Annotated in this window: 57 protein-coding genes, 2 pseudogenes and 1 riboswitch (1 of these 60 running past the window's edge); of the genes and pseudogenes, 43 read left to right on the forward strand and 16 right to left on the reverse strand. The window is 42.9% G+C overall.

What is annotated here, in order from left to right:
- A partial coding sequence (locus L2D08_RS18280; protein ID WP_242235948.1) for an aldehyde dehydrogenase family protein occupies nt 1-801 on the forward strand: 801 nt, incomplete at its 5' end.
- Nucleotides 802-846: 45 nt separating this feature from the next.
- Here L2D08_RS18280 and L2D08_RS24200 read toward each other — a convergent pair.
- Entirely contained in the window at nt 847-2,574 is a 1,728-nt protein-coding gene (locus tag L2D08_RS24200) for a glycine betaine ABC transporter substrate-binding protein (RefSeq protein WP_304653939.1), read from the reverse strand.
- Nucleotides 2,575-2,578: 4 nt separating this feature from the next.
- The gene (locus L2D08_RS18295; RefSeq protein WP_242235950.1) at nt 2,579-3,784 is read right to left on the reverse strand and encodes a quaternary amine ABC transporter ATP-binding protein; all 1,206 of its coding nucleotides are present in this window, start codon (nt 3,782-3,784) and stop codon (nt 2,579-2,581) included.
- Nucleotides 3,785-4,132: 348 nt separating this feature from the next.
- On the opposite strand from L2D08_RS18295, the gene L2D08_RS18300 reads away from it, so the two are divergent.
- A complete protein-coding gene (locus tag L2D08_RS18300) occupies nt 4,133-4,420 on the forward strand; it encodes a hypothetical protein (RefSeq protein ID WP_242235952.1) in 288 nt (95 codons plus the stop codon).
- An 8-nt stretch (nt 4,421-4,428) separates the two neighbouring features.
- On the opposite strand, the gene L2D08_RS18305 is transcribed toward L2D08_RS18300, so the two are convergent.
- Complete coding sequence (locus L2D08_RS18305; protein WP_242235954.1) at nt 4,429-5,457, reverse strand: BlaI/MecI/CopY family transcriptional regulator; 1,029 nt, start codon at nt 5,455-5,457, stop codon at nt 4,429-4,431.
- A 184-nt stretch (nt 5,458-5,641) separates the two neighbouring features.
- Nucleotides 5,642-6,697: a potassium channel family protein gene (locus L2D08_RS18310; protein WP_242235956.1), complete on the reverse strand. Its 1,056-nt coding sequence runs from the start codon at nt 6,695-6,697 to the stop codon at nt 5,642-5,644.
- A 423-nt stretch (nt 6,698-7,120) separates the two neighbouring features.
- Here L2D08_RS18310 and L2D08_RS18315 point away from each other — a divergent pair, with 423 nt between their 5' ends.
- From L2D08_RS18315 to L2D08_RS18380, 14 genes are all read left to right on the forward strand, one after another.
- Entirely contained in the window at nt 7,121-7,888 is a 768-nt protein-coding gene (locus L2D08_RS18315; RefSeq protein ID WP_242235957.1) for an ABC transporter ATP-binding protein, read from the forward strand.
- 11 nt (nt 7,889-7,899) lie between these two features.
- Nucleotides 7,900-8,880 carry an aliphatic sulfonate ABC transporter substrate-binding protein gene (locus L2D08_RS18320; RefSeq protein WP_242235959.1) on the forward strand — a complete coding sequence of 327 codons (981 nt, stop codon included), beginning with the start codon at nt 7,900-7,902 and terminating at the stop codon, nt 8,878-8,880.
- Nucleotides 8,877-9,707 (forward strand): ABC transporter permease, encoded by an 831-nt coding sequence (locus tag L2D08_RS18325; protein WP_242235961.1) that lies wholly within the window; start codon nt 8,877-8,879, stop codon nt 9,705-9,707. The genes L2D08_RS18320 and L2D08_RS18325 overlap by 4 nt, the downstream gene beginning before the upstream one ends.
- Nucleotides 9,708-9,723: 16 nt before the next feature.
- Nucleotides 9,724-10,884, forward strand: a complete 1,161-nt coding sequence (gene ssuD, locus L2D08_RS18330; protein ID WP_242235963.1) for an FMNH2-dependent alkanesulfonate monooxygenase — start codon at nt 9,724-9,726, stop codon at nt 10,882-10,884.
- 123 nt (nt 10,885-11,007) lie between these two features.
- Nucleotides 11,008-11,436 (forward strand): riboflavin kinase, encoded by a 429-nt coding sequence (locus L2D08_RS18335; protein ID WP_242235965.1) that lies wholly within the window; start codon nt 11,008-11,010, stop codon nt 11,434-11,436.
- Nucleotides 11,381-11,719: a hypothetical protein gene (locus L2D08_RS18340; protein WP_242235967.1), complete on the forward strand. Its 339-nt coding sequence runs from the start codon at nt 11,381-11,383 to the stop codon at nt 11,717-11,719. The genes L2D08_RS18335 and L2D08_RS18340 overlap by 56 nt, the downstream gene beginning before the upstream one ends.
- A 1-nt stretch (nt 11,720) precedes the next feature.
- Nucleotides 11,721-12,266: an NADPH-dependent FMN reductase gene (ssuE, locus tag L2D08_RS18345; RefSeq protein WP_242235968.1), complete on the forward strand. Its 546-nt coding sequence runs from the start codon at nt 11,721-11,723 to the stop codon at nt 12,264-12,266.
- Between the two features lie 798 nt (nt 12,267-13,064).
- Complete coding sequence (locus tag L2D08_RS18350; RefSeq protein WP_242235970.1) at nt 13,065-13,592, forward strand: immunoglobulin-like domain-containing protein; 528 nt, start codon at nt 13,065-13,067, stop codon at nt 13,590-13,592.
- Nucleotides 13,593-14,385: 793 nt separating this feature from the next.
- Nucleotides 14,386-14,811 (forward strand): RrF2 family transcriptional regulator, encoded by a 426-nt coding sequence (locus L2D08_RS18355; RefSeq protein ID WP_242235972.1) that lies wholly within the window; start codon nt 14,386-14,388, stop codon nt 14,809-14,811.
- A gap of 242 nt (nt 14,812-15,053) precedes the next feature.
- A complete protein-coding gene (locus tag L2D08_RS18360) occupies nt 15,054-15,245 on the forward strand; it encodes a YezD family protein (RefSeq protein WP_242235974.1) in 192 nt (63 codons plus the stop codon).
- 104 nt (nt 15,246-15,349) lie between these two features.
- A complete protein-coding gene (locus L2D08_RS18365) occupies nt 15,350-16,408 on the forward strand; it encodes a sulfate ABC transporter substrate-binding protein (RefSeq protein ID WP_242235977.1) in 1,059 nt (352 codons plus the stop codon).
- A gap of 61 nt (nt 16,409-16,469) precedes the next feature.
- Nucleotides 16,470-17,303, forward strand: coding sequence for a sulfate ABC transporter permease subunit CysT (gene cysT / locus L2D08_RS18370; protein ID WP_242235978.1), 834 nt, complete (start codon nt 16,470-16,472; stop codon nt 17,301-17,303).
- Nucleotides 17,304-17,314: 11 nt separating this feature from the next.
- Complete coding sequence (gene cysW / locus L2D08_RS18375) at nt 17,315-18,178, forward strand: sulfate ABC transporter permease subunit CysW (protein ID WP_242235980.1); 864 nt, start codon at nt 17,315-17,317, stop codon at nt 18,176-18,178.
- A gap of 14 nt (nt 18,179-18,192) precedes the next feature.
- A complete protein-coding gene (locus L2D08_RS18380) occupies nt 18,193-19,242 on the forward strand; it encodes a sulfate/molybdate ABC transporter ATP-binding protein (RefSeq protein WP_242235982.1) in 1,050 nt (349 codons plus the stop codon).
- Between the two features lie 82 nt (nt 19,243-19,324).
- Here the strand turns inward: L2D08_RS18380 and L2D08_RS18385 are convergent, their stop codons facing one another.
- Complete coding sequence (locus tag L2D08_RS18385) at nt 19,325-19,945, reverse strand: YitT family protein (RefSeq protein ID WP_242235984.1); 621 nt, start codon at nt 19,943-19,945, stop codon at nt 19,325-19,327.
- A gap of 158 nt (nt 19,946-20,103) precedes the next feature.
- Between L2D08_RS18385 and L2D08_RS18390 the strand changes: the two genes are divergently transcribed.
- From L2D08_RS18390 to L2D08_RS18405, 4 genes are all read left to right on the forward strand, one after another.
- Nucleotides 20,104-20,553 (forward strand): Lrp/AsnC family transcriptional regulator, encoded by a 450-nt coding sequence (locus L2D08_RS18390; protein ID WP_242235986.1) that lies wholly within the window; start codon nt 20,104-20,106, stop codon nt 20,551-20,553.
- A gap of 151 nt (nt 20,554-20,704) precedes the next feature.
- Nucleotides 20,705-20,903: riboswitch (cobalamin riboswitch) on the forward strand.
- Between the two features lie 176 nt (nt 20,904-21,079).
- Nucleotides 21,080-22,615: an ABC transporter substrate-binding protein gene (locus L2D08_RS18395; RefSeq protein WP_242235988.1), complete on the forward strand. Its 1,536-nt coding sequence runs from the start codon at nt 21,080-21,082 to the stop codon at nt 22,613-22,615.
- Nucleotides 22,612-23,550, forward strand: a complete 939-nt coding sequence (gene nikB / locus L2D08_RS18400) for a nickel ABC transporter permease (RefSeq protein WP_242235989.1) — start codon at nt 22,612-22,614, stop codon at nt 23,548-23,550. The genes L2D08_RS18395 and nikB overlap by 4 nt, the downstream gene beginning before the upstream one ends.
- Before the next feature lie 12 nt (nt 23,551-23,562).
- Nucleotides 23,563-24,402, forward strand: coding sequence for an ABC transporter permease (locus L2D08_RS18405; protein WP_255822035.1), 840 nt, complete (start codon nt 23,563-23,565; stop codon nt 24,400-24,402).
- Nucleotides 24,403-24,487: 85 nt separating this feature from the next.
- Here L2D08_RS18405 and L2D08_RS18410 read toward each other — a convergent pair whose 3' ends face one another.
- Together L2D08_RS18410 and L2D08_RS18415 are read right to left on the reverse strand one after the other, a co-directional pair.
- Nucleotides 24,488-25,324: an alpha/beta fold hydrolase gene (locus tag L2D08_RS18410; protein WP_242235992.1), complete on the reverse strand. Its 837-nt coding sequence runs from the start codon at nt 25,322-25,324 to the stop codon at nt 24,488-24,490.
- An 81-nt stretch (nt 25,325-25,405) separates the two neighbouring features.
- Complete coding sequence (locus tag L2D08_RS18415) at nt 25,406-25,828, reverse strand: organic hydroperoxide resistance protein (protein WP_304653940.1); 423 nt, start codon at nt 25,826-25,828, stop codon at nt 25,406-25,408.
- A gap of 361 nt (nt 25,829-26,189) precedes the next feature.
- Here L2D08_RS18415 and L2D08_RS18420 point away from each other — a divergent pair, with 361 nt between their 5' ends.
- The 4 genes from L2D08_RS18420 (at nt 26,190) to L2D08_RS18435 (ending at nt 30,426) form a co-directional block, all read left to right on the forward strand.
- Nucleotides 26,190-27,551: a cytochrome ubiquinol oxidase subunit I gene (locus tag L2D08_RS18420; RefSeq protein ID WP_242235993.1), complete on the forward strand. Its 1,362-nt coding sequence runs from the start codon at nt 26,190-26,192 to the stop codon at nt 27,549-27,551.
- Nucleotides 27,552-27,563: 12 nt separating this feature from the next.
- Nucleotides 27,564-28,598, forward strand: coding sequence for a cytochrome d ubiquinol oxidase subunit II (locus tag L2D08_RS18425; protein ID WP_242235995.1), 1,035 nt, complete (start codon nt 27,564-27,566; stop codon nt 28,596-28,598).
- Nucleotides 28,599-29,066: 468 nt separating this feature from the next.
- The gene (locus L2D08_RS18430; protein ID WP_242235998.1) at nt 29,067-29,906 is read left to right on the forward strand and encodes a class I SAM-dependent methyltransferase; all 840 of its coding nucleotides are present in this window, start codon (nt 29,067-29,069) and stop codon (nt 29,904-29,906) included.
- A gap of 13 nt (nt 29,907-29,919) precedes the next feature.
- Nucleotides 29,920-30,426 (forward strand): DUF3916 domain-containing protein, encoded by a 507-nt coding sequence (locus L2D08_RS18435; RefSeq protein ID WP_242236001.1) that lies wholly within the window; start codon nt 29,920-29,922, stop codon nt 30,424-30,426.
- Nucleotides 30,427-30,652: 226 nt separating this feature from the next.
- On the opposite strand, the gene L2D08_RS18440 is transcribed toward L2D08_RS18435, so the two are convergent.
- A complete protein-coding gene (locus L2D08_RS18440; RefSeq protein ID WP_242236003.1) occupies nt 30,653-30,859 on the reverse strand; it encodes a hypothetical protein in 207 nt (68 codons plus the stop codon).
- Nucleotides 30,860-31,600: 741 nt separating this feature from the next.
- On the opposite strand from L2D08_RS18440, the pseudogene L2D08_RS24555 reads away from it, so the two are divergent.
- Both L2D08_RS24555 and L2D08_RS18445 read left to right on the forward strand, forming a co-directional pair.
- Nucleotides 31,601-31,810: pseudogene (locus L2D08_RS24555) on the forward strand (PhzF family phenazine biosynthesis protein); the annotation flags it as partial.
- 126 nt (nt 31,811-31,936) lie between these two features.
- The gene (locus tag L2D08_RS18445) at nt 31,937-32,191 is read left to right on the forward strand and encodes a DUF7660 family protein (protein ID WP_242236005.1); all 255 of its coding nucleotides are present in this window, start codon (nt 31,937-31,939) and stop codon (nt 32,189-32,191) included.
- Nucleotides 32,192-32,351: 160 nt separating this feature from the next.
- Here L2D08_RS18445 and L2D08_RS18450 read toward each other — a convergent pair whose 3' ends face one another.
- Nucleotides 32,352-33,782: an amino acid permease gene (locus tag L2D08_RS18450; RefSeq protein WP_242236007.1), complete on the reverse strand. Its 1,431-nt coding sequence runs from the start codon at nt 33,780-33,782 to the stop codon at nt 32,352-32,354.
- Nucleotides 33,783-34,008: 226 nt separating this feature from the next.
- Entirely contained in the window at nt 34,009-34,914 is a 906-nt protein-coding gene (gene rocF, locus L2D08_RS18455) for an arginase (RefSeq protein WP_242236010.1), read from the reverse strand.
- Nucleotides 34,915-35,204: 290 nt separating this feature from the next.
- Here rocF and pruA point away from each other — a divergent pair, with 290 nt between their 5' ends.
- The 5 genes from pruA (at nt 35,205) to L2D08_RS18480 (ending at nt 40,654) form a co-directional block, all read left to right on the forward strand.
- Nucleotides 35,205-36,752 (forward strand): L-glutamate gamma-semialdehyde dehydrogenase, encoded by a 1,548-nt coding sequence (pruA, locus tag L2D08_RS18460; RefSeq protein WP_242236012.1) that lies wholly within the window; start codon nt 35,205-35,207, stop codon nt 36,750-36,752.
- Between the two features lie 93 nt (nt 36,753-36,845).
- Nucleotides 36,846-38,036: an ornithine--oxo-acid transaminase gene (locus tag L2D08_RS18465; RefSeq protein ID WP_242236083.1), complete on the forward strand. Its 1,191-nt coding sequence runs from the start codon at nt 36,846-36,848 to the stop codon at nt 38,034-38,036.
- Between the two features lie 170 nt (nt 38,037-38,206).
- Entirely contained in the window at nt 38,207-38,719 is a 513-nt protein-coding gene (locus L2D08_RS18470) for an acyl-CoA thioesterase (protein WP_242236014.1), read from the forward strand.
- A 33-nt stretch (nt 38,720-38,752) separates the two neighbouring features.
- Complete coding sequence (locus tag L2D08_RS18475) at nt 38,753-39,052, forward strand: hypothetical protein (protein ID WP_242236015.1); 300 nt, start codon at nt 38,753-38,755, stop codon at nt 39,050-39,052.
- 312 nt (nt 39,053-39,364) lie between these two features.
- Nucleotides 39,365-40,654, forward strand: a complete 1,290-nt coding sequence (locus tag L2D08_RS18480; protein WP_242236017.1) for a Glu/Leu/Phe/Val family dehydrogenase — start codon at nt 39,365-39,367, stop codon at nt 40,652-40,654.
- Nucleotides 40,655-40,747: 93 nt separating this feature from the next.
- Here L2D08_RS18480 and L2D08_RS18485 read toward each other — a convergent pair whose 3' ends face one another.
- A complete protein-coding gene (locus tag L2D08_RS18485; protein WP_242236020.1) occupies nt 40,748-41,101 on the reverse strand; it encodes a DUF5412 domain-containing protein in 354 nt (117 codons plus the stop codon).
- 324 nt (nt 41,102-41,425) lie between these two features.
- On the opposite strand from L2D08_RS18485, the pseudogene L2D08_RS18490 reads away from it, so the two are divergent.
- The 4 genes and pseudogenes from L2D08_RS18490 to L2D08_RS18505 form a co-directional block, all read left to right on the forward strand.
- A pseudogene (locus tag L2D08_RS18490) lies at nt 41,426-41,524 on the forward strand (carboxylesterase); the annotation flags it as partial.
- A gap of 209 nt (nt 41,525-41,733) precedes the next feature.
- Complete coding sequence (locus L2D08_RS18495) at nt 41,734-42,447, forward strand: ATP-binding cassette domain-containing protein (RefSeq protein ID WP_242236022.1); 714 nt, start codon at nt 41,734-41,736, stop codon at nt 42,445-42,447.
- The gene (locus tag L2D08_RS18500; protein ID WP_242236024.1) at nt 42,444-43,229 is read left to right on the forward strand and encodes an ABC transporter ATP-binding protein; all 786 of its coding nucleotides are present in this window, start codon (nt 42,444-42,446) and stop codon (nt 43,227-43,229) included. The genes L2D08_RS18495 and L2D08_RS18500 overlap by 4 nt, the downstream gene beginning before the upstream one ends.
- Before the next feature lie 196 nt (nt 43,230-43,425).
- Nucleotides 43,426-43,566 (forward strand): hypothetical protein, encoded by a 141-nt coding sequence (locus L2D08_RS18505; protein WP_242236026.1) that lies wholly within the window; start codon nt 43,426-43,428, stop codon nt 43,564-43,566.
- Nucleotides 43,567-43,880: 314 nt separating this feature from the next.
- Here L2D08_RS18505 and L2D08_RS18510 read toward each other — a convergent pair whose 3' ends face one another.
- Nucleotides 43,881-44,723, reverse strand: a complete 843-nt coding sequence (locus L2D08_RS18510) for a manganese catalase (protein WP_242236028.1) — start codon at nt 44,721-44,723, stop codon at nt 43,881-43,883.
- A gap of 203 nt (nt 44,724-44,926) precedes the next feature.
- Between L2D08_RS18510 and L2D08_RS18515 the strand changes: the two genes are divergently transcribed.
- Nucleotides 44,927-45,241, forward strand: coding sequence for a hypothetical protein (locus tag L2D08_RS18515; protein WP_242236029.1), 315 nt, complete (start codon nt 44,927-44,929; stop codon nt 45,239-45,241).
- Nucleotides 45,242-45,433: 192 nt separating this feature from the next.
- On the opposite strand, the gene L2D08_RS18520 is transcribed toward L2D08_RS18515, so the two are convergent.
- Both L2D08_RS18520 and L2D08_RS18525 read right to left on the reverse strand, forming a co-directional pair.
- Complete coding sequence (locus L2D08_RS18520; protein ID WP_242236030.1) at nt 45,434-45,841, reverse strand: YndM family protein; 408 nt, start codon at nt 45,839-45,841, stop codon at nt 45,434-45,436.
- A gap of 477 nt (nt 45,842-46,318) precedes the next feature.
- Complete coding sequence (locus L2D08_RS18525) at nt 46,319-46,759, reverse strand: hypothetical protein (RefSeq protein ID WP_242236031.1); 441 nt, start codon at nt 46,757-46,759, stop codon at nt 46,319-46,321.
- A gap of 220 nt (nt 46,760-46,979) precedes the next feature.
- On the opposite strand from L2D08_RS18525, the gene L2D08_RS18530 reads away from it, so the two are divergent.
- Nucleotides 46,980-47,252, forward strand: a complete 273-nt coding sequence (locus L2D08_RS18530; protein WP_242236033.1) for a hypothetical protein — start codon at nt 46,980-46,982, stop codon at nt 47,250-47,252.
- A gap of 758 nt (nt 47,253-48,010) precedes the next feature.
- On the opposite strand, the gene L2D08_RS18535 is transcribed toward L2D08_RS18530, so the two are convergent.
- Nucleotides 48,011-48,904, reverse strand: coding sequence for a C39 family peptidase (locus L2D08_RS18535; protein ID WP_242236034.1), 894 nt, complete (start codon nt 48,902-48,904; stop codon nt 48,011-48,013).
- Between the two features lie 591 nt (nt 48,905-49,495).
- Here L2D08_RS18535 and L2D08_RS18540 point away from each other — a divergent pair.
- Complete coding sequence (locus L2D08_RS18540) at nt 49,496-50,890, forward strand: amino acid permease (protein WP_242236036.1); 1,395 nt, start codon at nt 49,496-49,498, stop codon at nt 50,888-50,890.
- A gap of 61 nt (nt 50,891-50,951) precedes the next feature.
- Here L2D08_RS18540 and L2D08_RS18545 read toward each other — a convergent pair whose 3' ends face one another.
- Entirely contained in the window at nt 50,952-52,766 is a 1,815-nt protein-coding gene (locus L2D08_RS18545) for a LysM peptidoglycan-binding domain-containing protein (RefSeq protein WP_242236038.1), read from the reverse strand.
- 349 nt (nt 52,767-53,115) lie between these two features.
- On the opposite strand from L2D08_RS18545, the gene L2D08_RS18550 reads away from it, so the two are divergent.
- The 5 genes from L2D08_RS18550 to L2D08_RS18565 all read left to right on the forward strand — a co-directional run.
- Nucleotides 53,116-53,868: a TerC family protein gene (locus tag L2D08_RS18550; protein ID WP_242236040.1), complete on the forward strand. Its 753-nt coding sequence runs from the start codon at nt 53,116-53,118 to the stop codon at nt 53,866-53,868.
- A gap of 130 nt (nt 53,869-53,998) precedes the next feature.
- Nucleotides 53,999-54,196, forward strand: coding sequence for a DUF6980 family protein (locus L2D08_RS24560; protein ID WP_375337614.1), 198 nt, complete (start codon nt 53,999-54,001; stop codon nt 54,194-54,196).
- A 216-nt stretch (nt 54,197-54,412) separates the two neighbouring features.
- The gene (locus tag L2D08_RS18555; RefSeq protein ID WP_242236042.1) at nt 54,413-55,399 is read left to right on the forward strand and encodes an S-layer homology domain-containing protein; all 987 of its coding nucleotides are present in this window, start codon (nt 54,413-54,415) and stop codon (nt 55,397-55,399) included.
- 270 nt (nt 55,400-55,669) lie between these two features.
- Nucleotides 55,670-56,446, forward strand: a complete 777-nt coding sequence (locus L2D08_RS18560; protein ID WP_242236043.1) for a WecB/TagA/CpsF family glycosyltransferase — start codon at nt 55,670-55,672, stop codon at nt 56,444-56,446.
- A gap of 190 nt (nt 56,447-56,636) precedes the next feature.
- Nucleotides 56,637-57,671 carry the 5' portion of a glycosyltransferase family 2 protein gene (locus tag L2D08_RS18565; protein WP_242236045.1) on the forward strand. It continues 513 nt past the right edge of the window, so the window shows 1,035 of its 1,548 coding nt (coding positions 1-1,035); the start codon lies at nt 56,637-56,639; its stop codon lies off the right edge, out of view.

The raw sequence follows: 57,671 nt of genomic DNA on the forward strand, positions 1-57,671 counted from the left end.
GGCCATGAAGAGATCAATGGTATTACGTTTACCGGCTCGAACGGAGTAGGCAAGCAGATTGGCCAGGCAGCGCTGGCACGCGGTGCGAAGTACCAGCTTGAAATGGGCGGGAAAAATCCAGTGATTGTGGCTGCCGATGCCGATCTTGATCTGGCAGTGGAAGCAGTTGTGACAGGCGCTTTCCGTTCAACGGGACAAAAATGCACGGCAACAAGCCGGGTGATTGTGGCAGCTGAAGTGTTTGATGAATTTAAAGAAAGGCTCGTTCAAAAAACAAAAGAAATCACGATTGGCAGCGGCCTTGACAGCCGTACATGGATGGGGCCGTGTGCAAGTGAAAATCAATTAAATACGGTTCTTTCTTATATTAATAAAGGGGTAGAAGAAGGGGCGGAACTCCTAGTCGGAGGCAAACGTGCAGAAGAAGGCAGCCTGGCAGACGGATACTATGTGGAACCAACCATTTTTGACAACTGCACGCCGGATATGGCCATTGCAAGAGAAGAAATTTTTGGCCCAGTCATTGCCCTTTTAAAAGCAGAATCTGTGGAAGAAGCGCTGAAGCTGGCGAATGATACCGAGTACGGCTTAAGTGCTTCTATCTTTACAGCGAATATCGGTCATTTATTGTCCTTTGTCAATGATATGGAAGCAGGGCTGATCCGGGTAAATGCGGAAAGCGCCGGGGTTGAACTTCAGGCTCCATTCGGCGGCATGAAGCAGTCCAGCTCTCATTCCCGTGAACAGGGAGAAGCAGCGAAAGAATTCTTTACTTCGATTAAAACCGTTTTTGTAAAATAAAATGAATAAGAAAAAGAGCTGCTCATTGATGAGCAGCTCTTTTTCTTATTTTAAATCTTCAATAGAATCAATATCCATATACGCTGGTACGACCAGGCCGTTTTTCGTTCCCTGCAAGTTTGGTCCAAGGTCAACGATGTCTTTTTTGTATGTGTTGTAGTATTCAAGGTGGGTACTTGGCAGCCAAGCTGCAACCATCGCATCTGCACTGCCATTTGCAATACTTGCAAACATAGGGCCGACTTCAACCTGGCTCAGTTTTACCTTGTAGCCGTTTTGCTCAAGCACTTGGCCGATTACATTTGTGCTGGCAATTTCCGTATCCCAGGCTACATAAACAAGGCTGATGCTTTGGCCGCTTCCTTTCTGTGCACCCTCAGTCCACTTCGCTACTACATCCGGATGATCGGCAATCCATTTTTGAGCGGCTTCTTCTGCACTTGCGCCTTCTTCAATTTGCACCATTACTTCTTCCATATCGCTTGTTTCCCAGGCGAACTGGTCTAAGATTTGGTAGGCACCAGGTGCATCCTGTTGGAGACCTTTTCGTACGATCGTATTTATATCTTCAGCACCGCCAAAGGTTTGATTTGGATCTTCGAGATATTTTAAATCAAAAGAAGAGAACATCCAGTGCGGCGACCAGCCTGTAATAATGATCGGTTCTTTTTGATCATACGCTTTTTTCAATTCGGCTACCATTGCGGCCGAAGAACCTTCCGTAAGCTTCCAGTCGTCTAAGCCATAATCTTTAATGGCATTTCTAGCTTGTGTCATAATACCGGCTCCAGGCTCAATACCAATGATTTGATAACCAGTTTCGCTGCCGACATCGCCAGCTGGACCGGTTGCTGTTTCATTTTTTGCCAGAGAAAGAACGAGAGCTGCACCGATCACAAGCACGGCCAGTACAGAAAAAACAATTTTCGGACGGATCAAATGCTTGTATGCCGGGTTTCGTAAATTCTGTGTAAGACGGTCAAGAATAATAGCAATAATGACGATCGATAGTCCTGCTTCAAACCCTTGTCCTACATTAATCTGGCTGACCGCACGGTAAACATCCGCGCCGAGCCCTGGAGCACCAACGAGTGAAGCTGTTACGACCATAGAAAGGGCAAGCATAATACTTTGGTTTACCCCGGCCATAATCGTGGGAGTTGCTAAAGGAAGCTGGACCTTAAACAGCTTTTGGCTGTTGCTGGAACCAAAAGCATTGGATGCTTCAATTAAATCTTTCGGCACTTCCTGAATACCAAGATTAGTCATTCGAATCGTCGGGGCAATCGCAAAAATAAAGGATGCGATAATTCCCGGTACAACCCCGATTCCAAAAAACAGAATAGACGGGATCAAATAAACAAAGGCAGGCATTGTCTGCATAAAATCAAGAATAGGCATGACAATATTGCGGACTGTTTTTCGCTGGGCACACCAAATGCCAATCGGTATCCCAATCACAATGGTGAGCAGTCCAGACAAAATGACAATGGCAAGGGTTTGAATACTGGAATCCCAATAACCCAGATTGTCGATCAGCAGCAAGCTGATTAAAGTAAAAATACCCAGTGGCCAGCGGCTCGTATACGTGACAAGAAGCGTTAAAATTAAGATTAAAACAATAGGCGGACCCGCACTTAAAAGATCTACTAAGATGTTTAGCAGGCCATCAATTGTATTTGTGATTAAGGAAAACAAGCCAGCAAATGTGACAGTAATCCAATCCACTAAGGAATCAATCCATGCTCCGAGCGGAATTTTTTGCATATTCATTTGCTTACTCACTCTCCATTTCGTTCAAGGAATCTTTGTTACCGGCCAGCGCTCCAATGAGGGCTCCGCGGATGACAATTCCTTTAATTCTTTGCTGAGCGTCCACAACAGAGATCGGTAAATTGGATGTAGCCATCTCATCCATAATATCGCCAAGCAGTGTGTCTTCTGACGCTGTTGGAATATCGGTAGTCATGACCTCTGGAATCGACAGGTTTTGATCAATAGCCTGACGAGCCTGTTCGGCTGTAATCGCACCGAGCAGCTTCTGCTTGCGGTCTACGACGAAAATACTTGAATAGCCTTGCTTGCGCATAATTTCAAGTGCTACACGAGGCCCGCGGTCAGCGCCAATTTTCTCAGGACGCTTCATCACGTGAGAAGCCGTGAGCACTTTGGATAAATCCACATCTTCTACGAATTTTTCAACAAATTCATTGGCTGGATTCATCATAATTTGTTCCGGAGTGCCGAGCTGGATGACACTGCCGTCTTTCATAAGCGCAATGCGATCACCGATTCGGAGCGCTTCATCCAGATCATGAGTAATAAAGATAATCGTCTTTTTATACTGCTCTTGAATTTCCAGCAGTTCATCCTGCATGTCTTTACGAATAAGCGGGTCAAGGGCACTAAATGCCTCATCCATAAGCAAAATGCTTGTGTCGCTTGCAAGAGCCCGGGCTAGACCGACCCGCTGCTGCATACCACCGCTCAGCTGTGAAGGCAGTTGGTGCTCATATCCTTTTAAGCCCACTACTTCAAGAGCACTCATTGCTTTTTTACGACGTTCATCGGCAGGGACTTTTTGAATTTCAAGGCCATACTCGGTGTTTTCTAAAATAGTTTTGTGAGGGAAGAGAGCGAAGTTTTGAAAAACCATGCTGATTTTCTTTTGTCTAACTTCTCTTAATCTTGCAGCATTCATTTTAACAATGTCTTCGTTTTCAATTAGAATTTCACCAATGGTTGGGTCAATCAGCCGGTTAAACATGCGAATCAAGGTTGATTTACCGCTTCCGGATAACCCCATGATGACAAAAATCTCTCCTTGATAAATATCAAAGTTGACATTATTTACTCCAACTGTCTGTCCTGTTTCATTTAAAATTTCTTTTTTTGTCTTGCCTTGCTTTAATAACTCAATGGCTGCTTTAGGGGATTTGCCAAAAATCTTCGAGACATTTTTTACTTGTACGTATGGATCCATCAAATCACCTCAATATAGAATTGCCAATATCATATTTAGTTTTGCCGATTCCTTCCGTTTTATGCCTGTCATAGCAGGCAGCTTTATAAATGCAGATTTAAATCCGCTGCACCACGAACATAGAGAAAGACAGGAGTCCTGTGCGATCATGTAAAAAGGCCGATCGTTTGGTTGAAAGCGCCGTGCGTACGTGCAACACAGCAGCAATTCAGAGTAAATGAAAGGTTTGTGATTGTGTGAGCATTTCCGGCAGGAAAAAGAGGTGAAATCACAAAAAGAGGAAACGAACAGGTACGGCATAAAAAAATATTAAAATTGGTCTTGTTTTCGAAAAAAGCAGTTTTTTAAATGAACAAACGCTTTGTTTCAAAAGTTATTATATACCTTAACAAAACGTCTGGTAAAATTCAAACGAATAAGCTTAAAATCTATAAAAACATAATTAATCCAGTTAATGTATTTTTTTATTTTGATCAATATATGTATATATTAAAGAAATATTTGGTTTTATGTAATTTAAAGTTATTTTCTTTTTTATATGTAAATGATGCTGTTGGGAGTAAAAATAAGAGCAGGCAGGGGATCAAAGAGAAAGAAGCTGACCACAAGTCTTGCTGCAGTCAGCTCAACGTATAAAGGACATTTTATTTGCCGCTGACTGGCTGTTTCTCTGTACAAACGATTTCCTCAAAATAATCCCACATTGTGGCAGTTCTTCTTTTTCCGGTTTTTGTTAACCTGTATCCGTAACCTCTTCTGTGTACCGATTCTTTTGCAAGGTGAATCCGTTCAACGATGGAGGCTTCATACATAGACTGCACTGCTTTTCTAATTTTGGATACATTTACATTCAACTGATTTTCTAGGTCAATTAAAGACAAAGGGCAGGAATGTTTGTTTAATTCCTGGACGATTTCGAACTCTAGTAATCGAGAGATGTGATATTCCCATGTTTTCTCGTCGCGCAAAAAATAAATCAAACTTTCATTTTCTGCATATTCGCTATGGCGCCGGCGGCAGACTTGTCCTTTTTTAAATAACTCCAGCATCACTTCTTTTAAAGTACGAATCGATATCCCGGTAACAGCTGATATATCTTTTAACGTTCCGCCTTTTGTGGGCAGTTTATCCATCATTTCAATAATATAGGAAGAATCGCGTTCTGAATCTTCTTCAATAACGTAAAGATATCGCTTTCTTTTCCCGGAGTATTCTTTGCTTCTAGAGAGATAACCTTTTTTATATAAGCGGTACAGAACCGTAGCCGTACTTGTTGGCGCAAGATTGAGCAGGGAAGATACACGCTCTGCTGACAACTTCTGGCCGGTAGACTGAAACAACTGATAGACCTGTGCCATTAATGGGGAGAGTTCTTCTTGCTGTGATTCCGCATAAGGCTCGACACCATAATAGACATAACGGGAAATTGTCCGTCCGTTAATCTTGGAGGTGATTTTTTCCCGTTTAATTTTCTTTTCTTGCATTAATGAATGCAACAGGCTGTTTGCCGTTGCTTCTCCTGTGTAAAGCAGACTTGAAATTTCTTTGGTTGTATAAGGGCGCTCTGCTTCCCAAAGCAACTGCCAGATCGCTTCCTTTAGTTTTCTCGATGACTGAACCCTGCAGGAGGATTCATATAATTGTTTGTTTTCCCAATTTGATGACCTGCTCATAATCCAGCATCCTCCTTGTTGTTAAAAACAAACTGCCAACCAAGCTGAAACAAACGGATGAATAACAGCTGTATCATTTAATTAACTGCAACTTGCTATTGATAAACAATTAAGCTCTTTCTTTATCTACCCTTTTTTTTATCAATTTAACTGTGTTGCATCAATATGGTAAATTATGATCAAATTAGTCACTGGCATTCGGCTGAATTTTAGCAATCACTTCTTTATCGCACATTACAAAAAGGCGTGCTTCAGCTGGGATTCGTTCATCTAATTTCTGGTTAATATGAAGATTGCTGTGATCTGCTACAAGGGTGGCTCCCTCATCCAATAGCTCCATAAATGCGTCCCGGTATGTAACCCACTGGGAACGTTTGGCAATTTCATAGATACTTTCGCCGACCTGACGGCTCATTAATTCAGCATAAATATGAGTAATGCCGTGGGAAAACAGAGACCGTACCGCTGCATGGGAAATCATTTCATTGGTCGGAATAAATTCATCGACTTTCACCCGTTCAAATAAACGAATGTGCTTTTGGTGAATGACTTCTGCTGTTACATGAATAGATAAATTCATTTGCTCTTCAATCGACGTAATGGCCGTTGCAATAAGCAGCGTTTTCCCATCAGCCAGAAGTGGATCTTTCGCTGTATCATTTGCTTGTAGAGGCTCTTCAGCAAAGATAATTACTCCTTTGGCTTCCGGCAAATTTGCCCGCATAAGCGTTTCCTCATTCGTTGCATCCCCACGCACATAAAAAAGGTGTTCATCTATTAAAGGAGATTTTTCCAGATGATCAATGAGCACAATATCGATTCTGTTATCCGAATTGATAATTTCTTCCACTGCCGCTTTTGATTTTTCGCTCCATCCGATTAAAATAATATGGTTGCTTCCTGTATATTTCATTTTTCCACCTACCCTCATCTTCTCAATCCGATACACCGATTCAAGAATGTTTCCGATAAACACACTGACCATTCCAATACCTGTAATATAAAGAATAATTGTAAAAACTTTTCCCGCATCGGTTACTGGCGCATAATCCCCAAAACCGACTGTTGCAAGAGCGGTCATGACCCAGTATACGGCTGTTAAATAAGAGCCGAATGTTTCCGGTTCAATCAGCAAAGCAATGTAAGAAGAGGCGAGGATATAAAGAAGAAAAAAAGGAAGAAAGATGCGGCTCCTTAATCTAATTAAGTAATAAATTATTCTTTTAAATGGCAGTCTCATGCACATCATCCTCTGCATTCAGATTCTTTTTCGTTATCATTCCCTCATTTATTTCATGCTAAAACGCCATTCAATAACTGAAAGAGTATTTTTGTTCTTTATCAAAATTGGGATTTTATAAGTAAAAATACCTTTTTTTGAAAAAGTGGTTGACGAATAAGAGAGAGGCATATATTATAATCCATATAGAATTAATCGGATATAAATACCGATGAAAAATAATGTAATCGTGCTGATCAGACAGCTGAAAGCACACGCCTTTTTTAACAGGCGTGTGCTTTTTTGTTGACTAGAAAGGGATGATGGCAATGGAAAGCGACTGCGGCATGATGGAGTGGACAATTGGATAAAAGCTGATCGGACAACCGAAGGCTCTCTGTTCTTTTCTGGCAGGGAGCTATTTTTATTAAAGGAGAGGAAAACATGGTCGTTTCTATACAGGTAGCAGAAAAAGCATTTGGATCTAACGGTAAACGGGCAGTTGTACTTGAAGATATACGGCTGGACATTGAGCGCGGAGAATTTTTAACGATTATTGGGCCGAGTGGATGCGGTAAAAGCACGCTTTTAAAAATTGCAGCCGGGCTTGATACTTCATACAGTGGCAGCGTGACGGTCCATGATCGAAAGGTGACAAAACCAGGCATCAGCCAGGGATTTATTTTTCAAGAGCACCGTCTTTTCCCCTGGATGACGGTAGAGCAGAACATCGCGGCAGACTTGAATTTGCGTGATCCGGGCGTAAAAGCGAAAGTACAGGAACTGATTGATATTGTCCGGCTGACCGGCAATGAAAAAGTATATCCAGCCGAATTGTCGGGAGGGATGTCGCAGCGGGTAGCGATTGCAAGAGCACTGCTTCGGGAGCCGGAAGTTCTCCTGCTTGATGAGCCGTTTGGAGCGCTTGATGCGTTTACCCGCAAGCACCTGCAGGATGTATTGGTCGATATTTGGCAGCGAAAAAAAATTACGATGATTTTAGTGACGCACGATATTGATGAGTCGATTTATTTAGGGACACAACTGGCGATCCTGCGGGCGAAACCAGGCCGTATTCAAAAGTGGATGCCAGTCGGGCTGCCGTTTCCGAGAAACCGTACGTCTTTGTCATTTCAACATATACGTCAAAAAGTATTAGAGGAATTTGAAAAAACCGAGCAATCTGTTTATACAGAAGGCGCAGGAATTTAGGAGGAATTGCTATGAAGAAATGGCTGCTTTTAATTATATCATCATTAATTTTAGCTGCATGCTCCGCGAAAACGTCAGGAGAGGAGCAAGAATTAAAAGAGATTAATATTGGTATTCAACAAAGCCTCAGCCCGCTTTGGATTGCAAAAGAAAAAGGCTGGTTTGAAGAAGCGTTTGAAAAAGAAGGAATCAAAGTAAATTGGACCGAGTTTCAAAGCGGGCCCCCTCAATTTGAAGGGCTGGCAGCAGGCAAGCTGGACTTTTCACAAGTCGGAAACTCCCCTGTTATTGGTGGTCAGGCAGCGGATGTGCCATTTAAAGAAATTGCCCTTTCACAGGATGGACTCAAAGCCAATGCGATCTTAGTGAAAAAGGGAAATTCTATTCAATCGATTGAAGACTTGAAAGGAAAAAAAGTAGCGGTGGCGAAAGGGAGCAGCGGCTTTGACTTTCTCCATAAAGCATTAAAAGATGCGGATGTATCACCAGACGATGTGGAGATCATTCAGCTTCAGCCAGATGAAGCAATGCCGGCATTTGAAAATGGGGCAGTGGATGCCTGGTCAATCTGGGAACCATTTGTCTCACTGCAGACCATTCAAAATGACGCAGAGATTTTAGCGAATGGTGAAACGCTCCATTCGTACTCGCCGGGCTTCACTCTTGTCAGAAGCGGATTTGCTGAGGAGCATCCAGAAGAAGTTGAGCGGTTCCTTGACGTTTACAACAAAACGGTTGATTGGCAAAAAACAAACAAAGAGGAAGCCATCTCCATTTACTCCGAAATTAAAGAGCTCGATAAAGATGTAGTGGAAAGCGTACTGAACAATACAGAACCACTAAATGAACCTATCACAGAGGAGATTATCAAAGCACAGCAGGAAACAGCTGATTTTCAATATGACCTTGGCGTTATTGACAAGGAAATTGATGTATCTGAAGTAGTAGATAATCAATTTATTGAAAAAGTGAAGAAGGAGGGGACGAAATGAAAACAGCAGCTTATGTCGGATTAAGTGGAAAGGAAAAAGCAGCAAAAGTTAAAAAAACGAGGACCATTCCACCGTGGCTTAAAGGATTCGTTGTGCCAGTTATTATTCTGGCTTTATGGCAGTATGCAGGAAGTGCCGGATTGATCTCTGAAACAGTACTGCCGACACCGCTTGCCATTCTCGCGTCGTTTTATGAGCTGGCAGTATCAGGGGAACTGGCTGATAATATGAAAATCAGTATTGCACGGGCAGCAGGCGGGTTTCTGCTGGGCGGAGGACTGGGTCTTTTATTTGGAATCCTGGTTGGATTTTCAAAGAAAACGGAGTCCTATCTAGATCCATCTTTGCAAATGCTCCGTACTGTTCCGCATTTGGCTGTGACGCCGCTCTTTATCTTATGGTTCGGGTTTGATGAATTATCTAAAGTGCTCTTAATTGCACTTGGTGCATTTTTTCCTATCTACATTAACACCTTTCTCGGTATTCGGGGTGTAGATGCCAAGCTGTTTGATGTAGCGCGTGTGCTGGAATTCAGCTGGCGTCATCAAATTACGCGCCTTATTTTACCGGCTGCGCTGCCAAATATTTTGCTTGGTGTTCGGCTGTCGCTTGGGATTGCCTGGCTGGGCCTTGTCGTAGCAGAGCTGATGGGATCGAGTGCTGGTGTCGGCTACATGATTATGGATGCCCGCCAGTTTTCCCAGACAGAAAAAGTATTTGTCGGGATTATCATTTTTGCAGTCGTAGGCAAATTAACAGATTCGTTTGTGAGACTGCTTGAACGAAAATTATTAAAGTGGCGCAGCAGCTTTCAAGGAACCAATTAAAAAAGGAGAGAGATAAATGGAGATTTTATGGTTTATTCCAACACATGGTGACGGTCGTTATTTAGGAACAGATATTGGCGGAAGAGAAGCAGATCATACGTATTTTCGACAGGTGGCCCAGGCGGCTGACCGGCTTGGCTATACAGGTGTACTGCTTCCGACTGGAAAATCATGCGAAGATCCATGGCTTACTGCGGCTGCACTTGCAGCAGAGACTACAAGGCTGAAGTTCCTGGTAGCACTGCGTCCGGGTTTAATGCAGCCATCTGTTGCTGCACGTATGACGTCTACACTGGACCGCTTATCCAATGGGCGTCTGCTTATTAATGTTGTTGCTGGTGGTGATCCTGTTGAACTTGCAGGAGATGGCCTATTTCTTAAACACGATGAACGGTACGAGGCGACGGATGAATTTTTAACGATTTGGCGCGGCCTGCTGGAGGGCGAGACGGTAAATTATGACGGGAAATATATAAAATCAGAAGGCGGCGAATTATTATTTCTACCCGTTCAACAGCCGACACCACCTGTTTATTTTGGGGGCTCCTCGCCTGCCGGCCAGCAGGTAGCAGCTGCCCATTCGGATGTGTATTTAACATGGGGCGAACCGCCGGCTCAAGTCAAAGAAAAAATCGACAGTGTACGCCAGCAGGCTCAAAAAGAAGGGCGCACAGTCCGGTTTGGCATTCGCCTTCACGTAATTGTACGTGAAACGAATGCAGAGGCATGGGCGGCAGCAGATCGGTTGATTTCTCACTTGGATGACGAAGTGATAGAAAAAGCCCAGCAAAAACTAAGCCGTCATGATTCAGCCGGACAGAGCAGGATGGCTGCGCTTCATAGAAAAGGAAAAGAGGCAGACCTTGAGATCAGCCCGAACTTATGGGCAGGTATTGGGCTTGTACGCGGCGGTGCCGGCACAGCACTTGTTGGGGATCCAGAGACGGTTGCGGCTCGTATAAAGGAATATCAAGATCTCGGAATTGAAAGCTTTATTTTTTCTGGGTATCCTCACTTGGAAGAATCATATCGATTTGCAGAGCTTGTCTTCCCGCTTCTTTCATTTGGCGAAGGTGAAGATTTAGGGCGTTCAAGAGGAAATGTTGGAGAAACGATCGGCAATAGCATTTTAGCGCGTAACATAAGGAAAGAGGTAGTTTTTCATAAAAACGATTAAGATACATTAGTATTCGCTGGTATTTTAATATGAAAGCCGTCTGGACCACTAGAGGCCTTTTACGTGAAGCGTATTTGTTTCACGTAAAAGGCCTCTTTGATTTTAAACGAAAGGGTGATTAACATGGCAGATGTACAGTATGTACAATGGATCAGCAAGCCGGCGATGGACGGGGAGGTGATTCATGGTATGAAGACCGGAAGAAAGCTAGGATTTCCAACGGCTAACCTCAGCCAGTCACCTGATTGGATTGAAAATGGTGTGTACGGCGTGCAGGTCCAAATTGAAGATGAATTGCTGAACGGAGTCATGAATATAGGCGTAAAGCCGACATTTGGCTCTCGTTTTGAGCGCATTACAGAAATTCATCTCTTTGACTTCCAAGGTGATCTCTACGGAAAAAGGATCCAATGTGTGCCTCTCTTTCGGATTCGGGATGAACAAAAGTTTTCATCCTTTCATTCATTGCTGCAGCAGATAAAGGAGGATGTAAACTATGCAAGAACTGTATTCAGCCGCCAGGGCGCCGTTCAAAGACAGCGCATTTCTTAATTTGCCTAATACCCGTTTTTATGAATGGTGCCATAAGCAGTATGGGCTTAATCGCGGGGTGCTTAATACGATCGACAATTGGTTTTACGATTATGGAATTATCAACGTCATGTCCCGGCTTATCTATATGTTGGCTTTTTTAGACTATGTAAAAGAAGCGGGACTTCGGAGCAATGGACAAAAATTTATAAAATTCGGGCATGGCGGCCTTTCAGAAAAGTTAAGGGAGTTTCTGAAGCTTCATGATGCCCAGCTTACAGCATTTAAAGGAAAGGATGAATAAAATGACAAAAGCAGCCATTATCTATGGAGGCAACAGCAAGCAGTCCCGGTTAAAAGGAATTTTGGATAAAGCAGCTTCTTATTTTAAAAAAGGGGGCATTGATACAGAAACCATTTTTGTTCATGATCTGCCAGCAAAAGATTTAATTTTGGCCAATTTCAATAGCGAGCCCATTTTAAAAGCAAATAAAACGGTAGAAGAAGCGGACATTGTCGTGGTGCTGACACCTGTGTACAAAGCCGCATACACTGGCATTTTAAAAACGTACCTTGATTTGCTGCCCCAAAAAGGGCTGGAAGGAAAAACAGTTCTTCCACTTGTTCTTGGCGGCTCATTTGGCCACCTGCTGGCTATTGATTATGCATTAAAACCAGTGTTATCTGCACTTGGCGCTACTAATATTTTAAGCGGTGCATATGTACTTGATACACAGGTAGAAAAAACGGAAGATCTAAAATATGTCCTGGCGTCTGAAATTAGTGAGCGGCTGGACCGGGTGCTCGCTTTATCGAAAGAAGAAGCCGACCGTTATCTCGCTTTAAAATGAATGAAGTTTCCCATACGGCAGGGTACAGCTGCGTAGAAACACTTTCTATACGTAAGCGAAACATGACTGCTTAGGGGTTGTAAGATAATCTCCCGCTATATCCTGCTTGTAGAAATGAACAGCCAAAAACTTTACTTATAGCTTTTTGCTATAGGTGAAGTCTTTTTTTAATAAGATAAAAAATATTTTTGATTTTTGAAAAACAAGGAAATAATTTGTGATTTGCAGGAGAACGAGATGCAACGTGGGGATATGCAGTAAGAGGGACGTTCAAAATTTCTAAAAAGATCAAACCCTTCTAAATGATCGAATGCTATTGAGAAAAAGTTCTTTCTTAAACAGACAAATATCGTCATGCCAGCGCATACAATCATAGTATTCAATAGATCAGCCCAAAATACTTGAATATACATCATATTAAAAGCCAATTAAATTGGTGAAAACTTTAATCCAGTGTTTGGGTTAGCGGTTCCCCCTTAGAAAATTGAAGGGGTTGAAAGTCCAATAAATGCCGATCAGACCAACTGAAGGCAGACGCTTTTCACACATTGTTAAAAGTGTTCTGTCTTTTTTGTATGGATAAATCTCAGAAAAAGGGGCTTTAGCAATGTGAAAAGCGGCTTTGGAGTATTATCCGGACAGCAGCCGTTTTAGCAGGAAGCAACTACGTTCTATGAGCGTAGCCTGCAGAGCAGCCAAAAACAAGCCATTATAATCCACAGTTTTCTATTAAAGTAATTCCTATGCATCTTATTCAAAGAGTGAAGCTATATTGCCTATAAGAAAGGAGGATTTATAGTGAATAAACAGAATTTTATTTTACTATTTTTAATTATAAGCGTATTTTTATTGACTGCGTGTCAGATAGGCGACTTTAAAAAGGTGGTAACAGCTGATGAAAAACAGAATAAAGTAGCATCGATCCAGCATATTACACAATCAAAAGATGGTATTACATTAAAGATCGAAAAAAAGCAGGCTAAAATATCTGTAAACGAATTAACCATTACAATATTAAATGAAAGCAAATTTGCTCTTGTACCTGGTGAACGTTTTGCAATAGAAAAAAATATTGATGGTGTTTGGTACTCTGTTCCAGTTCAATTGAAAGTTCCTCAAACAGGCGGCTCTTTTATTCGTCCGGAGGAAGCTTTTGCGCAAACGGTTTCTCTTGATCCTTATCTAGAGAATGATCTTCCCCCAGGGAAATACCGGCTCGTCAAGTTTTTTGGAGAGCTGATGGAGCCCAAGTCAGACCACAATAGGAAAAAACTTATACTGGCCGTTCCTTTTAAGGTCGTCAATAAGGGTCTGTCTATTGAATAAAGAAATATTCTATGAATATATAATTGCTTTTTAAACTGCTTCTTAAGGTGAACTCAAAGCTTACAATTGGCTTTGTTTCAAACTGAGCTTTAATTAAATCATTCATTCATTACAGTTATATGGGTGTTAAAATTCTTTAACTATTTCCAAATTATTAAAAAATATATGGATGAAAATTTGCTCATTTAAAGCAGGCAGCTAGGAGGTTATCAGGTAGAATAAGGATAGAGAAAGAAGGGGGTGAATGAAAGAAAGCAAAAGGTATTTTAGGTTATGTGGTGAATGCTATGTAAAATATTAAGAAAATAAATCCCTATCCATACTTGTTTTTATTTTATAGACGTTACGAAACCGCCCCGCACACTCACTTATTAAAGTGGCTTTTATATGGTCCTATTGTGACCTTATGCCAAATAAGCTGAACCCAAACTAAAACGGGATATATACGCTGTATTTTTTAATCCCCTCATTTACTCCTTTTCCCTGTTTCTTCATGAAGACGACCACAGAAATCCAATTCTACTGCCTTTACAACAATTTAAATAAACGAAAGAGTACTAATTTAGAAATCCAGACAGCCTGGACTTATCACAAGGAACCTAATGATGAGTAGTATAACAATGCTTATATAAAGAAATAAAATGAAGCAACCATTTTTTCTTTTTTCAAATTTTTAGTACAGGACAAAACCTTTTTTGTCGGATGCTTTTTTATTCGAAGTGTAGACATAGTGAGACCAGATGCATATAATTTTAACAAATCCAATCGAAATAGTAAGAATTGAGGTGGAGAAATGAAAGTCTCCAGCCGGGGTGAATATGCGCTGCGGGCACTTATTGTGCTCGGGCAAAAAAAAGAGCTGATGCCAATCAGTGAAATATCAGAAGGAACGCTTGTCACAGTAAAATATTTAGAAAAGATTCTGCTCAGTCTTAAGAAGCTTGGGTATGTCGAGAGTAAGCGCGGCATTCAAGGAGGTTACTTTTTAAGCAAGCCGCCGGCAGAGATCAATATTGGTGAAGTAATTCGGCAAATAGAGGGGCCATTGTCTCCAATGAGCTGTGCGAGTGTTACGGCTTATGAACCCTGTCTGCTTGAAGGAAGCTGTTTGCTAAAGCCGCTTTGGGCGCTTGTAAGGGACACGATCGCTTACGTGCTGGAACAAACAACATTAGAGGATTTATTAAAAGGACAGCTGCGTCCCATCGTTCCTGTTTAATTCGGAAAAATATTTTTTTTGAAAAAACAGGTAGACATCGTTTTCTGAATGGGCTATAATCCAATTATTCAAATAAAACAAACCGAAATACTTGGTTATAAAAAACTACATACTACGCCAATCAGACAACTGAAGGCTCCTTTTAATCTCTATCCAATATGTTTGGCCTGGTGATGAAAAGGAGCTTTTTTTGACCAAAAGTCGACTAAAAAGGTCGAGATTAAAAAATGGAGGGATGCAGCATGGCAGGAAAACAAATTGATGAACAATGGATTGAACGGATTGTGAAATCACTGCAGGGAATTGAATACGGGTCAGTAGAAATTGTCATTCATGATTCACAGATTACTCAAATTGACCGGCTGGAAAAACAGCGGTTTCCATTAAAAAAAAACCAAGTCTACGAGAAACCAAAGCAGGTAAAAATTCAATAAATGCCGATCAGACAAACTGAAGGCAGACTCTTTTAACGGTTCTTTGTTAAAAGCAGTCTGCCTTTTTTATATGGATCACGAATTAGGAGAGAGAGGTTTTGGAGATGAAAAGAAAACCATTTGTTTTATCATTTTTAGCGGGTCTTACCGCAACAGCCACGATTTTGGCAGGATGCGGAAGCAATACCGAAAAGGAAAACGGCGACAGCGGAGCCGCTTCTTCAAAAGAGCCGGTTGAGCTTTTAAATGTGTCTTACGATCCAACACGGGAATTATATGAAGAATTTAATAAAGAATTTGCCGCTCACTGGAAAGAAGAAACAGGCCAGGATGTCTCGATTCAGCAGTCGCATGGCGGTTCAGGAAAACAGGCGCGCGCCGTTATTGACGGGCTTGAAGCTGATGTGGTGACATTGGCGCTTGCCGGGGACGTTGATGAAGTCGCCAAAGCAGGGTTAACAGCAGAAGACTGGCAGGCACGTCTTGATGACAACTCTACACCGTATACCTCTACGATCGTCTTTCTTGTCCGAAAAGGAAATCCGAAGCAGATCAAAGACTGGGATGATTTAGCGAAAAAAGGCGTGTCGGTCATTACACCAAACCCGAAAACGTCCGGAGGCGCGCGATGGAACTACCTGGCTGCCTGGGCGTATGCCGATAAAAAGTTTGATGGAGATGAAAAAAAAGTTAAGCAGTTTGTAGGTGACATTTATCAAAATGTTGAAGTGCTTGATTCAGGTGCTCGCGGCTCTACGACTACCTTTGTGGAACGCGGAATTGGAGATGTCTTGATTGCCTGGGAGAATGAAGCGTATCTTTCGCTAAATGAGCTGGGCAAAGACAAATTTGAAATTGTAAATCCGTCTTTAAGTATTTTAGCGGAACCGCCGGTAGCCGTTGTCGATAAAGTGGCAGAAAAAAAAGGAACAGAAAAAGTTGCCGAAGCGTACCTGGAATACCTGTATACAGAGAAAGGCCAGGAAATTGCCGCTGAAAACTATTACCGTCCACGCAATGAGGAAGTATTGGCAAAATATGCAGACCAGTTCCCGGACATCAGTCTTGTCATGATTGACGATGAATTTGGCGGCTGGAAAAAAGCGCAGCAAAAACACTTTGATGACGGCGGGACGTTTGACGAAATTTATCAGCCAAAGTAGGCATTCAAAGCGGCAGGCTTTTGCCTGCCGCTTTAGCTACCTCTAAGGAGATGCAGGTGACATGATGAGAAAGACAAAATGGAAAAAACACAGTATACTGCCGGGCTTCGGTTTATCGGTCGGCTTTACAACGTTATATGTAAGTTTGCTTGTGCTGCTGCCGCTGGCCATGATTTTTGTCAATACCGCTTCCATGAGCTGGTCTGGCTTTTGGGCAGCTGTAACAGAGCCGCGGGTTATCGCTTCTTACCGGCTGAGTTTTGGGGCCTCCTTTGCGGCGGCTTGTATCAATGTTGTATTCGGCGTACTGATTGCCTGGGTGCTTGTACGGTATTCCTTCCCTGGTAAACGTGTTATTGATGGATTAGTTGACCTGCCGTTTGCGCTGCCAACAGCTGTAGCCGGTATTGCACTCACCACTCTTTACACGGAAACAGGCTGGGTCGGACAGTTTCTGCCTTTTAAAGTCGCTTTTACACCCATTGGCATTACGATTGCCTTAACGTTTATTGGTCTTCCGTTTGTAGTCCGGATGGTGCAGCCTGTTTTGCAAAATTTTGACCAGGAAACAGAAGAAGCCTCAGCTATTTTAGGTGCCGGACGGATGCAGACGTTTTTTAAAGTTATTGTTCCAGAAATTATTCCAGCGGCACTGACAGGATTTGCTTTGGCTTTTGCCCGGGCACTTGGAGAATATGGGTCCGTTGTGTTCATTGCCGGCAACATGCCGATGAAAACAGAAATCACTCCACTGATGATTATGACAAAGCTGGAACAGTATGACTACGAAGGAGCAACGGCGATTGCAGCGGTTATGCTGGTTATCTCGTTTGTATTGCTGCTGTTTATTAATGGCTTGCAGTGGTGGACAAATCGGAAATATTCACATTCTTAAGGAGGAAAACCATGGCTGGACACATCCCGCTGCAGTATGGCAGCAAGCAAGCGGTCAAGCAAACAGCCCGCGAGCCGTTCATGATACGATTTCTCTTAATCACTGTCGCACTTGCTTTCTTATTCCTATTTCTTCTGCTGCCGCTGGCAGCCATTTTTATCAAAGCATTTGAGCAGGGAGTGGGGCTTTATATCGCTTCTATTACTGATCCTGATGCGCTTTCGGCCATTAAACTGACGCTGCTTGTGGTTGTGCTGACGGTTCCGCTCAATGCGCTGTTTGGGCTTGCCGCAGCCTGGGCCATTACCAAGTTTGAGTTCAGGGGAAAAAGCCTGCTCATTACGCTGATTGATCTGCCGTTTGCTATTTCACCGGTTATTGCAGGTTTGGTCTTTGTTCTGTTGTTTAGTACACATGGATTGTTTGGAGATTTCTTATTCCAACATGACATTAAAATTTTATTTGCTGTACCGGGTATCGTGCTGGCTACATTATTTGTTACGTTTCCTTTTGTCGCACGTGAGTTAATCCCTCTTATGCAGGCACAAGGGTCCGCGGAAGAAGAAGCTTCTCTTACTCTTGGGGCGAATGGCTGGAAAACATTCTGGCTCGTTACGCTTCCCAATATAAAATGGGGATTATTATACGGCGTGATTTTGTGCAATGCGCGGGCGGTAGGCGAATTTGGAGCTGTATCGGTTGTATCGGGCCATATTCGCGGATTAACCAACACGATGCCGCTGCATATAGAAATATTATACAATGAGTACCAATTTTCTGCCGCTTTTGCGGTGGCATCTTTAATGTCCATTTTGGCTATTGTGACACTGATCTTGAAAAATATCGTGGAATGGAAGTCCGGCCAGCATGGCTGAAGGAGGAGCAGAAGGTGAGTATTCAAATAAAGGGAGTATCTAAAACATTCGGCTCTTTTGAAGCGCTGAAAAACATCAACCTTGATATTCAAACAGGAGAGCTGGTGGCACTGCTTGGACCATCCGGCTCCGGTAAAACATCGCTTCTTCGTATTATTGCAGGTCTTGAAGAAGCAGATGACGGCGTGATCTTTTTTGGAAATGAAGAAATAACCCATATTCGCACCACTGAGCGGAAAGTCGGATTTGTTTTTCAGCATTACGCTCTTTTTAAACATATGACAGTTTTTGATAATGTCGCATATGGCCTCAGGGTACGGTCTAAAAGAGAGCGCCCGTCTAAAAAAGACATCAAGAAAAAAGTAACGGAGCTTCTTTCACTTGTAAAGCTTGAAGCTTTTGCAGATCGTTATCCAGCACAGCTGTCAGGCGGCCAGCGCCAGCGTGTCGCCTTAGCGCGTGCTCTTGCTGTGGAACCGAAAGTGCTGCTTTTGGATGAACCGTTTGGTGCGCTTGACGCAAAAGTGCGCAAGGAACTGCGCCGGTGGCTGCGCCGTCTCCATGACGAGTTTCATATCACGAGCATTTTCGTTACGCATGATCAGGAAGAAGCCTTAGATGTTGCGAACCGGATTGTAGTCATGAATGAAGGAAGAATTGAGCAGATCGGCAGCCCGGAAGAAGTGTATGAGCAGCCGAACAGCCCGTTTGTGTATGATTTCCTTGGCAATGTAAATGTATTTCATGGCCGCCTCGAAGACGGACAGTGGAGAAATGGAAATCAAGCAGACACTGAACAGCAGGCGCTTGCTTATGTGCGGCCGCATGACATTGTCATTGAGCGGGAAAAACCGACAGAGGATGCTGTAGAAGCGAAAGTGATACACGTTCATGCCGTTGGCCGTACGGTGCATATTGAATTAAAAGAAGAGAAAGCGGAACGCTTTTTAGAAGCCGAGCTGCCGAAAGAACAGTACCGGGAGCTCAACATTCAAACCGGAGAAACGGTGTTTGTCCGTCCAAATCAGTTAAAAGTCTTCGTCCCGGCAGATTTTTCAATCTAAGACCTGCGCAATTAAACAGTGGGGCAATAAAAAAACGGACCGCCGTTCACGGGGGTCCGTTTTTTTATTGCTTGATCGATCATCAGCTTGTTGCCACTGTTCCTTCCACAGCAGGAGAGGCTTCTTTTTTGGAATGGTTGCTTGCGCCGATTTTTTGTTTAAAATGACTGATAATGCTCGACGTAACCATAATTGATAAAACAGATAGAGCACCGTTTAAGAAGCCGATGGAATAAAAACCATATAAAACGACTACAAAATCAAAAAGAAAATTTAGTTTGCCAGGATTCCAGCCCAGCTTTTTCTGAAGAATCAGGGCCACAATGTTTGAACCGCCGAGAGAAGTGCGGTTGATAAATAAAATAGACAGCCCAAAACCGATAATGACCCCTCCGACAACGGCTCCAACTGACATTGGGATTTCAAAAGCAGGAAGCCATCTATCCAGACCTGTCATCGCTGACAGCAGGGTAACTGACAGAATCGTGGAAACGGTAAAATTCCAGCCCATAAAAATAATCGATAACACGTAAAACGGTACATTTACAAGAAAAAAGACCAACCCAAACGGAAGATCAGAGGCATAGCTTAAAAGCAGTGACAATCCTGCAGTACCGCCCGTCATGACTTCCGCATGCTGTAAAATCAAGGCGCCGATGCTTGTGAGCAGGCAGCCAAGTATAATGTATAATATTCTTTTCATTTCTATCTCCTTTTTATACAGCTTCATGCAAAATTAGTACCTTCATGATACAATCTGGATAAAGATTTATACATGCAATAATGAATATATTTGATCAAATATAGTTGCAAAATGAATCGGTTTTAGGGAAAAAACATTCATTTTGAAAAGGAGGAAAGATGGACAAAATTGATATTGATTTGCTGGCGCTCCTGCAGGAGGATGCCCGCATGACGATTAGCGAGCTTTCTAAAAAGCTGGCCCTGAGCCGGCCCAGCATTACCGAGCGGCTGCACCGGCTGCAGGAGCAGGGCGTAATTGAAGGATTTGCGGCACGGGTATCCCCGGCCAAAATAGGCAGAGATACGCTGCTGATCATTCAAATCAGTGATTTGAAAGTGTCGGCCAACGAATTCGAGGAAATGATTGCAGGGGACTTGGATGTTATCGAATGCCACCGTGTAACAGGGCACTTTGGTTACTTTATTAAAGCAGCCGTTGATGGAATGGACAGTCTGAGGCTGCTCGTGGACAGGCTGATGCCTTACGGTAATGTTCACACATCTATTATCCTTACATCCCCGGTCACATTTCGGCCCATTCTGCCCAAGCCGGAAGAAAATAAGTAAATGTATAGAAAAAAATCAGCGGATCTAATAGGACAGAAGCCGGTCGTTTGTTGACTTTTCTCTTTCTTAAACTTAACATGGAAGGGAATTTTAAAAGAAGTATGTGAGACTCAGCATCGATTTTGCTGCTCAAATGATCATTCACAAAACATCATATTGTACGGAAACAGGTGCGCAACATAACATGCATTTTGCGCTGAAAAGGGAAGCCGGTTCCAATCCGGCACGGACCCGCCACTGTATAGGGATATCGGCTGCGCCGATTTTTTCAGAAAAGCCACTGGTTAAGCCCGGGAAGGCCTGAAAGAGATGCCCCAAGTCAGGAGACCTGCCTGTTTTAACATCACTGTTTGACCTACGGGACTTGGGAAGGTGGTTAGGATGCTTACGGCCGGCTGCATGGGTCTCTTTCTGGGGGATGGTGTGCAGTTCCTTCCTTTTTATTTTAATGAAAAGCATTTCTGACCTCCAAACCTGGTCGGAAATGCTTTTTTTCGTTTATTACAACATAGGAGGTGTTCACAGGATGAGAATGAGAACACAAACATTTACTTTTCTTTTATGGATCGCGGCCGCAGGCCTGTTTTTATTATCCGGGTGCGGGTCGGAAAAGGGGGCAGATGCCTCAAAGGAGCCATCAGCAACATTCGCTTTTCCTTGGAGCCCGTCAAGCCTGGATCCTCATGGAAGCGACAGCTGGGAGATCATGCGTTCAGGCGCTGGAGAAACACTGGTCAAGCTGAACAAAGAGCTGGAGCCTGTTCCGTGGCTCGCAAAGGAATGGAAACAGGAAACCCCTACGACATGGACGTTTGGGCTGCAGGAGAATGTGACTTTTCATAATGGAAAACCAATGGATGCGGCCAGTGTAAAAGCATCTCTACAGCGCTCTATCGAAAAAGAAGCAAAAGCGAGAGACTTATTGAAGATTAAAACGATAGAAGCAGCCAGCAATCAATTGAAAATCGAAACGACCGAGCCGAATGCAGCTCTGCCCGCTCATTTAGCAGATCCATCGGTCACGATTGGAGATGTGGGGACGCTTGGAAAAAGGGGGACATATCCAGCCCTGACAGGTCCTTTTCAAATGGAAGAATTTCATAAAGACGAGTCGCTCGCTTTAAAAAGATATGAGCAGTACTGGGGAGAAAAAGCCCTTCTTTCAAATATTACGATCCGGTTTATTCCGGAAGGGAATACACGGCTGATGGCTCTGCAATCGGGAGATGTAGATGCAGCAGTAGACATTCCCGTTGATAACATAGACGTGCTTCAAAAAAGTAATCAGTTCGAAATATTAACAGCGCCATCTCTTCGTACGCATATGATGCTGTTTAACGTTCAGTCTTCTGTGTTTAAAGATGCGGCATTTCGAAAAGCGGTGGACGCTTTAGTTCCCAAAGAGGAAATTGTCCAATCTGTGATGAAAGGAAAGGCATTAGCCGCAAATGGGCCATTTCCTGACTTGCTCCCATTCGGTCAGGGGGAAGAGAAAAAGGAAACAGGTTCCTTTGAAGCATTTATGAAGGAAGAAGGGTGGAAGAAAAACGAAGAGGCACGATGGGAAAAGAATGGAAAGCTTTTTGAAATAAATATGCTGACGTTTCCGCAGCGCCCGGAACTGACCGTGATGGCCGAAATCATTCAAAGTGAGCTCCTCGCAAATGGAGTCCAAGTCAACCTCCGCCAGGTCGAAAATATCGATGAAGCACTGGCAAAAGAAAAGTGGGATGTGGCGATGTATAGTATGCTGACCGCTCACACGGGCGATCCAGAATACTTTTTAAACCTTTTTTACCGTTCAGACAGCAGTTCGAATGTAAGTCATTATGCTTCACCTGTACTTGACCAGCTGATTGCCCAGTTAAAGGAAACGGCTGATCAGGAGCAGCGGAATGAGCTGGCACTGAACATACAAAAAATCATCACTAGTGATATGCCGCAGTCATTTCTCGTACATCCCGAAACCATTTTTGCCGTCAGAAAAGGCCTGACAGGATTTGAACCGCATGCAAGCGAGTTTTACTATATCCATTCTCAAATAAACGTGGCTGGCGAATGAAAATAGTGATTCGTTTCGGAGTTGAGCGTATTGCCCAACTGGTACTCGTTGTTTTTTTGGTTTCATCGCTTACCTTTTGGCTCCTGCGGCTGGCACCGGGAGATCCGGCTTATTTGCTGCTCACTGCCCATAATATTCCGGTATCAGATGAAGCGCTGGCTGATTTACGGGAAGAGCTTGGATTAACAGACAGTTTGGGCAGTCAATACATGAACTGGCTGCAAGATGCTTTCACCCTTCAATGGGGAACCTCTTACGTATCCAAAGAACCGGTCGCCAATGAACTGCTTAGCCGGATACCCGCTACGCTGGAGCTGGCCGGTGCAGGACTCCTTGTAATGGTGCTTGTTACCTTCACCATGGGCGGGGCAACTGCTCTTTATTCAAGCGGATGGCTCAATCGGATCGGAAGGGGTGCCGCATTGCTTGGCTCATCCGTTCCTTCCTTCTGGCTGGGCTTTCTGCTTATCTATGTTTGTTCAGTACAATTCGGCTGGCTTCCTTCAATGGGCCGTGGGACGGCCGCGCATCTTATCCTGCCGGCTCTGACGCTTGGGTTAGGCCTTGGTACTGTTTATGCCCGGGTGCTGCGCTCCAGTCTGCTCGAAGTAATGGATCAGCCATTTGTTCAAGCTACAAAAGCGAGAGGATTATCAAAAAGGCGTATTTTGTTTTTTCACGTATGTAAGCATGCACTCCTGCCGGTAGTGACGATGATGGGAACAAGCTTTGCTTTTATGCTGGGGGGAAGCATGATTGTGGAATCGATTTTTTCGTGGCCAGGTTTAGGAAACTATATGATTGAATCCATAAACAAGCGGGACTACCCGGTGATTCAAGGCTACGTGATTCTCACCTCGTTTTTATTTGTATCCATCCATATTGCCGTTGATCTTCTCTCTAAACTTGTAGATCCACGAATGCGCGCACGTTAGGGGGAGAGGGAACTGAAAAATACAGCTTATTCCATCAATAAGAGCTTTGCAGCAGGTGTTGGTTTATTTCTTTTGATTATATTAACGGGTCTGTTTGCGCCGTGGCTGGCTCCACACGACCCGCTCGTCATTAACCTCTCTAACCGGCTCGCTCCTCCAAGCTGGGATTACCCATTTGGGACGGACCATTTAGGCCGCTGTGTTTTGTCACGCGTACTGTTTGGCACACGTGTAAGTGCTCTGTTTGCGTTTTTAATTGTTTTATGCACATTGGTCATCAGTCTGCCAATCGGGCTGGTCACCGGTTATATACGCGGAAAAGGCGGTCATTTATTTATGAGGGTGGTGGATGGTATTCTGGCGATTCCAGATATCGTATTAACGATTGCGATTGTGGGTATGCTCGGTCCAGGGCTTTTTAATATGACCATTGCAATCGTTTTAGTAAGATGGGCTGGCTATGTCCGCTTTATCCGCAGCCTTGTTTTAAATGTCTGCCAGGCAGATTATATTTGGTCTGCCAGAATGTCGGGAAATTCTCACATCCGTATTATGCGGCGTTATATTCTTCCTAAAGTTTCCCCGCCGCTCCTTGCCTACAGCGTATTGGATACAGGAAAAGCCGTACTGTTGATAGCGGGGCTGTCATTTCTCGGATTAGGCACACAGCCGCCGGCTCCGGAATGGGGAGGTATGCTTCATGATGCGACTGCTTATTTCCAGGCAGCACCGCATGTTATGATTTTTCCGGGGCTCGCTATTCTCCTTTTTGTGGCAGCCTGCCAGTTGATCGGTGAAAAGAGGGAAGTGTTAAAAGTTGATAGAGCCAAAGGGACGAAGTGGACAGCATAAGTTTTTGTATAAAGCAGCTTTTTAGACAAGCGGTGAAAGTAAAGAATAAAAAAAGGGAACTGACTATACAGTTCCCTTTTGTTGATTATTCCGAGAGAAATTTCAGTAAAGCGGTATTGAATTGTTCCGGGTGTGTAGCATTTAGTCCATGCGGTCCGCCTTCAATCACGACGAGCTGGCTGCTGGGAAGAAGTTCCTGAGTCAGTTTTCCGCTTGCTTCAAATGGTACAACCGAGTCTGAATCTCCATGAATAATCAAGGAAGGTATATGAATATTAGCTACATTAGAACGGAAGTCCGTGCGTGCAAACGCGCTGACACAGTCGAGCGTGCCCTTTGGCGAAGCGAATGCAGCAATATCACGGATATAATGACGGAACTCCTCACTAACCAAATCCGTTTTGTTCCCAGCAGTAAAGAAGTTCTTGGTGAATGTTTCAAGAAAAGCAATACGGTCTTTTTTAATACTAGCTTGAAAATCGGCGATAGTAGCTTCGTCCAAGGCACCTTCCGGATGGTCTTCCGATTTATACAAATACGGAGGAACCGCTGCAGCAAATACCGCTTTCTTGACTCTTTCGTCTCCGTATGTGCCAAGGTAGCGTGCCACTTCGCCGCCGCCCATTGAAAAGCCGACAAGCGTCACATCACGAAGATCCAAATGCTCGAGCAGTTTGTGTAGATCCGCTGAAAAGGTGTCATAGTCGTAGCCTTCCCACGGCTGTGAGGAATTCCCAAAGCCTCTGCGGTCATACGTGATGACCCGGTAGCCTGCTTCCACTAAAGCAGGAACCTGGGATTCCCAGGAACGTCCGCTCAGCGGCCAGCCGTGAATTAAAACAACCGGTTTTCCGTTTCCTACATCCTCATAGTATAGATCAATCGGTGAACTATTTTCCATGCCAACTTGTATATATGCCATATCTCCATTCTCCTTTTTAAAGCTGCCGGGGTAGCCGGAATGAGGGGGCAGGAATTGCTATTTACTTCAGGAACCGCTTATTTACACAACTTTTAAATTGACTTCAATATTTCCTCTTGTTGCTTTAGAGTACGGGCATACTTGGTGAGCAGCTTCTATAAGCTCCTGTGCTGTTTCCTTGTCTACACCTTCGATTTCCACTTCGAGGTCGGCGGCAATTTTAAAGCCGTCGTCCGCCTCATCATTTAAAATGGACACATTTGCCGTAACAGCTGTAGAAGTAACACCTTTCACGCCTTTTTTGCGGATCACCAGGTTCAAGGCTCCGTCAAAGCAGGCAGAGTAGCCAGCCGCAAATAATTGCTCCGGATTTGTTCCGTGGCCGCCCGGGCCACCCAGTCCTTCTGGCGTTTTTAAATCCAGGTCGAGTACGTTGTCAGAAGAAACCACGTGTCCTTGTCTGCCGCCTGATGCTGTTGCACTGCCTGTATACAATACTGCCATGTTTACATTCCTCATTTCTTTTTGAATTTTTGTTAAAGCGCATTTCATTTGTACCAATAAACTTCGGATCTTATGTAACATAAAAAAGAAAATACTTTTTGCACAAATATTTTTTCTCATGAAAAGCATTTGCTTTTTTGTTACCCTAACCCATTCATTATTTTTCCCTGCTATTACCAAAGTAAACATAGAGTTAAATTAGTACGCTCGACACTTTTCTTTAAAAAGGTTCGACCTAGTTCCTTTTTGTATGAGTTAGGAGCGATATTCCATAAAACACTCATCCTAGGTGAATGGTATAAGATTTAGTGAGATGGGGATAAATATGGACGAATCTTAACCCCGAGAGGACGAAGAAATAGTGGATGATTTAGTAATAGCTCGTTCTTTATTTGGGACGACGATGGCCTTTCATATTATATTTGCCACGATAGGCGTAGGGCTGCCGCTGATGATTTTAGTGGCTGAACTGCTTTACCAAAAAACAAAAGATTTGGACTACGTTGTCATGGCTAAGCGATGGACGAAGACATTTGCTATCCTGCTTGGCGTCGGTATTCCGACCGGCACGATTGCAGGTGTTCAGTTATCCTTGCTCTGGCCCGGTTTTATGGAAGTCGTCGGCCGAGTCATGCCGCTTCCTTTTCAAATTGAAATATATGCTTTTTTCGTAGAAGCTCTTTTCATGTCTATTTATGTGTATGCTGCCGAAAGAATTAAACCCTGGATGAGAATTGTAAGCCTCGTACTCGTTGCTTTAGGTGCTTTGGCTTCAGCAGTATTGATTACAAATGTCCATGCCTTTCAGGGAACACCGGCGGGTTTCCGGTATGAAAACGGGGAATTCTTAGACATTGACCCGTGGGCGGCATTTTTTAATCCAAGCTTTTTAGTAACGGCCGGGCACGTGGCGCTGTCTGCTTATGTCGTCGGCGCCTTTGCGGTTGGTTCTGTTGCAGCTTTTAAAATGATGAAAAATGAACGGGGATCCAGGGTTTATTTATTTCATCAGAAAGCACTCCTGATCAGTTTAGTAGTGGGGGGCGCCTTTGCGTTCTTTACCGCTTTAAATGGGCATGAATCCGCTCAGTATTTACATGAATACCAGCCGGAAAAGCTGGCTGCTGCAGAAGGGCTATTTGAAACCCAATCCCATGCGCCGCTCGCCATTGGTGGTTTTACAGACCGGGAAACGCAGGAGGTAAAGTGGGCGATTGAAATTCCCTGGGCGCTGAGCTTTCTCTCTGGAAACAGCTTCGATACGGTTGTAGTGGGCTTGAATGATTTTCCGGAAGAGTTTTGGCCGCCGCTCTATATACATACGTTATTTAACGTGATGGTCGGTATCGGCTCTCTGCTTATCCTGATTCCCATCCTCGTATTGATCTGGAAAAAAGGATTGAAAAAAAAGCACTATCCGAAGCCCGTGCTTTGGACACTAGTGGCCACCGGCCCGCTAGCCGTGATTGCTCTTGAATGCGGATGGATCTTTGCTTGTACAGGCCGCCAGCCATGGGTTATCTACCGGATTTTAAGCACAGCGGAGTCAGCCACAACCGCTACTAATTTAGGAACATTGTTTATCTTATTTATTATTGTATATGCAATATTAGGAACTGCAGTTGTATTTGTACTGCTGTACTTCTTCAGAAAAAATACAGAAATGGATGATATAAAGCGTGCAGAGAAAAAAGGGAAGCCGTTATACGGTTCCAATTCATAGGAGGATAGACAAATGGCTGATGCTCTGATTGCGATCACCGTGCTCTGGGGGTTTGTTTTTATTTACGCCGTTATGGCTACTATGGATTTCGGGGCGGGATTCTGGTCGATGATTTACATTAATCACGAGAAAACAAAAGCGACGAATGTAGCCAATCGATATTTATCTCCCACCTGGGAAGTGACCAACACGTTTATTGTTGCGCTTGTTGTGGCGGTTTATAGTCTTTTTCCAACTGCAGCTTACACGCTGGGCACCATCCTGCTCGTTCCTGGAAGTGCGATCCTGCTTTTGCTTGCTTTGAGAAGTGCTTTTTTAGTTTTTTCAAACATCGCCACAGAATATAAAAAGCCATTGACCTACATTTCAGGTATTGCAGGGATTATTATTCCCGGTCTGCTAATCAGTGTATTGCCCATTACACATGGAGAGTTTGTTGATTACACAAATGGTACAGCTAATTTAAATTTGGTCAGGCTGTTCACAAGCCCGAATGTGTATACATTTATTGGCTTTGCGGTCAGCAGTACTCTTTTCCTCTCCTCTTTATTACTAGCAGATTACTCAAAAGCATCGAAGGAAATGGAAGCTTACAAAGTGTATCTTCGGAATGGCAAAATATTAGGGCCTGTAACCTTGCTGATGGCTTTTCTGATTATGCTTACACTAGCCAATGAGGCCGAATGGTTATATGAGCGTATGATGGAAGACTTTGCGCTTCTGCTGCTTTCCGTCGGCTTCTTTTTAATTGTAGGAATTGGCTTGTATGGCTCGTCACCTTTTCAAAAAGGGGTCAAGGGAATGCCAAGGCTTTCCGTAATTGCTGTGGTCATCCAATACCTTATTGCCAGCTACGTTTATGGAAAAGCACATTTGCCTTATATCATTTATCCAAATGTGACCATTCAAGCCGCTTTTACAGATCCTAATTCATTCAGGGCTGTGTTTATCACGTATATCGTTGGTTTCGCCATTCTGTTCCCCGGCTTTTTTTACTTCTGGAGCTTATTTATGAATGATAAACGATATTTGCGGCAAAAAGGGTGACTCGTCTCTGTAGTGATCTTACGTGAAAATGAAGAAGCTATCATATACACAATTGAATACGTGAGGGAGCATGAATTCAGCAGTGATAGCTATCATTCCTGCTTATCTGTATAACCTGTTAAAGAAAAGCCAGCAATCATACTGCTGGCTTTTCTTTTTGATTTAATTTTCTTCCTTGACAAAACAGAAATTAAGGGGGGCGAGCAGGAAAAATATTGGGTTTGTTCTTGTATCTTCCTTTATATTTCCTTTAAGATTAAACATACCTTGAATCAATAAAAACTGCTCTATCGACTTTACATACTCAGAGCTGTTTTATCATCATGTATGCTGTATGTATTGAAAAGTAAATGATCTAAAAGAAGAACTATTAAAGCTTTTGACTTGTTCATATATACACCGAAGCAGTTTGCATAATGAGCATGTTATCTTCAAAAATACTATTGAGTTAGACTGGGAGAGAATAAGATGAAGGCAATAATTGAAAAAGGCTATGATTATATTGAGCTGTGGCAGGAATCGATGAAAGATCATAATGGACATATACCCGAGCGGTTAAGGGATGACCAGGCAGAAGAAGCTTTTTGGGCCTCTATGATGGAAAAGAAAACATCACATAAGCCGGATCCGTATGCAATAGCCGTGCAGCAGGAGCTTCTTCCTCTTTTACACAGTGACGACCATGTACTGGAAATTGGCCCTGGGTGGGGCAATTATACGTTTGATATTGCCGATCATGTTCAAAAGCTGACCGGTATAGACAGTTCAAAAAGTATTGTAGAGTTTTTGGAGTCACAGGCTGCTGCTAAAGGGGTAAGCAACCTGGAACTGATTTGCGCTAAATGGGAAATTGATAAAGAAAGTGAAAAGTATGACGTCGTATTTGGTTTTAATTGCTTCTATCGAATGTACGATATAGGAAAAGCTTTATTGAAAATGAATGAGTCCGCAAACCGGCTGGCTATTGTGGGAATGACAACAGGTCCTGAAAAGCCGCATTATATGGAGCTACATCAAATGGGCTACAGTATCAACCTAAGGCGCCGGGATTATATCCACATCTTAAACGTGCTGCACCAGCTTGGCATTATGGCCAGCTGCAAGATGGTGAAGCTGCAAAGCCGGAAATGCTATTCTTCCTATGAACAGTTAGTGAAGGATAATAGTACGAAAATTTTAGACGCTCACTACGACCTTCAAGATGTAGAGTGTGTGTTACGTAAATATGTGATAGAAAAGAACGGTACATACGAATACGTATATCCATTTCACGCTGCTTTAATGTATTGGGAGCCAGTGTTTATCTGAAAGGAAAGATCGAATGAGTAAACAAAAAGTGAGGGGCTTAAAAAGAAAAACAAGAAATATGATTGCGCTGATTGAATATCATACGAGGGAATTTCCTGATGATTTTTACAAGCATTACTGGCATATGCACCTGCCTATAGCCCAGCATTTTATCGACTCTGAAAAAACGCCTGCTAGTATTAAACGACTTTGTATGCAGGCTTTAATCGACAGGGCAGCCCATTTGATTGATATCAAACCAGTAAATCAGCAGCACTATCGTGTTGTTGCATCCATCAGCTTACCTGGCTTAAGGGATTCCCAGATGATCGTCTTCGAAGGCGATCACTATTTTAACAGATTTTTTAAAAGGGACGACGAATACCAAAAATGGATTCCTTTATCCGAGCAAAAAAATATTGCAGCAGAGTGGGGATTATCTATTCCGGGAAACATGCATGTCCTGGGGTTTAGAGAAGAAATAGTAGATGAAGATGAAACATATGAAGGAGAGGTATGGTTTATCGGAGAATTAGTATAAGTAACATGAGGAGAGAAAAAACTGTTTTCCAATTCAGTCTTTAAGAAATACTTTTTTCGGTTAAAAGCACACTTAAATCAAGCGCTGTACAAAAACTGAGCTTTTTTCTCCTTTAAGATACCTCTTCGTTTTTGTGGTTGCTTTCCTAGGTGGGGAAGTATCTATGTAAATTTTAATTAATTGCCACTAGGTAAGGGATCATGTAACCGTTGAATGAATGTATAGGTTACATGATTTTTTTATTTCTTTTTCTTCGATACGAGTAAGCCGCCATAAGCAATAAAACAATAATAAATAAGACATCCAGGTAATCCGCAAATTCTTTAAAGAAAAAGCGACTGACCAACACGGCCCATAAACTCACCAAGAGTAGCGGGTAAACATAAACTTGCTTTCTCAAAATGCCCACTTCCTTTTTAACTACCCGATTCATTCATTCTACCCTTATATTCGTCCCAATAAAAGATCAATAAAGGAGCCTTAGAACGTTATTTCGCCAAGCAGCAACCCTATGCAGGGAAGCTAGAATAATGGCAAGAATTTTATCCATTACCCGTATAGGGCGTAGGTGTTCATAAAGGCTATCCATTAAGTGGGATTCTGGTAAAACAAGGAAAGTAGATATGCCTACTACGAAGAGCTCTGTACGGTCAAATGGTTTGCTGATATGTTCATTGTAGTAAGAGCCCACCGCGATAAATCCACTAATGAGGATGAACTGATAAGCGAAAAATCTAAGATGGCTCAGGTTTAAATGGCTCCTATGCTGTAGATGTTTTATAGATGATAGCAGGTTTTAGGTTAGTGCAAAATATAAAGCCAGAAAGGATTAAAGCGAGCAATACAGTAAAGAAGCGGAAGCGGCTTTTTATGAGTTTTTCACCTTTAGCAATATAGCCGCCGATATTGGCAACGCTATAGTCGGCATTCCATTTTGTATGATGCCTTACTATACAAAAAAACAATACGATATTCATACAAATGGTTAATGAACCGGGATAGACAGTCATTCATTTCTGGTAGAGAAAGTGAAGGCCGATATGTCATAAATTATGCTTAATTTAACCAATTAAGGTATAATAGTGATGATTTTGAGACGAGCAGGCACATTTACATAAGTAAGGGGAACTCATTGTAGGAGAGGTGGACGTATAAGCATACCAATGCGTTTAGTTCGATTCCTGAGAAAGGGAATCCGGCTAGCGTTGTGTTAAACAGTAATGATTATACGGAAAAACAGATGTTAGCCATCGCAGCGGCAGTAGGATTTAACGAAACTGTTTTGTTGTTTCTTCAGATGAAGCTGATTTTCGAATTCGGTATCACGCCTGGACATGAAATGAATTTGTGCGGGCATGCGGCAATGGGAGGATTATGCTTTTAGAATGAGCGGCTTACTGGAACAATCCCATCTTATGATTGAACAAATGCTGGTGTCCTGCCTATATATAATAGTAAAGGACATGATTTGCCGCCAGTTGAGGAACTTATAAAAGAAGGAGATATAGGAATGGAACTATATAAAAGTATAGATTCTATCACAAGCAGGGAAGATTTAGCGAGGTTTATTTCCCTTTTAAGGATAGACCTGCAAAATAATAAAGCTCAATGGGAGAATCCCACACTTGAAAGGTATTTAGAAGCAATGGAAGCGTGGGTGATCGATATGGATGGGTATTATCAAAACAGGCAAGAGCCTAAGCCAGAACAGCCATCATGGAAGACTGTAGCGGATATATTGTACGCCTCAAGTATGTATGAGTAAAAAGGACGTGCAAAAGGCATTTCTTATTTATATACATCTTTCGTTACAATCATTCTGCCATAAAAAAAGCGATCTTTCTTTTTAGGAGAAAGATCGCTTTTTATAATTTCATCCATTGCTCGCCTGTCCTTCATTTAGCGGAAAAGCGCAGTTATCTTTTTTAAAGCAGCATTTTTTTATCAGCTGACAATTGAATTTCCTGCTGTTCTTTTTCAATCGCCTGGTTTTTCTTGATCTTCAAGTGATAGATCGCATAGCAGGCTAGCATAAATGGAACCCCGCAATAAAGGGCAAGCCGCTGGTCTGGATTAAATGCCATGCTGACCAGGACAGTGCAGTTCAGCACAAGGCCCAGCAGCGGAAGAAACGGATAAAGAGGCGCTTTGAATTTCAAGTCCGCTACATTGCCGCCTTCCCGGACGTATTTTCTGCGGAACGCAATCTGGGAAGCGGTGATGGAAATCCAGCCGACCTGGGCACCGAGACCGGCAATAGAAAGCAGCCAGAGAAAGACGGTTTCTTCTGCAAAAAAGCCGGATAACAGCGATAGAAGAGCGATGCCAAGCGTCAAAATAAGCGAGTTCATCGGAATGCCTTTTTTGTTTACTCTTGCCAGGGCAGGAGTCGCCATGCCTTCTTTCGAAAGCGAGTACAGCATGCGGGAAGCCGCATACAGGCCCGAGTTTCCAACTGACAAAAGAGCCGTCAAAATAACAAAGTTCATAATATCAGCCGCATACGGAATACCGATGCTGTCGAGCACCAAAACAAACGGGCTTTCCGTTACGCCTGCCTGGTCCGAAGGAATTAAGCCGGCCAGGACAAAAATCGATAAGACAAAGAATACAAGGGTGCGCCACACCGACTGTTTGATCGACTTTGGAATGGTTTTTTCCGGGTTTTCACTTTCCCCAGCCGCAATCCCGATTAATTCAGTTCCCTGGAATGAAAAGTTAACCGCAATCATCGTAATCAGCAGGGCGGTGACGCCGTGTGGAAGCAGGCCGTCCGAGGCATAGTTCGAGAAAAAGGGTGCTTCCTGGCCGCCTTTCATGTCAATCAGTCCAAACATCGCCGCGCCGCCGAGAATAATAAACAAAAGGATCGCCACAATTTTAATGCCGGAGAACCAGAATTCTGCTTCCCCAAATGCCCTGGCCGACAGGGCATTGAGTGAGAAGAGCAGAACGGCAAACACCGCACACCAAATCCATGTCGGTATATCAGGAAACCATCTGCCCATCAGCTGTCCGGCAGCCAGAAATTCCAAGGCAACGGTAACGGCCCAGCCGAGCCAGTATGTCCAGCCGAGAGCAAAGCCTGCACCAGGGCCGATAAATTTTGTGGTATACGTCTGGAAAGAACCGGAGACAGGCATCGCCACTGCCAGTTCCCCAAGGCAGACCATCGTTAAATACATCACAAAGCCGCCGACTAAAAATGCTAAAATGGCTCCCCCGGCTCCGGCTTGATTAATCGTATAGCCCGATCCGAGGAACAAGCCAGAGCCGATAACCCCTCCGAGTGAGATCATAAATAAGTGTCTGGTCTTCATGGTTCGTTGTAGTTCTTGGTTTTCAGTTACTTTCATTGTAGTTCCTCCCTTGCTCCTAGAATTTGGTAACGCTTTCATAAGATCTATGCCTTATACTTTTTCATATGCAAGTTTTGTGCCAGCTCAAAGCGTCTGCAGAAAGAGCTTAAAATAAAGGGATAATCTAAGATTAGCGTGAAGCAGTGCAAATTTTTCTGTCGTTTAGATTGAAAAATTTGCACTTATGAAAAGATTCTAACTATTTTTGTTTACATTTAGATCATTAAAGCAGCTTTTCCCCGAACAAAGAGCAAATAAGTGCAACAGCAGCATTTCCTGTTTTGTTCTTTTCATCTAAAATCGGGTTTACTTCCACAAATTCCGCGGATGTAATAATACCTTCCTCCTCAAGCATTTCCATTGCAAGATGGCCTTCGCGATATGTAATGCCGCCTGGCACAGGTGTTCCAACGCCTGGTGCTTCCTGCGGATCTAGTCCATCCAGATCAAGCGAAAGGTGAACCCCATTCGTTCTTTCCCGCAAGTAGCTGATCGTTTCCTGCATAACGGAAGTCATGCCAAGGCGGTCAATTTCATGCATCGTGTACACCTTAATGCCTTTTTCTTTAATTAATTCTCTTTCTCCATCATCCAAGTCACGGGCACCGATAATAACAATGTTTTCAGGTTTGATTTTGGGAGCATAACCGCCAATGTTGGTAAGGAGAGGATGTCCAAGTCCAATACTTACAGCAAGAGGCATTCCGTGAATATTTCCTGAAGGGGATGTTTCCGCCGTATTTAAATCTCCATGGGCATCAAACCAAATAACACCTAAATTCGGGTTGTCCTTTGCGACTCCTGCGAGCGTACCGATCGCAATACTATGATCGCCTCCAAGTATCAAAGGAAATCGATCCTGCGCGGTGCTTTCCTGGATTTTTTTTGCGAGCAATTCATTTCCTTCTGCAACAGCTGCAAGATTTTTTAAATTGGTATCGGGATCAGCAGCCGCTCTTTCTTTTAATTCTACGGTGATATTGCCTTCATCATATACGGCATAGCCGAGCTGTTCAAGCTGCTCTTCGACTCCGGCGTAGCGGATCGCACTTGGACCCATATCTACACCGCGGCGGGTTTGTCCTAAATCCATTGGTACACCAATAATAGAAACGTTTCTGTTTTTCATTTTTGTAACCTCCCTGGCTGTTGTACTATCGTTATCTATTAAAAACACAAAAATGAAAACGGTTCAACTAGACATTTTTTTGAATAAATATACATTTGTATTCATTTGTGAGAATTGGAGGTTTTTTTGATGAATACAAAATAATTTTATTTTTTGCTTTTCGCAAAAAAAATTTGCGCTTTGGACAAAAAGCCTCAGGGAAAAACGCAAAGAAATTAGCTTTTTCAAGTTGGCACGGATATTGCAATAGATTGGGTGAGGGTGAAAAAAACTTATTGGAGGGACACATCGTGGTGATTACGTACAAACATGAACCATTTACGGATTTTTCAAGAGAAGAAAACAAGCAGGCATTTAAAGAGGCGCTTGCCTATGTAAATACACAGCTTGGAAAAGAATACCCGCTTGTGATCGGGGGAGAGAAAATCACTTCGGATAAAAAAGCTGTTTCTATTAATCCAGCCCAAAAAGAAGAAGTGATTGGAACGATTTCGTTAGCGGATAAAGAGCGCGCAGAACAAGCGATGCAGGCAGCACTGCAGGCCTTTGAAAAATGGAAAACAGCAGACCCGGAATTTCGTGCCAATATCCTGTTCCGTGCAGCGGCGATCATTCGTCGCCGTAAGCATGAATTCTCCGGCTACCTTGTGAAAGAGGCAGGGAAGCCGTGGAAAGAAGCCGACGCAGATACAGCAGAAGCCATCGACTTTTTAGAGTATTATGCCCGCCAAATGATTGAACTAAAAAATGGCGCGCCGGTAGAAAGCCGTCCTGGTGAGAACAATAAATTTTCGTATATTCCATTAGGCGTTGGGGTCGTGATCTCGCCATTTAACTTCCCGCTTGCGATTATGGCCGGCACCGTCGTAGCCGCTATTGTCACAGGAAATACGGTTCTATTAAAACCAGCTGCCGCTACTCCGGTTATCGCTGCAAAGTTTGTAGAAGTAATGGAGCAGGCAGGATTGCCGGCAGGCGTGTTAAATTATGTGCCGGGCAGCGGAGCAGAGATCGGCGACTATCTTGTTGACCATCCTAAAACACGCTTTGTTTCTTTTACAGGCTCCCGTGAAGTTGGATGCCGGATTTATGAACGGGCTGCGAAAGTACATCCAGGACAAATCTGGTTAAAGCGTGTCATTGCTGAAATGGGCGGAAAAGATACCGTACTCGTGGATAAAGATGCGGACCTGGACTTGGCAGCTTCTTCGATCGTGTATTCTGCTTTCGGATTCTCCGGCCAGAAATGCTCAGCCGGCTCCCGGGCAGTTGTACACCAGGATGTGTATGACGAGGTACTTGAAAAAGCGGTTGCTTTAACAAAAACCCTGACACTGGGCAGCCCTGAAGAGAGCGGTACATATATGGGTCCTGTCATTGACGAGAGAGCATACAAAAAAATTATGGAATACATCGAAATTGGTAAGGAGGAAGGACGCCTTGTGGCCGGCGGTGAAGGAGATCAAACAAAAGGCTATTTTATTCAGCCAACGATTTTTGCGGATGTAAAAGAAAAAGACAGACTGATGCAGGAAGAAATTTTCGGTCCTGTAGTGGCTTTTTGCAAAGCGGATGATTTTGACCGCCTGCTGGCGATTGGAAACAACACAGAATACGGCTTAACGGGTGCACTGCTTTCCAAGAACCCTTATCATCTTGAGCGTGCGGAAAAAGAATTTCATGTAGGAAACCTGTATTTTAACCGGGGCTGTACGGGTGCCATTGTCGGCTACCAGCCATTTGGCGGTTTCAATATGTCGGGTACAGACTCTAAAGCAGGCAGCCCGGATTATTTGCTGCTGCATATGCAGGGAAAAACGATCTCGGAAACATTTTAAGTAAAAAAGCATCTGTATATCCGGCTGGTGTACAGATGCAGTTTTTCGAATTGAATCAAACAACTAATAGGGGGAACGAACATGGCAATATCAATGACACATTCAGAAAAAGTGATTCAGCAAACAGAAGAATTTGGCGCCCATAACTATCATCCGCTGCCGATCGTCGTTTCGGAGGCGGAAGGTGTTTGGATAAAAGACCCGGAGGGCAGCCGTTATATGGATATGCTGAGTGCGTACTCCGCGGTAAACCAGGGGCATCGCCATCCGAAAATCATTCAGGCGCTGAAAGACCAGGCAGACCGGGTTACTCTGACTTCTCGTGCTTTTCACAATGACCAGCTCGGACCCTGGTATGAAAAAATCTGCACGCTGACGAGAAAAGAAATGGCTCTTCCGATGAATACAGGGGCCGAAGCTGTAGAAACAGCGATCAAAGCTGCCCGCCGCTGGGGCTATGAAGTAAAAGGGATTGCAGACAACCGGGCTGAAATCATCGCGTGCATCGGAAACTTCCATGGCCGTACAATGGCAGCGGTTTCTCTTTCTTCAGAAGCAGAATATCAAAGAGGGTTTGGACCGATGCTTCCGGGCATTAAGCTGATTCCATATGGCAATCTTGAAGCACTGAAAGCAGCGATCACACCGCAGACAGCTGCTTTTATCATAGAGCCGATCCAGGGAGAAGCTGGAATTATTGTGCCGCCGGCAGGGTTTTTAAAGGAAGCGGCTGCTTTATGTAAAGAAAATAATGTCTTATTTATTGCTGATGAAATCCAGGTAGGCCTGGGACGGACAGGCCGTCTGTTTGCCTGTGAGTGGGAAGGTGTAGAACCGGATATGCTGATTCTTGGAAAAGCACTGGGCGGCGGAGTATTCCCAATTTCCTGTGTGGTCGCTAACGCCGGTATCTTAGGCGTTTTCAATGCCGGATCTCATGGCTCGACATTTGGAGGCAATCCGCTTGCTTGTGCGGTATCAACTGCTTCTCTTGATGTGATTGAAGAAGAACAGCTTGTGCAGCGTTCAGAAGAGCTCGGCAATTATTTGAAAGAGCAGCTTTCAAGTATCGATCATCCTTCTATTAAAGAGGTAAGAGGACGCGGACTGTTTATTGGGATGGAATTGAATGAGCCCGCCCGTCCATACTGTGAACAGCTGAAGGAAAAAGGGCTGTTGTGTAAAGAAACACATGAAACCGTAATTCGCTTTGCACCTCCTTTGGTCATTTCCAGAGAAGAATTAGACTGGGCCATTGACAAGATCAAGCAGGTATTTGCTTAAGGGTAAGCTTCATAAATAAGGAAGGCTTGTTTTGAGCTGTTTATGAAAAAAATACCATTTTATAAGCGGCTTCCCATTTATAAAGTCTGATAGGGTTATATGTCATAAGGTGCATGTAAAGATCTCTTCACTAAATAAGAATAAGAGAAGAAGGAACGAGGAAAAGAAGCATGGATGCGAAATATTGCAGGGAGTCAAAGGTGATACGAACAACGAGAGTATTTCCCAGTGATGTGAATAATCATAATACATTGTTTGGCGGCCGGTTAATGAATCATTTGGATCAAGTTGCCTCCACATCCGCAGCACGCCACAGCCGGAGAGACTGTGTAACAGCATCGGCCGATTCAATTGATTTTTGGAATCCGATTCAAACAACCGACTCGGTTTGTTTTGAATCTTATGTATCATGGACCGGCGTATCCTCCATGGAGGTATTTGTAAAGATCATTACAGAGGACTTGAAAAGCGGGAAAAGAAAAATCGCAGCGACTGCATTATTAAACTTTGTAGCACTGGACCAGCATAAAAAACCGACACCCGTTCCAAAGGTGATTCCTGAAACAGAAGAAGAAAAAAGATTGAATGAAAGTGCTGCCGAGCGTGCCAGAATGAGAAAAGAAAGAAAGAAAAAAAGTCAAGAATTAACCGTTTTTATTACCACTGATCATCCTTGGGACTGATTCAAATACATTTGGGGAGAAAAAGATATTGCAATGATCAAAAACTGCTCAAGTTTTCAAGAAATGAAACGCTGCTTTGAAGAAAACGCTGATATTGTACAGGAAATTGACGAAATTCATATTGTGGAAGAAGGCTTTACCGACTTAACGTATAAACTGTACGCGCCCGATTCTATTACCTTCTCCAATAAAACGTATTATAGGCTGGCCAAGTATCAAAAATGGCTGACCGTTTACTTTGACGAAAAAGCAGACAAGATTTTAAAAATGGAATATGGCATGATCGGCTCTAAATGGAAAGAGCATAGCTGGGCAAAAACAGTCAGCAGCTGATCCGCCAGCTTATTGGAATAACAGAGACAAAAAACATATAGAAGCTAACGGCAGCTAAAGAGGTTTGGCTGTAAGGGAGGCTTTCTTGACATACTAACGGAAGCGATTTCAAATTTGTGAAAATCAGACTCTAAAGCGAGAGTCATTTATCATGCTCAATTAAAACAGTCATCATCCCGCAAAAGATTTTACGCAGGGAAGCAGATGAAACATAGACCCGGTTTGCGCTTTCTTCAGTGATTTGGCGCGAAGAAAGGCACTTGTTAAACAGATACGTATTTAAAACAAAACAAACTACTATGAGGTGAGAATATGGCTATTATTAAAAAAACAGCACCAATTCCTAAAGAACAAAAGAAAAAAGAGAACGTCAGCTTATTCCGGTCAACGCAAGAAATTATTCATCAAGCGCTTACAGAGTTAGGGTACTCAGAATCTTTGTATGAGCTGCTAAAAGAGCCGATGCGGATGATGACTGTTCGGATTCCGGTAAGAATGGATAACGGAGAAGTAAAAGTATTTACCGGTTACCGTGCACAGCACAATGATGCGGTCGGACCTACAAAGGGCGGCGTCCGCTTTCATCCTCATGTGACAGAAGAAGAAGTAAAAGCGTTATCCGTATGGATGACGTTAAAATGCGGTATTACGAACCTTCCTTATGGAGGAGGAAAAGGCGGCATTATCTGCGATCCGCAGCAAATGTCAATGAGAGAGCTTGAACAATTAAGCCGCGGATACGTACGAGCCATCAGCCAGATTGTAGGTCCGTCAAAAGATATTCCAGCTCCAGATGTTTACACAAATTCACAGATTATGGCCTGGATGCTTGATGAATACAGCCACATCCGTGAATTCGATTCACCTGGATTTATTACAGGAAAGCCTTTAGTACTCGGAGGATCACATGGAAGAGAAACAGCGACTGCCCAAGGGGTTATGATTTGTATCGAAGAAGCTTTAAATAAAAAAGGGATTGAATTAAAAGGTGCCCGTGTGGTTATACAGGGATTTGGGAATGCCGGCAGCTTCTTGGCTAAATTCCTGCATGCAGAAGGTGCAAAAATTATTGGCGTTTCCGACGTGTTTGGTGGCATTTACGAGCCGGAAGGGCTGGATATTCCGTATTTGCTGGACCGCCGGGACAGCTTTGGCAATATCACCAATCTTTTTGAAGACACGATCACCAACCAAGAGCTGCTGGAGCTTGACTGTGATATCCTAGTTCCCGCTGCTATTTCGAATCAAATTACAGAAGAAAATGCAGACAGAATTAAAGCATCCGTTGTGGTGGAAGCAGCAAATGGCCCAACTACGCTGGAGGCTACCAAAATATTAAGCGAACGCAATGTGCTGCTTGTGCCAGATATACTGGCGAGTTCGGGCGGGGTGACGGTTTCTTACTTTGAGTGGGTTCAAAATAATCAAGGCTATTACTGGACAGAGGAAGAAGTCATGGAAAAGCTTCAAAAAGTGATGGTTTCATCATTTGAAAATATCTATCAAACGTCAAAATCTTTACAGGTTGATATGCGCCTGGCTGCTTATATGGTCGGAATCAGACGTGTAGCAGAAGCTTCAACGTTCCGGGGCTGGGTTTGAAAAAGAACAAGAGAGGACGTTTCCTATTAAGAAAGGAGCCCATACGTTAAATAGTATGGGCTCCTCTTTTGATTTAGGAATCAAGGTGCTTTTTCAATTTTTTCGAAAATCAAACACATCATGAGGGACATCCAGCCGATGACCATTAATGATGACTGTATCCTGATCCAGCCATTTTATCAAGGCTTGTTGCTCATGATAATTCCAGTAAATATTTTTTGGCTTTTTGTTTTCTCTATTAAAATGTAATTCACCGCGAACCGCAAAATCAGTAGTGGCTCCTCCACTAGAAACATAAGCTTTGACGGTATAGTCTCCATTTGGAGAATCTGCTTCTGAAATGAAATCGCCCTTTGGCAAACGGCCCATATCAAAAAAAGCCCAGTAAATACCGTATCCTAATAAGATCAAGAGGAGCAGAGGGATAATTATTTTCTTTTGTCTCAATTCTTTTCCTCCAAAAATTCAGCTCTAAAATAGTTCTTTTCAGTACAATTTTTGATTATACGTGAAGAGGCTGGATCTGAATATGGACTAAACTGAAAAAGTAAGAAAAGTTTACTGATATATATACAGTTGCCGATATATGGAATACTTTACTGGTTGATACAGGTAACTTCTAATGGATAATATGCATGAAACATATGACTAATAGGCATTATTCACTTTAGGTTTTCATTTGTATAGTAGAGATGTTAGATAAAGCAAAACGTACAAAAGCAGCTCACACATGAAATAGATGATTATGTCATTTTGGTTTTGGGGGAAAGGATAAAAGTTGTGGCACCTAAGTCTTTTACCTACCGTGATGGAAATAAAGCAGTTCTTTTATTGCACGGGTTTACAGGAGATACGATTGATGTAAGCCTTAAATTAAAAGCATGATTCCTGCTAGGAATCATGCTTTTTTTGTTGTCCGTGTTAAAAAAGGGTTCAACAAAGCTGTCGGTATCAGTGGTTTCTTACATCATATTTTTCATTCGGTTTGCGATGATTTAAAATAGATGGGTACACATTGATTTACAGCTAATATATTTAAACAGATTGTTCACCACTTTAAAGAGGATTTGATAAGCAGTATGGAACAACCTTTATTGAAAGTCGAAAACATAGAGATTTCCAGCGTTGAGGGCAGGCAGGCTAAACCGCTTGTTCGAGATGTGTCATTTGAGCTGTACAGGGGAGAGATGGTCGCTTTAACAGGACCGAGCGGCTGTGGAAAAAGTGTAACCGCTCATGCACTGGCTGGGATGCTCGAAAAGAGCTGTATGGTCACCAGTGGACATATTTATTATAAAGGACAGCCTATTATGTGCAATGACGAAGCAGGCTGGCAGCAGCTGCGCGGCCGGGAAATTGCGCTTTTGATCCAGCACTCGCTTAACGGGTTAGATCCGATCCGTACGGTGAAAAAGCAAATGGTTGAGACGCTGAACCAAACAAAAAAGCGGCCTAAAAAAGAAGCTGCCGCCTGCCTGCATACACTTTTAACACAAGTCGGTTTTGTGGAGCCGGAAGCCATTTTATCTGCTTATCCGTTTGAACTCAGCGGAGGCATGCGCCAGCGTGTGCTGCTGGCTATGATGCTGAGCCTGGAGCCTAAACTTTTAATTGCCGATGAACCGACTACCGCGCTCGATGTCATTAATAGGGAAAAGGTATTAAGGCTTTTTAAAAAGCTTCAAGCCGAATTAGGGCTGACAATTTTGCTTATTTCCCATGATCACGATAGTGTAAGCCGATTTGCTGACCGGGTCGTGCAGATGAAGGAAGGAGGGCTGGTACATATATGATTCTCGAACTTCAAAATGTCACAAAGGAATACACGAAGCGGAGAGGGCTGTTTAAGCCAGCCGCTTCGTTTAAAGCGGTTCATGGAGTCAGCTTCTCCATTGCAAAAGGAGAAAGCATGGGGCTTGTGGGAGAAAGCGGCTGCGGAAAAAGCACGCTGGCCAAGCTGATTATGAATATGGAATCTCCTACATCAGGGCAAATCAAAGTAAAAGGACAGCCGGTTGGCAGAAGAGGGAAAGACACATACATATACAAGCATGCTCAGCTTGTTCTTCAGGATGCCTCCTCTTCTTTATATCCGGGTATGTGTGTAAGGGAGGTACTGGAAGAGCCTTTACGGAACTTTCATTCTTTCGATAAAGAAGGCCGTTTAGCGGCATGCAGAGAACTGCTCGATTTAGTAGGCCTTGATGCTTCCTTTTTGTCTCGATATCCGCATGGGCTGAGCGGGGGACAGAAGCAGCGGGTTTGTATCGCGAAAGCATTAGCCGCCCGGCCGGATTTAATTATTTTTGATGAATCAATCGCGAGCCTTGACCCGCCTTCACAAAACGCGATTGTTCGTATGCTGAAGCAGGTTCAAAAACAGCAGCAAATCGCCTTTTTATTTATTACGCATGACCTTCAATCGGCCGAGCAGCTTTGTGGCCGCATCATGGTCATGTATGAAGGAGAGATTATTGAAACGGTTCAACCAGGGAATCACCGGAGCTTCAGTCATCCTTACACCCGCTTGCTTTTTCAGTCACGGCTAAATGAAAAAGCTGAACAGCTTATTTAGCTGCAAGCGAAAAAGGACGATGTATAATGGATTTTTCACAGAAAAGCTAGGCGGGAAATTTCTTTGCCGCTGAATACAAGTAGATGAATCTACAAACGTACGAAAGATTGAGGGGAGCGTGGAATGGTACAAAAAGTTGTTCAAGGAATGGGATTAAATTTACCTAACTTCGCATAATAACTTCGAGGTGAATATGATGGCTGAATTAGACATTTTGAAATGCCCAAGCTGCAAATGGGAAGGCCAGTTTGAGGAAACAGAATTGGATGAAAGAGTAACAGAAGATGGTTCTTATTGGGAGCATTATTGCCCTAAATGCAAAACAGTCATTGGTTGAGTATCCTACAGGGTAGGATGTTTTTTGAGAAGTGAAAACGTTGTCTCCTGAATGACCGGTCTGTGGAACCGGTAGATAAAAACCCGGTGCTTATTTTTGCTTAACGGACATTAAGAATACTGGAGCGCTTTATTGCTTATCTAGGTGCTTGCTCTCAGCTTCTTGTTTAAAGGTATAAAAGCTTAGACACAAGCTCTCCTGGTTGTTCATCAATTAAACTTGTTATTCTTATAAACCAAGAAGATAAAATCAAAAACAAAAGGCACTCTGTTTAGTGCCTTTTGTTTTTGATAAAGTATTAAAATGTCATTCTGTCATTTAGAAGAAACTTTTTTAGCATCTAGATCGTGGTGGAGAGCTGGGGAAGGAATCTCCGGATTAGGGATTTGCCCTTTTGGAGATGGATTTGCCAGATAGACATAATCTCCTGTTCCATCCGGTGCACTTCCTGTGGCCCAAAGACCTGTAGAAGAAGCTGTTCCTTCTGAAAGATCCCAGAATTCATAAGCATGAGGCTGTGCTTCCTGCTCCGCCTCAGCAGGGAATGAGGCAGGCACCACTACGCCATTTTTCTCTTCAAGTTCTTGGATAGCAGCCATCCACTGATATTGATGATACCGGTCGCGTGCGAGCATTTTCCGGAATACAGTACGAACACCTTCATCTTTTGTCATATGGTATAGGCGTGCAACCTGCAGGCGCCCTTGAGATTCAGCATGCAGGTTGGAGCGCATATCAGCCAGCAGGTTGCCGCTCGCTACAATATAGTTTCCGTTCCACGGCACACCGTTTGAATTGGTCGGCAGGCCGCCAAGTCCGCTGACAAGCAGATGCTGTGGGTTAATACCGCCCATGATAGCAGCAATAGCTGGATCTTCCGCTGCTTCGGCCTGTGCTTCCGGCGATGCCCCGTCTAGGAGCTGGCTGATCAGGGCACAAAGCATTTCGACATGGCCGATTTCCTCTGTACCGATATCCATCAGCATATCCTTATATTTTTCTTCTCCACGGCAGTTAAACCCTTGAAAGAGATATTGCATCATGACAGTCATTTCTCCAAACTGGCCGCCGAGCACCTCTTGAATCTGGCGGGCAAGCATTGGATCTGGACGTTCAACTTTTACCTCGAACTGAAGTTCTTTTTGATGGCGGAACATAATGAATCCTCCTTTTAGATGGGGGTTTTTCCCTTTATTTTCTTACCTTTCTTTCGTTACCCACTTTTTGGATGAATCAACCACTTTTGTAAAAAAACTAAATAGGGCTAAAAGTTAACAATCTTTTTAATAAGGATCCATTCAAGAGGGGAGGAAAATAAACCCTGTTTCTTGAATAAAAATTAAAAGGAGTTGGATAAACAATGGGCTTTTATGAAAAAAGGTATGACTTAAAGAACATTGTAATAAAAGAAACCGGGGAAATGATTGAATTTGATGGGGGTACTTTACACGTTTATAAAGGCAGTGAAAGACAAAGGTGGGAAGCCAAATTATCAAATGTCAAGAATCATAAAATATTTGACGATTCGATATTAGAGGAAAAAGGATACATTGATTTTAAAATCAAAAGCAGTGAAAATGATGAATTTAAAGGAACTGCTTTCGTTTCGGACTTTGACCCGGACTCTAGCGGAACTAAAATTATGTTAACAGGTATAGGGGAGTTAATTGGCTAGGGAGGATAGAAGTCATACAGCATCCCAGTTATTAAAAAAACTCCTTTGGCTTGAGAAGAGGTGTATGATATTTAATCATCATTAATTTCAGTAAACTTTCGAATCTAAAAATTTGTACAAAAGCTGCAGAAAAATAACCGAAGAAAAGCCCCGGATTTTTATCCGGGGCTTTTCTATGCTGCTTATAACCGTTTAGGCTTCATAGTGCGCATGTTTTTCACGGAAAACATGGTCATCCAGGTATTTATGGAAGAACCATTCACCCGCTGCAATAATGAGTGCTGAAAGAAAAGCAGCTGACAACACGTCACCATCGTTAATGAAAAGAGCTTTTCCCATTAGCCAGACGACTAGAAAAGCTAACACAGCGTCTGATACTGTTGCAATCGTATTACGTTTTACGTAGTCTGAGCTCGGTCCATGATCGTCACCGGTTCTGCGGAACAAAAGCAGATCGCCAAGGATATACGCCACGACGGTGAGCACAAGACTAATCAAAAGTGTATCCCCGAATTCACCATCATAAATACCAGTAAGGACGATGCCCAAAACAACCGCAATCATGATAAATTTGATCAAAATCGCTTTTACGTGTTCCAAGGTAAACACCTCCTTTAGTGGTTGTGCTCAACTTATACCCGGGGAATAAAAGCGTAAACAATTTTTGCTTTTTTATGCATTAAAACCCCACTTTTTTCCTAGTGAACCTCTTTTTCTTTTATTTTGAAAAAGTGGACGTGTTGTACTAATTAAATTCCTGATATCTGGTAAAAGAAAAAGCGAACGGACTCTCAGATATGCTGCTGCCATTTGAGAAAAAGGAAAAAAGCAGACTTTCTTTTCATACAATTTTTTATGTGCAAACTCCTATTTCTTACTGCGGGTATACTGTAGGAGTTCCTTGAGCGTATTAGGTTGATTTTTGAAAAAATCATAAATGGACAGTATAGAAATGAACTCAGTCGATCTGGTTCTTATATGTATGGTTTTATGGCTATTTTTAAAATAGGAGAATCCATTTTGACCATTCCTTATTCAAAATGGACTCTTTATTTGACAGAATGGCGTTTTGCTTGCTTAAACTGCATCCGTATGGATCGGTGTGTTGTCGGTTGACATATGGGTCAATCCTTTTTCTGCTTTCAAGGACATAAAGAAACAAAGCAGGGAAAGCGGAGCACAGGACCAAACAACCATATATCCTCCATAAGAGTAAATAGTAAAAAAGATAAAGCTGATACTCAACAAGTAAAGAGAAAAAGCGAAATACATAATCATGCACCCCTTGTAAAAGGCAGCACGTTCATTCATTTGTGCTTCTTTTTTGCTAAGTTCTTTATGATGACGGTTAAAGGAATGGGCAGAAGACAGGAGCAAAACTGCAAAAGCAGGCAGGATATAGGCATATATATCAGGCTGCTGCAGACATACATACAAGCTGACTAAAAGAGATAATCCAGCAAAAGTTAAAAGGGAGGCTACATCGTAAAGGCCCGGGTTTTGTTTGGAATGGTTCATGGCATCTTTTCCTTTCTTTGTGATGTCACTGCCTTTATATTTTGTCCCGATTTGCTTTTGTTCATAACTTTGTCACATTTTCACAAACATTTTTGTATAAAAGGATCAAAAAAATGGAGGAGTTACAAAAGAATTTAAGGAGAACAAGCAATAAAAGAGCTGAAATGTGGATATAATGCAGAGAAAGCGCTTTATATTTTCTTTATAGGAGCAGAGTAAAATGAATATCACAATCGATGAAGCACTTATCATTATTAATGAAGAATTATTAAACCAAAAGCCGTCCAGTTACAGAATTGAACGAAAAGATCATTATCCTAAGATAAGGGAAAATGATGTGCTGGCCAGCCTTGGCTGTTTAGGAGCTGAGCTGAAAAAATCCGGCATTGTTCCTTTTCAAGATGCCGGTTACCTGCATCTTTTGCGCCTGGCTGAGCAGAAATTTGAAGTAGAGTTTCACTTTGGGGGAATGAAGCTGCCGAAAGAAGTATAATTCTGGCTGGACGGTTTCGATTCTCCCATCTACTGGGCTGGGCCAGGTCATTAAGGTGCCTGTTTTTCTTTATAATTCCAAAAAACAGGCCTGAAACGAACAAGGCATAAAGAAACAGCCACCCAAACTGCCAGTAATCTAGGGGAGGAACAGCTGTAATGATATCCTCCATGATCCTGATATCCAAAGAAAGTTGAAGTGGCAGCATCAGCCAGATAAGGCCTTTTGTATATACAACCGTGTTTTTAACGTAACTATGGAAATGGATCCAATTAAAACAGAAAGAACGCCCCGCCACGTATTTTCCCTTTATTTACGGATCCTCCAAAAAGCGCCCAAAGCATAATGGACAGTGTGGACAAGCTGAAGTGCGCTAAAAAGCCAAGAAGCACATGCACCGAATAACCGGCCCGCCAAGTGTATCAAAAACAATGGGATAGGCTGTTGAGCCAATACCCAAACAAAAGCCGACCCAATAAGCAGGTAAAAAACAGCGATATATAGTAAGACCATCTGCTTTTTGTATGCATGAGTAATGTGCCGCTGACCTTGATCTTTGTGGGTTTAGAATCCCGTTTGCTTTATCCGTGGGAGTGTTAAAATAATAAAACTTCACTTTGCTGAAGGCGGGAGATCTCTTGTATACGCCTTATTTAGCTGGTGAACAAACACCTGTTTCAATCTTGGGAAGAACCGTACAGAAAACCCCCCAAGTACAAATGGACATCTCCCTGTGTTTGAGGGGTTCAGTATTTGTTTTACTTTAAGCTGATCGCTTGTTTCCCCATTTGTTCCCACGCAGCAATAAAAGCGGCTTTGTTTGATTTATTGTTTTTGATTCCTGTCAACGGATCATTAAAATAAATATAGTTTTCATCAAAGCCTGTCACGAGTACAGAGTGCTCTCTATACGTAATTTCCACCGGTCCATCTGGTGTTTCCCACGTCCTAAACTCTTCTTCTCCTAACACGTTGAATGTAGCGTTTGTAATAATCCAGACCGTTTTGTCGTCTTTAAGTTTGTTAATGACACTATCAAAGCTTTCCCCGGTGATGTTTTCTACTTTGCCAGGAAGATAGCGCTCAGCCAATTCGAAAATCGGCTCATTATACACGCCGTATCCCGGTGTTTCAAAGGAATACATGTCACCGACAAAACCCGTATGGGGGTTGCCAAAATAGGTTTTTCCATTTTGCTTCGTCATCGGTGTAGGGTCTCTTTTAATTTCTTTGGCAAGCTTCATCTTATCCGCGTTCACACCCGCATCCTGGAGCAGCATAGCAAGACTCGTCACTTCACATCCCCGCGGCAGTTCAGGCATTTGATTGATTAAAGGGGCATCCAGAATTTTTTCTGTTACATTCGCTTCTGTGCTTACACTCGCCTGTTTTTGCTCAGGCTCTGTTGCTTCTTTGGGCTGTTCTTCCTGGATGGCTTTCTCGGGCTCTGCTTGAACGAAGGAAGAAACGGCCTCGCTGATGTTGTCTTTATACAAATTGAGGTTGTATACACAAAGAACGACAAACAGTACGAGTGATAAAAGAGAATAAATAAGAAGTGGTTTGGCGGGTTTTAAAAACCTGTTTTTTACATAAGCTGCTGCAAAAATAAGTGTCATGGCACCTGTGCCAAAAAGAAGAGTAACCTCCATTGTTCAAACTCCTATAATTCGATGCCGAAAAAAACAACACGGCATCTTTTATTTATAAACTGTACTTTCTACTTTTTAGCCAAACGATTTCGCCAGCTTCCGAGAAACAATGAAGAAAAAAGATAGCTAAAGGGGAGCAGGAAGAGATTGATATCTAATCGTATTCTACCATAATCTGGTCAGAACGTTCATTGATTGATTACCTTTTATGCGGAGGAAGGTATAAGCGTTGGCGGGTTACATCTAAAAGATACCTATATGAGAGAGGAAAAGGGGCATGGGAAGAAAGTGATTGACTGTATAGGGAAAAACCAAATGAATAATTTCTTTGTCAGAAAATATAACGATATGGCTTTACAATGAAGGAAATTTATTTATAATCATAGTAACAAGTTAAACAGATTTGTTTAAACTTGATTTTATTTAACAGAATTGTTTAAATTAGTTTAACGGATTTGTTTAAACTGTCATCAGTCTTTCCAAAATTTCATCGTTTGCTAAATTAAAAGATCAAAGGGAATGGCTGAACCAAGAAAGAAAGCGCTTACGTATTTTTACCATCTGTTTCTATATTTAAAGGAGAGTGAGAAGATGAACCATTCACCAACAGAGTTAAAGAAAGATTTAAAGATTCGGCATATCACCATGATTTCTTTAGGTGGAATTATTGGAGCCGGATTGTTTGTAGGAAGCGGCTCGCTTATTAATATGGCAGGCCCTGCTTCAATCTTTTCTTATGCCCTGGCAGGCCTGCTTGTCATTTTGGTTATGCGCATGCTGGGAGAGATGTCGATGGTCAACCCATCAAGCGGCTCGTTTGCGACCTATGCTAGAGAAGCACTCGGTCCCTGGGCAGGCTATACAATCGGGTGGCTGTATTGGTTTTTCTGGGTAATCGTAATCGCTGTTGAAGCCATTGCCGGAGCAAACATTATTCAATATTGGTTCCCGTCTTTGCCAAGCTGGTCCGTTAGTTTGATCCTGACTTTCTTGTTAACATTGACAAATTTGTACTCTGTTAAATCGTTTGGAGAATTTGAGTATTGGTTCTCATTAATCAAAGTAGTCAGCATTGGACTGTTTTTAATTCTCGGGGGAGCCATTATCTTTGGATTTTTCCCAGGCATTGAATCACCTGGAACATCTAATCTTATACACCACGGCGGCTTTTTCCCGAATGGAATCAGCGCTATTTTCCTAGGCATTACCCTTGTGATGTTTTCATTTATGGGAAGCGAAATTGTTGCGACAGCTGCAGGAGAGACGCCGGATCCTGAAAAAGCGATTACTGTGGCCACCAATAGTGTCATTTACCGCATTCTCATTTTTTATCTGGGCTCTATCCTTGTACTGGTAACGGTTCTTCCGTGGGATTCCCAGGATCTTTTGAAAAGCCCGTTTGTATCTGTACTGGAAATGGTCAATATTCCAGCTGCAGCACAAATTATGAACTTTATCGTACTCACTGCTGTGCTGTCCTGCTTGAATTCCGGCCTTTATACGAGTTCACGGATGCTGCTTGCAATGGCGCAAAATGGAGACGCGCCTCGCGTGTTCTTAAAAATTAATAAAAAAGGCGTGCCCGTTCAGGCGATCTTAGGCTGTACCGTTATTTCTTACATCAGCGTGGCATTCAACTATTTGTCTCCGGATAAGATCTTTCTTTTCTTAGTAAACGCTTCCGGGGGAGTAGCGCTGCTTGTTTATCTTGTTATTGCTTTTTCACAACTGCGCCTGAGACGCAAATATGAGAAAGAAAATCCAGGCGCGCTGCGCATCAGAATGTGGCTGTTTCCGTATTTGACGTATGCAACTATTCTAGCGATTTCGGCTATTTTTATCGCAATGGCATTTATTGATTCCCTTCGATCCCAGTTCTTCTTAACACTGTTGATCGCGGTTTTAGTTGTCGGTTCTTTCTTTTTGAAAAGAAACACACGGTCAGCAGATGCCGTTTCAAAAGAAAAGAAGCAAATGACCATTTAAAAGCAGCATGCACAAAAGAAAGGGAGTGAGTCCAAACCATTTGGACTCGCTCCTTTATTTTTTATAGAAACCGAAGGGAGGTACTTAATTGATTTACATGCTGCTGATCAGCCCAGAGAATAAAATAGTTGTAAGTCGTTCCCTCAATCTGCACCGGCTTTGGATAGCGGACGATCAAAGCGGCCTGCCCGTTCATTTCCGGAGGCTGGTCCTCTGACGGAAAAATCAAGCAGGCTTCCTGCTGCTGGATTTTTGTATGAATGATTCTGGGCGCGGAGCCGTATGGCTGTAACGGATGAAAGGCTTCGTTACGGCAGACTTCATGAATCGCTTCATCTGAAGCAATAGCGGATATTTGAAAGAAACCATCTGGTCCTTCATACCGCCCGTCGCTTACTTTTTGCCAATGGGAAGGATAATGAAATTGAACACGATAGGCAGAATTCGTATATGTTTTTGTCAGCGGCAAACGTGGCGCAGGAGACCATTGTAAAGCGGTAATAAAAGCCCCTTTTACAAGCTGTATTGGAACGGGGTGCTGGATATCAACCACCCACATCTCATCCGCGATTTCCTCAGTGCTGCATCCTGACAAATAAGCAACTTTCCGGCCGTTTGGCGACCATGTGACAGGAGTGGCAAAGCAATTAGAAAGAGCTTTTGTCCGGTCGTTTTCTCCCTGCTTTCCAGACGTTCGAATTAATGAAAAATACCCGGCTTCTTCAAAGGCAGTGGCACTGTAAGCAATCGTTGATGAATCAGGGGACCATACCGGAAAATAGTTTTTCGCAAGCGGTCCGCCTTTTATTTCAAATATTCTGCCTGTAGAAAGTTCCAGCGTATAAATCAGAGAGATACTGACCCCGGGAGTGGTGAATAAGACGTATGCTTCATTAGGAGAAAGGCGTACATGGTGAAGCGGTCCGCCAGTGTTTTGGGTAATTTGGTGTTTACGTGAGCCGTCGCTTCTTATACGGTAAAGCTGGCTCGTTCCCGATGCATCCGGTGCTTGAAACAGCAGCTCGGTCCCGTCTGCAAACCATTGAACATCTGTCGCGCCAGGCTCCTTTATTTTTTGAGGTTGATGGGTGGAGAGAGAGTACAGAATGATTTGGTTTTGGTTTGTATACGCTAACGTTTGGCTGTCTGGGGACCAATTGAGATAACTACCCAGCCCCTCTTCGAGCTGATCAATTCGAGAAACAGTCCGCTCCATTAAATGAATAATATAAAGAATATTATTTTTTCCAACAAAAGCGATTTTTGAACTGTCAGGAGACCAGAAAGGAGCCGAAAAAGATTCTCCCAGCCCTGTGGTCAACTGTACATTTTCCCCGTTGGTTAGATTGTAAAGCCATATATCGTACATCCCTCCACGGTTGGAAGTGTAGGCAATAAAGCCTCCGTCGCCGGGAGGGGCATAGGGAATAAACAGCTTTATACCAGGCAGCAGTCTATCAGACGGAAGGTGATTGGCTTTTCGGATCAGCTCTATATTAATGCGTCCTCCTGTTACCACGTTAAACCGCCTTGCAATGTCAAACAGCGTATCTCCAGGCTGCACTACATAATAAGGTGCGCCCTGTGGGACTTGTAGCAATTGTCCGACTTGAATCGTATAAGGAGGGCGAAGCTGATTGGCTTCAATAATCAACGATTGCGGAACGCCGAAAAATTGAGCAATGCCGAAAACAGTATCCCCCGGCTCAACGCGAATCGTATCAACACCAGGGGGAACAGAAAGCTGCTGTCCGACATAAATCGTATAAGGCGCCTTTAAGTGACTGGCAGCAATTAGGGACTCAAGCGGCAGCTGCCATCGCCTTGCGAGCTGATAAAGCGTGTCCCCAGGGCGGACTGTGTAAAAACGCTGCATCCTCGACCCTCCCATTTTTATTTTTAATAATCAGTTTAGCGTATTACAAACACGAGAAAAAAGTGCTTGTCCTTGAACCGTTCATGCTGAATTGGATAAAAGGATAGATCTTTCTGCTTGGCAGTTCCTTTGCTGCATATAGGGGACAGGCACAATCCTGCTATTCAATAAATGAACAATGTGTGAAAAGTATCTGTTTCAGGTTTGATGCTTTCTCAGCCGGTCATATTAAGAGGGTATGTATATTTATGTGAAAAATTTTCCGTGAATCATTTCACAAACAATGTGTTTTATACTAGAATTTAAAAGTGTTTAAACTATTTTCATAGGTTATTATAAGGAGGGAATTATGGACACGTCTTTGTTGTTAGAGTATGGATGGATTTTAATTGTTTTAATCCTTCTAGAAGGTGTTCTATCGGCTGACAACGCCCTGGTTTTAGCGGTCATGGCTAAAAACCTGCCGGCAGAGCAGCAGAAAAAAGCGATTAATATAGGGCTGATGTTAGCTTTTGTATTCAGGATTGGAGCGATTTTTCTTATTTCGTTTCTTTTCCATGTTTGGCAGGTACAAGCTATCGGAGCCGCTTATTTAATTTTTATTGCTTTAAAACACCTGCTTAAAAAGAATAAGGGAGAAGAAAAAGAGGCGAAAGTGAAAAGCTACCGCGCAACAGTTGCACAAATTGCGTTAGCGGATATTGCCTTTGCGATCGATTCGATTTTAGCAGCCGTAGCGCTGGTTCTGGCCTTGCCGGATACACCGATCGGTGCTATTGGCGGTATGGATGGCGCCAAGTTTATTGTCATTGTTCTCGGAGCGCTTGCAGGCCTGATCGTCATAAAATTTGCAGCCGGCTTTTTCGTTGAGTTACTTGTTAAGCGTCCAAGCCTTGAAACGGCGGCAATGGTATTGGTAGGCTGGGTTGGAGTCAAGCTGTTGATGCATACCCTTGCACACCCGGCTGTACATCTCATTTCTCATGATTTCGTTGAAGGACCTATTTGGAAAACAATTTTCTGGTCCGTGATGGTTCTGATTGCTTTAGGCGGCTGGTTTTTATCTAAAGGGCAGCCTGAAAAACTTAAAAGCGGGAACTAATAATATAGAACATAAAAAGCGCCTGGAGCTTCCAGGTGCTTTTTTCGTGGAGGATAAAACAACCAGAATATGTATAGAAAATGACAGGAAACAATCTTACAGTTTAATTGAAAAATAGGATGTTGAGCAAATGAAAACCTATTGCTGTGAAGACATGAAGTATCATGCTTCTTTTAAATGTAATGTTCATGAAAATCCCTCCGACTGTCCTGATCAGCTTGTCTACTGTGATAAGGATGGCAGAGAGTTTGGAATCATTATTCACGACGGCGGCAGCCCGGTTATTGCAATTCGGTATTGTCCTTGGTGTGGGGGCCATTTAGATTAGATACAAATAGGGTTTCCTATTTATGATGGAAAATGATAAGCACGGAAGATTATATCGGCTGTAAATGAAGTTAATTCCATTATATTCGCAGAGTTGGCCGCAGATTATCCAACTTAAGGATACTTATACAATATTATCTGTCTCTCTACCTATTTACTGTATTTCTGGAAAGTGCTAGAATCATTTTAATAAATTTGCAGAATAGGAGATACCCCTTTGAAAAAACTTTCTTTATTTACGGCTGCCACAGCCACTACAGTAGCAATTTCCAGTTTAGCCGTTCCAGCGAGCGCGGCGGAACCTAGCCATCCTTTTACGGATGTAGGAAGCCGGTACGATGAAGCGGTCAGCTTTTTATATGAGATTGAAGTAGTCAATGGAGTTTCAGCCACAAAGTTCGGTACGAGCCAAACGTTAACACGGGGCGATGCAGCCGTTATTTTAGCGAATATGCTGATGCTTGATACGGAAAATGCTCCAGACGCGGGTTTTAAAGATTTAAATAACCGTGTAAGAGGGTCGGTTAACGCACTTGCTGAAATCGGTGTAATTTCTGGCGTGACAAAAACAGAATTTAAGCCAGGGTTATCTTTAAGCCGTGGTGCGATGGCTAAATTCCTTGTAACAGCATTTGAATTGGAAGAATATGCAGAGCAAACACCGTTTACAGATGCTGGAGGCGTGTTCAAGCCATACATTGAAGCTCTTTATGGAACAGGAGTTACTTCAGGTAAGACGGGCACATCGTATGGAACAAACCTAAATATTACGCGCGGCGAATTTGCCAATTTGTTATATGGAACATATCTCTTCGTTGTAGAAAATTCATATTTCCCATTGGTGGCAAGTGTACAGGTAACTTCAGCTACACAAACGAAAATTAATCTGACAGAAGCGGTGCCGGCAGAATATACAAAAGATGATGTAGCAGCAGGCCTGTATTTCAGCGTTCAGTACAGCGATGGAAGTGTGGAGGAATTTGAGCCTGCTTCTTATTCTCTCTCAGCTGACCGTAAAACTTTCGTGATCAACCATACAAACGTATCACTAACTGGCAAAAAAGGTACAGTGATCATTGAAGACTTTGAATCTGAAGCAAAAGCAGCGTTTGATTTCACAGCTGTGAAGACAACCTCGAGTGCAAATGCGGATTCTTCATTTGTACACACAGCAGGTCTTCCTGCAACGAAAGCAGCAGAATAAGCAGACAAAAAAGCCCAAGCGTTTTGGGCTTTTTTTATTTGTCCAAAACGGCACTGAACTGTGAAAGCAGCATAATTTTTCATCAAAAAAGTGTGCAGGCAGTCTTTCTTTAAGAGCAACTGCTGCCCATTCTCTTAAGAATCGCCTGTCCGGCTGGATGGGCGGTTTTTTATCTTAAAAGTGGATGACAGCCTTTGAGACATATTTTGCAGGTGTTTAGCCAATACTATCGGCTACAAATACGAAATTTATTCAAAGGGTGGGTTTTTGGTGCTGAAAATTTTATCTGTTCCGTTCGCGGAAAATAACATGACTGAAGCAGTACGCTGGACGAACGAAAGAATGGAAAAAGCTCTTCCAACTTTTATTGTAACGGCCAATCCGGAAATTGTCATGAAAGCCAGGAAGGATTCAAGCTTTTATGAGGTGATTTCTGCTGCTGACATGATTACACCTGATGGCATCGGTATTATTTATGCGTCTAAAATACTAGGATATTCCTTAAAAGAGCGAGTGGGGGGGTATGATATGATTCATGCCCTGCTTGAGCACAGGGAATATACAGGCGCGGCCACAAAATTATTCTTGCTCGGAAGTACGGAAGACGTAGTGGCAGCTGCGGGCGAGAAACTAACAGAACTATATGGTCATGCTCGGGTTATGGGTACACACCACGGCTATTTTGAAAAAGACTCCGACGAGGAACGCCTCATTGTAGAACGGATCTCCCGTGAGAAACCGGATCTTTTATTAGTCGGTGCGGGTAACCCGAAGCAGGAGGAATTTATTCATCGGTTTAAAAATGAACTCGGTGCAACGGTTATGATTGGCGTCGGCGGCAGTTTTGATATTTTATCGGGACGAATCTGCAGAGCACCTGAATTGTTTCGGAAATTAGGATTAGAATGGTTTTACCGCCTCTTATGTGAGCCAAAAAGAATAAAAAGACAAATGGTTCTGCCTGTTTTTGCCCTTCAAGTATTTGTAGAAAGAGTACGGCGCGGCAGCGGAGCTGTAGAGGTGAAATCGACAAAGACGAGGGTATAAAGATCGCGAGTCAGCTACTAAATAAAAGCTTTCAAATAAATCCTTACACACGATATGAATAAATGTACCGATTTATGTCTACAAAATAAATAACTGCCAGTATGGCTGCCAGTCCTTCCAGCCGTCCATGGTAACGGCTTTTGAAGGAAGCCTGAAGGTAAAAATGCATGTGGAAAGATGAGGAGGTTTTATGGTTAGTGTATCTTGGATTTACAATGTAATAAAGTTTCCGAAAGCTCGTTCCTTTGACTATAACGCAGACGGTTATTATGAAGTGGAAAACACACAGGGCAGAAAAGCCAATCAAACGAAAGTATCTGTGGTTACACCCGTTTATAATGCAGAAAAGTATTTAAGAAAAACGATCGACTCGGTGATTAACCAGACGATAGGGTTTCAACACATTGAGTATCTCTTAGTAGATGATTGTTCAACAGATTCTTCGAGGGAGATCCTGTTAGAGTACGCTGCGAAATACGATAATATTCGGGCTGTTTTTCTCAAATGCAATACAGGAACGCCCGGCCAGCCGCGCAACCTCGGGATTCAACTCTCTACTTCCAAGTACATTACTTTTCTAGATGCAGATGACTGGCTTGAACCTTCCGGCTTAGAAACACTGCACGATATTTTAGAGAAAACAGGCGATGACTATGTGGTAGGAAGAACGATACAGCTGAAGACAAATGGATCCAAAATCGTCGGAGAGCATGAATCCTGCAAAGAACGGAGAAATGTATCTCCTTACTCGATTCCCCACATATTTCAGCATTTAGGGCCGCGGGCGAGGATGGTCAGAGCCAGTGTCATTAAAGAAAATGGAATCGTCTTCCCGGAAATGAAGTTTGCAGAAGATAAACAGTTTTTTATGGATGTTTTAATTCACTGCAATACGATTTCAACGACAAAAGCACCCATCTATTATTTGAATCGTCTTGATGACAATAATGCTTCACTGACAAAACAAACGAATATTATGCAAAAAACAGACAGCAATATTAAAGTGATTCATTATATCATCAGTAAAAAGTTAGAGCCTGATAAAGAGAAGATGCTGCTCAATCGATTATATGAATTTGACTCGATTACACGATTGTTTAATACGGGCCATTTTCAAAAAACGAAATTAAAGGCACTGTACTATAATAAGTTTAATGAAATACTGAAAACGACAGAAGGGCTGCGCTATGAGGTCTCTGACAACTTTTTTCATCCGTTAAATAAA

The sequence above is a fragment of the Domibacillus sp. PGB-M46 genome (assembly GCF_022668875.1).
GTDB lineage: Bacteria > Bacillota > Bacilli > Bacillales > Domibacillaceae > Domibacillus.

What these genes read in the sequence shown, in the direction of transcription:
- L2D08_RS18305 (WP_242235954.1), bottom strand. Translation starts at nt 5,457, where the DNA reads ATGAGCAGGTCATCAAATTGGGAAAACAAACAATTATATGAATCCTCC.
- L2D08_RS18500 (WP_242236024.1), top strand. Translation starts at nt 42,444, where the DNA reads ATGATTCTCGAACTTCAAAATGTCACAAAGGAATACACGAAGCGGAGA.
- L2D08_RS18480 (WP_242236017.1), top strand. Translation starts at nt 39,365, where the DNA reads ATGGCTATTATTAAAAAAACAGCACCAATTCCTAAAGAACAAAAGAAA.
- L2D08_RS18535 (WP_242236034.1), bottom strand. Translation starts at nt 48,904, where the DNA reads ATGGAGGTTACTCTTCTTTTTGGCACAGGTGCCATGACACTTATTTTT.
- L2D08_RS18365 (WP_242235977.1), top strand. Translation starts at nt 15,350, where the DNA reads ATGAAAAGAAAACCATTTGTTTTATCATTTTTAGCGGGTCTTACCGCA.
- L2D08_RS18430 (WP_242235998.1), top strand. Translation starts at nt 29,067, where the DNA reads ATGAAGGCAATAATTGAAAAAGGCTATGATTATATTGAGCTGTGGCAG.
- L2D08_RS18545 (WP_242236038.1), bottom strand. Translation starts at nt 52,766, where the DNA reads ATGCAGCGTTTTTACACAGTCCGCCCTGGGGACACGCTTTATCAGCTC.
- L2D08_RS18360 (WP_242235974.1), top strand. Translation starts at nt 15,054, where the DNA reads ATGGCAGGAAAACAAATTGATGAACAATGGATTGAACGGATTGTGAAA.
- L2D08_RS18550 (WP_242236040.1), top strand. Translation starts at nt 53,116, where the DNA reads ATGGACACGTCTTTGTTGTTAGAGTATGGATGGATTTTAATTGTTTTA.
- ssuE (WP_242235968.1), top strand. Translation starts at nt 11,721, where the DNA reads ATGACAAAAGCAGCCATTATCTATGGAGGCAACAGCAAGCAGTCCCGG.
- L2D08_RS18475 (WP_242236015.1), top strand. Translation starts at nt 38,753, where the DNA reads ATGATCAAAAACTGCTCAAGTTTTCAAGAAATGAAACGCTGCTTTGAA.
- rocF (WP_242236010.1), bottom strand. Translation starts at nt 34,914, where the DNA reads ATGAAAAACAGAAACGTTTCTATTATTGGTGTACCAATGGATTTAGGA.
- L2D08_RS18355 (WP_242235972.1), top strand. Translation starts at nt 14,386, where the DNA reads ATGAAAGTCTCCAGCCGGGGTGAATATGCGCTGCGGGCACTTATTGTG.
- L2D08_RS18530 (WP_242236033.1), top strand. Translation starts at nt 46,980, where the DNA reads ATGAATATCACAATCGATGAAGCACTTATCATTATTAATGAAGAATTA.
- L2D08_RS18505 (WP_242236026.1), top strand. Translation starts at nt 43,426, where the DNA reads ATGGCTGAATTAGACATTTTGAAATGCCCAAGCTGCAAATGGGAAGGC.
- L2D08_RS18540 (WP_242236036.1), top strand. Translation starts at nt 49,496, where the DNA reads ATGAACCATTCACCAACAGAGTTAAAGAAAGATTTAAAGATTCGGCAT.
- L2D08_RS18465 (WP_242236083.1), top strand. Translation starts at nt 36,846, where the DNA reads ATGACACATTCAGAAAAAGTGATTCAGCAAACAGAAGAATTTGGCGCC.
- L2D08_RS18515 (WP_242236029.1), top strand. Translation starts at nt 44,927, where the DNA reads ATGGGCTTTTATGAAAAAAGGTATGACTTAAAGAACATTGTAATAAAA.
- ssuD (WP_242235963.1), top strand. Translation starts at nt 9,724, where the DNA reads ATGGAGATTTTATGGTTTATTCCAACACATGGTGACGGTCGTTATTTA.
- L2D08_RS18435 (WP_242236001.1), top strand. Translation starts at nt 29,920, where the DNA reads ATGAGTAAACAAAAAGTGAGGGGCTTAAAAAGAAAAACAAGAAATATG.
- cysW (WP_242235980.1), top strand. Translation starts at nt 17,315, where the DNA reads ATGGCTGGACACATCCCGCTGCAGTATGGCAGCAAGCAAGCGGTCAAG.
- L2D08_RS18325 (WP_242235961.1), top strand. Translation starts at nt 8,877, where the DNA reads ATGAAAACAGCAGCTTATGTCGGATTAAGTGGAAAGGAAAAAGCAGCA.
- L2D08_RS18415 (WP_304653940.1), bottom strand. Translation starts at nt 25,828, where the DNA reads ATGGCAGTATTGTATACAGGCAGTGCAACAGCATCAGGCGGCAGACAA.
- cysT (WP_242235978.1), top strand. Translation starts at nt 16,470, where the DNA reads ATGATGAGAAAGACAAAATGGAAAAAACACAGTATACTGCCGGGCTTC.
- L2D08_RS18410 (WP_242235992.1), bottom strand. Translation starts at nt 25,324, where the DNA reads ATGGCATATATACAAGTTGGCATGGAAAATAGTTCACCGATTGATCTA.
- L2D08_RS18395 (WP_242235988.1), top strand. Translation starts at nt 21,080, where the DNA reads ATGAGAATGAGAACACAAACATTTACTTTTCTTTTATGGATCGCGGCC.
- L2D08_RS18525 (WP_242236031.1), bottom strand. Translation starts at nt 46,759, where the DNA reads ATGAACCATTCCAAACAAAACCCGGGCCTTTACGATGTAGCCTCCCTT.
- L2D08_RS24200 (WP_304653939.1), bottom strand. Translation starts at nt 2,574, where the DNA reads ATGAATATGCAAAAAATTCCGCTCGGAGCATGGATTGATTCCTTAGTG.
- L2D08_RS18295 (WP_242235950.1), bottom strand. Translation starts at nt 3,784, where the DNA reads ATGGATCCATACGTACAAGTAAAAAATGTCTCGAAGATTTTTGGCAAA.
- nikB (WP_242235989.1), top strand. Translation starts at nt 22,612, where the DNA reads ATGAAAATAGTGATTCGTTTCGGAGTTGAGCGTATTGCCCAACTGGTA.
- L2D08_RS18470 (WP_242236014.1), top strand. Translation starts at nt 38,207, where the DNA reads ATGGATGCGAAATATTGCAGGGAGTCAAAGGTGATACGAACAACGAGA.
- L2D08_RS18310 (WP_242235956.1), bottom strand. Translation starts at nt 6,697, where the DNA reads ATGAGACTGCCATTTAAAAGAATAATTTATTACTTAATTAGATTAAGG.
- L2D08_RS24560 (WP_375337614.1), top strand. Translation starts at nt 53,999, where the DNA reads ATGAAAACCTATTGCTGTGAAGACATGAAGTATCATGCTTCTTTTAAA.
- L2D08_RS18445 (WP_242236005.1), top strand. Translation starts at nt 31,937, where the DNA reads ATGGAACTATATAAAAGTATAGATTCTATCACAAGCAGGGAAGATTTA.
- L2D08_RS18510 (WP_242236028.1), bottom strand. Translation starts at nt 44,723, where the DNA reads ATGTTCCGCCATCAAAAAGAACTTCAGTTCGAGGTAAAAGTTGAACGT.
- L2D08_RS18335 (WP_242235965.1), top strand. Translation starts at nt 11,008, where the DNA reads ATGGCAGATGTACAGTATGTACAATGGATCAGCAAGCCGGCGATGGAC.
- L2D08_RS18300 (WP_242235952.1), top strand. Translation starts at nt 4,133, where the DNA reads ATGAACAAACGCTTTGTTTCAAAAGTTATTATATACCTTAACAAAACG.
- L2D08_RS18390 (WP_242235986.1), top strand. Translation starts at nt 20,104, where the DNA reads ATGGACAAAATTGATATTGATTTGCTGGCGCTCCTGCAGGAGGATGCC.
- L2D08_RS18425 (WP_242235995.1), top strand. Translation starts at nt 27,564, where the DNA reads ATGGCTGATGCTCTGATTGCGATCACCGTGCTCTGGGGGTTTGTTTTT.
- L2D08_RS18450 (WP_242236007.1), bottom strand. Translation starts at nt 33,782, where the DNA reads ATGAAAGTAACTGAAAACCAAGAACTACAACGAACCATGAAGACCAGA.
- L2D08_RS18320 (WP_242235959.1), top strand. Translation starts at nt 7,900, where the DNA reads ATGAAGAAATGGCTGCTTTTAATTATATCATCATTAATTTTAGCTGCA.
- L2D08_RS18440 (WP_242236003.1), bottom strand. Translation starts at nt 30,859, where the DNA reads ATGAATCGGGTAGTTAAAAAGGAAGTGGGCATTTTGAGAAAGCAAGTT.
- L2D08_RS18340 (WP_242235967.1), top strand. Translation starts at nt 11,381, where the DNA reads ATGCAAGAACTGTATTCAGCCGCCAGGGCGCCGTTCAAAGACAGCGCA.
- L2D08_RS18495 (WP_242236022.1), top strand. Translation starts at nt 41,734, where the DNA reads ATGGAACAACCTTTATTGAAAGTCGAAAACATAGAGATTTCCAGCGTT.
- L2D08_RS18315 (WP_242235957.1), top strand. Translation starts at nt 7,121, where the DNA reads ATGGTCGTTTCTATACAGGTAGCAGAAAAAGCATTTGGATCTAACGGT.
- L2D08_RS18385 (WP_242235984.1), bottom strand. Translation starts at nt 19,945, where the DNA reads ATGAAAAGAATATTATACATTATACTTGGCTGCCTGCTCACAAGCATC.